Below are 55,868 nucleotides of genomic sequence, written 5' to 3'. Positions count from 1 at the left end.
GTCCACGGCGATGGTGTTGAACTCGCGCGGCACCGCGCCCGCGGCCTTGATCGCCTCGGAGACGATCCGGCCGACGGGGGCGAGGTGGGTGTGTCCGGGGACGAACTCCGTGAAGGAGTTGGCCACGGCGACGATCGGCTTGCCGATGTCCTCGCTCGCTACGCCCGACGCCCGCATAAGGGCGCGTGCGCCCGCCATGTTGCGGCCGTGGGTGACAGTGCGGGACCTCAGCTCGGGCATCGTCGCTCGCTCCTTCGGCAGATCCTTCGGTGGAAATGACTTTTTCGAGCCTACGCCCACCACTCCAAGATCTGGACGGTCGTCCCGGAATGCGGGACGACGGTCCGGCTTTCGGCCGGGCCGCCGGAGAACGGGCCGGGCCGGGCCCCGGCCGGGCGGCGCGGGGGGGGACCGCCCGGTTCTCAGCCGGGTCCGTCCCCCGCCGGTCCGTCCTGGGCGGGGCCTGCCTCGGTCAGATAGCGCTGGAGTGTCGGCGCGACGATCCTGACGATCTCCTCCGTGTCCACCGAAGCCAGCGGCTCCGCCTTGAGCACGTACCGCAGGATCGCGATCCCGATCATGTGCGAGGCGGCCAGCTCGGCGCGGAGCGTCGGGTCCGGTACGTCGAGTTCGACCGCGATCCGCTCCAGCAGCCGCCGCAGGACGAACTTGCGCAGCATGGCCGCCGCGGCCTCGTTCGTCACCGCGGAACGCAGGATCGCGAGCAGCGGGGCCCTGGACACCGGGTTCTCCCACACACCGATGAAGAAGCGCGCGAGCCGCTCGCCGATGCCCTCCTCACCGCCGCTCAGCAGCGCGGGAAGGACCAGCGCCGGTTCGAAGGAGACCTCGATGGCCGCGCCGAAGACCTCGTCCTTCGTACCGAAGTAGTGGTGCACGAGGGCCGGGTCCACACCGGCCGCCTTCGCGATCCCGCGCACGGACGTCTTGTCGTAGCCGCGCTCGGCGAACTCGTTGCGGGCCGCGTCGAGGATCCGCTCACGGGCGCCGGGGCCGGTGTCCGTTTCGGAGCGGGCGGGGCGGCCACGGCGGCGCGGGGCCGTACCGGTCATGTGCGGCGGATCCGGGGCCGGCCGTGGGACACGCGGGGCTGCGGCGCCCGGCTCTCCCCCGTCGGCCCGGCGGGGGACACGGCGGGACCGGGACCGGCGGACGACGCCAGATGGAGCCGGGTGAAGGCGAGCGCCTCCGCGAGATCGGCCTCGCGTTCGGCCGAGGACATCGCGCGCCGTGTGTTGACCTCGATCACGACATGGCCGTCGAAGGCGCTGCCCGCCAGCCGTTCGAGCAGCTCGGCGCAGGGCTGGCCGCCGCGGCCCGGCACCAGGTGCTCGTCCTTGGCCGAGCCGTTGCCGTCCGCGAGGTGGACGTGCCCCAGCCGGTCGCCCATGCGGTCGACCATGGACATGGCGTCGGCGCGGGCGGTGGCGGTGTGCGACAGGTCGACGGTGAAGTGGCGGTAGTCGTCCTTCGTGACGTCCCAGTCGGGGGCGTACGCCAGCACTTCACGGTCCCGGTAGCGCCACGGGTACATGTTCTCGACCGCGAAGCGCACGTCCGTCTCGTCGGCCATCCGCCAGACGCCCGCGACGAAGTCACGGGAGTACTGGCGCTGCCAGCGGAAGGGCGGGTGCACGACCACGGTGGAGGCGCCGAGCCGCTCGGCGGCCGACCGGGCCCGCTGGAGCTTGGTCCACGGGTCCGTCGACCAGACCCGCTGCGTGATCAGCAGACAGGGCGCGTGGATGGCGAGGATCGGCACGTGGTGGTAGTCGGACAGGCGGCGCAGGGCCTCGACGTCCTGGCTGACGGGATCCGTCCAGACCATGACCTCGACACCGTCGTACCCGAGGCGCCCGGCCATCTCGAAGGCCGTCGCCGTGGACTCCGGGTAGACGGAGGCCGTCGACAGGGCGACCTTCGCATCCGGGATGCGCACCACTGGTTCTGCCACGGGGACAGGGTACGGGCACCGGCGGGCGGCATCGCGGGCAGCGCAGCGGAAAGTGACAAGGGCAACGGCTCACCCTCGTGAGGAGGCGGGCACGCCGGCCCGCCCTCATGAAGAGGCAAGGTCGCCGGGCCAGGGGAGGCGGGCGTCGGGCCCCGCCTCCGGGGGCGGGCGACCGGCCTCCCACTTCGGCGGGCGGACGTCAGACCTCCGTCGTGGGCAGCTGGTCGAGCCGTCGCAGGATCACACCCTCGCGCAGCGCCCACGGGCAGATCTCCAGCTCCTCGACGCCGAACAGATCCATCGCCGCCTCGGCGACCAGCGCCCCGGCCAGCAGCTGCGACGCCCGGCCGTCCGAGACACCGGGGAGGCCCGCGCGCCGTGCCGCAGTCATCGCCGCCAGCCTGGGGACCCACTCCTCCAGCGCCTTGCGGCTCAGCTCGCGCTGTACGTAGAGCCCCTCGGCGGAGCGGGCCGCCCCGGCGATCCGCGCGAGCTGCCGGAAGGTCTTCGAGGTGGCCACGACATGGTCCGGCTCGCCGAACCGGGTGAACTCGCCGACGGTACGGGCGATCTGGGCCCGCACATGGCGCCGCAGCGCGCGTACGGCCTGGGGATCGGGCGGGTCCCCGGGCAGCCAGGCGGCGGTGAGCCGCCCGGCGCCCAGGGGCAGCGACACGACGGCGTCCGGTTCCTCGTCGATGCCGTACGCGATCTCCAGCGAGCCGCCGCCGATGTCCAGGACCAGCAGTTTCCCGGCCGACCAGCCGAACCAGCGGCGCGCCGCGAGGAAGGTCAGCCGGGCCTCCTCCTCGCCGGTGAGGACCTGGAGGTCGACATCCGTCTCCTCCTTGACCCTGGCGAGCACCTGGTCGGCGTTGCTGGCCTCGCGGACGGCGGACGTGGCGAACGGCAGCACCGCCTCGCAGCCCTTGTCCTCGGCGGCCTGGAGCGCGTCCGCGATCGTCGCCACCAGCCGCTCGACACCCTCGGGCCCGATCGCGCCGTCCGCGTCGAGCAGTTCGGCGAGTCTCAACTCCGTCTTGTGCGAATGGGCGGGCAGCGGTCGCGCGCCGCGGTGGGCGTCGACCGCCAGAAGGTGGACGGTGTTCGAACCGACGTCGAGAACTCCGAGTCTCATGGGCGAACGCTACTGCGGCGACACGCATACGCTGGAGTCGTGCCAAAGACGAAAAAGGCGAAGCCGGGCAAAGCCGGGCGCGCGAAGAAGCAGCACGAGCAGGGTCCGCCCGACGAGAAGGGTCTGGACTTCGCCCGGTCATGGGTCGAATTCCCCGATCCGGCCGACGACGAGCAGGTCTTCCGCTGCGATCTGACGTGGCTCACCTCGCGGTGGTCCTGCATCTTCGGCAGCGGCTGCCAGGGCATCGAGGCGGGCCGCGCCGACGACGGCTGCTGCACGCTGGGGGCGCACTTCTCCGACGAGGACGACGAGAAACGCGTCGCGGGTCATGTGAAGCGCCTCACTCCGGAGCTGTGGCAGTTCCACGACGTGGGGACGGAGAGCGGCTGGACGGAGACGGACGACGACGGCGCCCGCAAGACGCGCCGCTGGGACGGCTCCTGCGTCTTCCAGAACCGGCCCGGCTTCGCCGGCGGCGCGGGCTGCGCACTCCACATCCTGGCGCTGCGTGAGGACCGCGAGCCGCTGGAGACGAAGCCCGACGTCTGCTGGCAGCTGCCGGTCCGGCGTACGTACGACTGGATCGACCGGCCCGACGAGACGCGGGTGCTCCAGGTGACGATCGGCGAGTACGACCGCCGGGGCTGGGGCCCCGGCGGGCACGACCTGCACTGGTGGTGCACGTCGGCGACTTCGGCGCACGGCGCGGGTGAGCCGGTGTACCGGACGTACGCGCCCGAGCTGACCGAGCTGATGGGCAAGGCCGGTTACGACGCGCTGGCCGAGCTGTGCGAGGCACGGCTCGCGAGCGCGCTGCCGCTCGTCGCCCCGCACCCGGCGGACCCGCCCCCGGCCTCCTGACACCGGCCCGTGAGCGGGCGCCCGCTCACGGGGGCGGTGTGTCCGGGCCGCCGGGACCGGTCGGCCCGCCGGGATCGTCCGGCGAGGGCGGCGGGTCGCTCGGCTGCCCCGTACCGGGATCCGACGGACCGGCCGTTCCGGGCGGCGGACCGGTGGGGTCCGACGGGCCCGGATCGGTCGGCTCGCCCGGATCACTCGGCCCGGGGCCGCCGGTGCCGGGCGGTGTCGGGGAGGGCGGGCGCGTCGGGTGCGTCGGCCTGCCGGGCCCGGGGTGGGAGGAGGACGGCGGCCGGGAGCCGTAACCGCTGATCGCGACCACCGAGCCCGCCGGGGTCAGTCCGATCCGGGCGCTCCACGGGCCCGACGGCTCGCGCGCGTGGTCCACGTGCACATGGACGGTGACGGACCTGCCGGGGGCGAGCGTGCCCGAGGTACGGCTCAGCCGCAGCCAGGACGCGCTGCTCCAGGCCGACCAGGAGACGGGGTCGCCGCCGGTCGCGGTGAGCGTGATCCTCGTACGGTCACCGGTCGACTCCGCGGTGACCGAGAGCCGTCCCGAGCCCGTTCCTGGGGTGCCGGACGGGGCGCCCGTCCCGTCGCTGATGACCTCGACCGAGACGTCCGGGTCACGGCTGCCGGTGGCGAAGGGGTCCCCCGGCCGGTTCTGGGCGTTGCCCGCGTTCTCGTAGGTGTCGTACGGATCGGCTCCCTGCGTACCGCGCCGCTCGGCGGCGCCGGCGCTGACCGACGTCCCGCCGTGGCCCTCGCCGGTCGGCGGCTCGCCCCGGTAGGCCGCCCAGAGGGCGAGCACGGGCGCGGCGACGACGGTCGCCACGACGGTGGTGGTGACGGCCCGCGAGCGGATCCGTTCCCGGCGGGCGGCGCGGTCCTTCGGGTCCATGGGGAAGCCGTCGCGGCCGAAGCGCGGGGTCGTGGCGCGGGCGCGCGGGGTGTTCGTCATGGCGCCGTACGCCGCGGCCCGGGGGGCCTGGACGAGCGGCAGGACGGCGGGCGACGCGGCCCGCGAGGGCGCACCGGACGGCGCGGCCCGGGCGGCGCGCGCGGCGGCGGCCGAGCCGGGCCAGGGGCCCGCCGCCTCTGCGCGCTCGGCGGCGCGGCGGCAGCGTGGGCAGTCGTCCACGTGCCGGACGAGTTCGCGGCGGAGCGCGGCCGAGAGCAGCACCTGGTCGTCGCCGGTGAGCCGGGCGACGGCGGGGCAGTTGCTCGTCTCTACGACGGCGAGCGCGGCCCTGGTGCGCTCGACCTCGCAGGCGGCGGAGTTGAGCAGTTCGCGGGCCGGCAGCGGTTCCATGGACAGGACGGCGGCGACGTCGCGTGCGCCGAGCCGGTGGCGTACGGCGAGTTCGAGGGCCTCGCGCTGCTCGGGGGTGGTGCCGGCGGCCTCGGGCCAGGCCAGCAGGGCCAGTTCACGCCGTCTGCGCTCGGCGACCTCCGGCGGGACGCCGGCCGGCGCGTCGCCTTCCCCGTCGCCTCCCGCACCGGCTGCCGCACCGGCCCGGAGAGCCCCGCCGGGCGCGCGGCGGCGGCCCGCGTGCGCCCCCGGGCGGCTCCCCCGCCGCTCCCCGAGCCGCCGCAGACAGGCCCAGCGGGCCAGCGCGTACAGCCAGGTGCCCCGCTCGTCCGCGCCGGCCGGGCAACGCCCGTAGTGGCGCTCGGAGACGGCCAGGACCTCGCCCAACACCTCGATGGCGGCGTCGTGGTCGCACAGCACGGAGAGGCAGTACGTGAACAGCCCGTCCAGATAGGGCTCGTAGCGCGCGGGCGGCCGGCGCGTCTCCGATCGGGGCGCGCGACGGGGCGCACGGTGTGCGCCGGTGGTGTACGTGGGGGGCTCCAGTCTGCTGCTCGTCACCCGGCGACGGTAGACACGGGAGCGCACGACCCTCCCCACCCTTGCCTACATTTAATCCTTACGGGTGAAACGTCTGTCGTGACCGTTTCCTTCGGGCGAAGGCCGCCGAAGTCACTTCCGCGGCAAGGGCTGTCAGTGGTCGGCTATACGGTGGCGTCATGGCTGTCGCCCGTACCAAATCCGCCAAGGACCGGCCGTCCTACCGCTGTACCGAATGCGGTTGGACGACCGTCAAATGGCTCGGCCGCTGCCCCGAGTGCCAGGCCTGGGGCACGGTCGAGGAGTACGGCGCGCCCGCCGTACGGACGACGGCGGTCGGCCGGGTCAGCACCCCCGCCCTCCCGATCGGCCAGGTCGACGGGCGCACGGCGACCGCGCGCTCGACGGGCGTCGACGAGTTGGACCGCGTCCTCGGCGGCGGGCTCGTGCCGGGTGCCGTCGTGCTGGTGGCCGGTGAGCCGGGCGTCGGCAAGTCCACGCTGCTCCTGGACGTGGCGGCGAAGGCGGCCGGCTCCGAGCACCGCACGCTGTATGTGACGGGTGAGGAGTCGGCGAGCCAGGTACGGCTGCGCGCGGACCGCATCAAGGCCATCGACGACCATCTCTATCTCGCGGCCGAGACGGACCTCTCGGCCGTCCTCGGGCATCTCGACGCGGTCAAACCGTCGCTGCTCGTCCTCGACTCCGTACAGACGGTGGCGTCGCCGGAGATCGACGGCGCGCCCGGCGGCATGGCCCAGGTCCGGGAGGTCGCGGGCGCGCTCATCCGGGCCTCCAAGGAGCGGGGCATGTCCACCCTGCTGGTCGGCCATGTCACCAAGGACGGCGCGATCGCGGGCCCCCGGCTGCTGGAGCACCTGGTGGACGTGGTGCTGTCCTTCGAGGGCGACCGCCACGCGCGGCTGCGGCTGGTGCGGGGCGTCAAGAACAGGTACGGCACGACGGACGAGGTCGGCTGCTTCGAGCTGCACGACGAGGGCATCACCGGCCTCGCCGACCCCTCCGGCCTCTTCCTCACCCGCCGGGACCAGCCGGTGCCCGGCACCTGTCTGACGGTCACGCTCGAAGGCCGCCGCCCGCTCGTCGCCGAGGTGCAGGCGCTGACGGTCGACTCGCAGATCCCGTCCCCCCGCCGCACCACGTCCGGCCTGGAGACCTCCCGCGTCTCGATGATGCTGGCCGTCCTGGAACAGCGCGGCAGGATCAGCGCGCTCGGCAAGCGCGACATCTACAGCGCGACGGTCGGCGGCGTGAAGCTCTCCGAGCCGGCCGCCGACCTGGCGATCGCGCTCGCCCTGGCCTCGGCGGCGAGCGACACCCCGCTGCCGACGAACCTGGTCGCGATCGGCGAGGTGGGCCTCGCGGGCGAGGTCAGAAGGGTCACGGGAGTCCAGCGCAGACTGGCCGAGGCGCACCGTCTGGGCTTCACGCACGCCCTCGTCCCGACCGATCCGGGGAGGATCCCGGCCGGTATGAAGGTCACAGAAGTCGCGGACATGGGGGCGGCTCTGAGCGTGCTCCCGCGCCGACGTCGGGCGGAGGCCCCACGGGACGGCGAGGACCGCCGGTAGACTTTGCCCTGGTCTCGCCCATCCGTACGAGCCGGAGGAGTGCAGTGGCAGCCAACGACCGGGCAGCAGCACCCGGAAAGTCCGGTGGTGGCTCCGGTGGATCCGGCACCGAAGCGCTGATGCGCGCCTCACTGAGCGCCGTAGCGCCCGGCATGGCGCTGCGTGACGGGCTGGAGCGGATCCTCCGGGGGAACACCGGCGGTCTCATCGTCCTGGGTATGGACAAGACCGTAGAGACGATGTGCACGGGCGGCTTCGTGCTGGACGTGGAATTCACCGCCACGAGGCTCCGTGAGCTGTGCAAGCTCGACGGCGCGCTCATTCTCGACAAAGACATCACCAAGATTCTGCGGGCGGGCGTCCAGCTCGTGCCCGACGCGTCCATCCCGACCGAGGAGACCGGCACGCGCCACCGCACGGCGGACCGGGTGTCCAAGCAGTGCGGCTTCCCGGTGATCTCCGTGTCCCAGTCGATGCGGCTGATCGCGCTGTACGTGGACGGGGAGCGGCGCGTCCTGGAGGAGTCGGCGGCGATCCTGTCGCGGGCCAACCAGGCGCTGGCCACCCTGGAGCGGTACAAGCTCCGGCTGGACGAGGTCGCGGGCACGCTCTCCGCGCTGGAGATCGAGGACCTGGTGACGGTCCGGGACGTGACGGCGGTGTCGCAGCGTCTGGAGATGGTGCGCAGGATCGCCACGGAAATCGCCGAGTACGTGGTCGAGTTGGGCACGGACGGGCGCCTTCTCGCCCTCCAGCTGGACGAGTTGATCGCGGGCGTCGAGCCCGAGCGTGAGCTCGTCGTACGGGACTACGTGCCCGAGCCGACGGCGAAGCGGTCGCGTACGGTCGCCGAGGCGATGACGGAGCTGGACGCGCTCTCCCACACGGAGCTGCTGGACCTGCCCGTGGTGGCCCGCGCGCTGGGGTACAGCGGTTCGCCCGAGACGCTGGACTCGGCGGTCTCGCCGCGCGGCTACCGGCTGCTGGCCAAGGTGCCGCGTCTGCCGAACGCCATCATCGAGCGGCTGGTCGAGCACTTCGGCGGGCTCCAGAAGCTGCTGGCGGCGAGCGTCGACGACCTCCAGACGGTGGGCGGCGTGGGCGAGGCACGGGCGCGCAGCGTGCGCGAGGGGCTGTCGCGGCTGGCGGAGTCGTCGATCCTGGAGCGGTACGTCTGAGGCCGGGCGGTACGTCCGGGGCCGGCGGTACGTCCGGGGCCGGCGGTACGTCCGGGGTCCTGGCCGGACCCCCGTGACCGCATCGCCGTAGAACGAAGGGCGGCCCCACCGCATCGGTGGGGCCGCCCTTCGTCGTGCGGATCAGTCCTTGTCCAGGCGGATCGATGTCTGGCCCTGCTTGACGGTCGCGCGGGGCGCCGCCGCCTCCACCAGATAGGTGCCCGGTCCGGCCTTGCCCGGCGGGGGCGTGGCGCACTGCGGGGCACTCCGGGTGAGGTCCCAGACGAGGGTGCGTGTCACGGTCCCGCCCGCGGGCACCTTCAGCAGCAGCCGGCTGATCTTGGGGCAGTCCTCGGAGGACCAGATCTCGTCGCTGTCGGCGTCGGTGACGGTCAGCACCACGGACTTGGGCCCGAGGTCCGCCTTGCAGTCCCTGGCCGAGCCGTTGGTGGCGACGATTTTGAACGTGGGCTTCTCCCCCGGCTCGTAGGCGACCTTCCGGCTCTCCAGCTTCAGGGTCAGGGCGCTCGGCGCGCAGTCGGGGAGGCTCGATCCGGCCGGGACCTGCTCGCCCGTGCTGCCACCGTTCGCGCCGTCACCACCGCCACCGCTGCCGGTGCCGCCGTTCGCGGCTCCGCCCGAGCCGGCGGAGCCGCCCGTACCGGCGCCACCGGTGTCACCGCTGCCGCCGCCGTCGGCGCCCGCGTCCGAACCGCCGTCCTCGCCACCGCCGTTGCCGCCGGTCTCGTCCGACTCGTCGCGTCCGCCCGGCTGTTCACTGATCGCGGGTCCGGAACCGGAGGGGCCGGGAGTGATCGAGGGGGCGGGACCGTCTCCGTTCGCGCCGTCGTCGCGCTTCTTTCCGCCTTCGTCACCACCGGATGTGACGGCCCATACGACGAGCAACGCGAGCAGCGCGATCAGAGTCGCCGCTACTGCCCTCCGTCGCCAGTAGATGGAGGAGGGAAGCGGCCCGACCGGATTGCGCATAGATCCCACGACGCAAACTCTACGAGAGTTCAGGGCCAACTCCCGCCCCACATGCCGCCCGTCTCGCAAGTTTTACGGATCATCATCACGCTACAGCCGCCTGTGTGCCCCCACTTGTCACTTTCGTCAGGGGTTCGGGCGCCGACGGCGAGATGCGCGAGCCGGAGTGGGGGAGGTACGGTCCGTAACCATGGACCCCTCCGTCACCAGCGGCCTTTACCGCGACATTACTGACCTCGCCCAGCAATCGCCTTCCTGGGTAGGGCACTTCGTCGAGATAGGGACGGAGGCCGTGATCCTGATCTTCGGAGCTCTCTTCCTCGTGAGCTGGTGGCGCACCCGGTCCGCGGACTCACGAGCCATGGCCGTGGCGGTGGTTGGGCCGCTGGCGACCGCGGTCGCCTACGTGGGCAGCGAGTTGTTCAAGAGCGCCGTACAGGAGGAACGGCCCTGCCGCGCGGTCGCCGGAGCGGCGGTGTCGCTGGCGACCTGTCCGCCGGTCGGCGACTGGTCCTTCCCCAGCAACCACTCGACCATCGCCGGGGCGGCGGCGGTCGCCCTCGCCATCGCCTGGCGGAAGATCGCGCTCCTCACCCTCCCGCTGGCACTCTTCGCGGCCTTCTCGCGGGTCTTCGTCGGCGTGCACTACCCGCACGACGTGGCGGTGGGCCTGGTGTTCGGCGGGCTGGTCGCCGCGCTCGTCGTCCTGGCGCTGACACGGCCCGCGCGGGCGCTGATCGGGACCATGCGGACGAGCCGTACGGGTGTGGTGGTCTGGTTCGCCGGGCCGGGACCGGCCGTCCGGCCGGACATCGGATCGGGACCGGTCCACGGCGGGGTCCACGGACCGGGGCCGGGACACGGACAGCAGCCGGAGCACGGACCGGGGCACGGACCGGTCGGCGACTCGCGCCGGCTCCGCCGGCAGAGGGGCCGCCACGGCGCGCGCTCCTGAGCGCGCGGTGCGCTCCCGCGTCCCGCACCACCGGCCGGGCGGGCACGACCGGCAACGCGCCCCCTTCGCGCCCCCGTCACTCCCTGCGAAGCCCGGCGCACGGCTTTCGGCTGCACCACCCCCACCCCCGGACGTGCCAGGATCGGTTCCGCCATGACTGCGACTTCTGCGACTACGCCGCCGGTCAACGATCCGGCCACACTTCACGACCCCGTCATCGCGTGGTTCGACGCGCACGCCCGCGACCTGCCCTGGCGCCGCCCCGACACGGGCGCCTGGGGCGTGATGGTCAGCGAGTTCATGCTCCAGCAGACCCCGGTCGCCCGGGTGCTCCCGGTGTACGAACAGTGGCTCGCGCGCTGGCCCCGCCCGGCCGACCTGGCCGCCGAGGCCCCCGGCGAAGCGGTCCGCGCCTGGGGCAGACTCGGCTACCCGCGCCGGGCGCTGCGGCTGCACGGCGCGGCCCTGGCGATAACGGAGAGATTCGGCGGCGACGTGCCGCGCGAGCACGGCCAGCTGCTCGCGCTGCCCGGCATCGGCGAGTACACGGCCGCCGCCGTGGCCTCGTTCGCGTACGGACAGCGGCACGCCGTCCTCGACACGAACGTGCGGCGCGTCTTCGCCCGCGCCGCCGCCGGTATCCAGTACCCGCCGAACGCGACGACCGCAGCCGAACGCCGGCTGGCCCGCGCGCTGCTGCCCGAGGACGAGAAGACGGCCGCCCGCTGGGCCGCCGCGTCCATGGAACTCGGCGCGCTCGTGTGCACCTCGAAGAACGAGGACTGCGCGCGCTGCCCGATCGCGTCGCGGTGCGCCTGGCGGCAGGCCGGCAAACCGGCGCACCAGGGCCCGGCCCGGCGCGGCCAGACGTACGCGGGCACGGACCGCCAGGTGCGCGGCAAGCTGCTCGCCGTACTGCGCGAGGCGGTGGGACCGGTGCCGCTCGCGGCGCTCGACACCGTGTGGGAGGAACCGGTGCAGCGGGCCAGGGCGCTGGACGGACTGGTGGCGGACGGGCTGGTCGAGCCGATGGCCGACGACCTGTACCGGCTGCCGCTGACCTGACCGCACCCGGCCCGCACCGCCCCGGTGCGTACCTCCCGCTCCCCCGCACGACCCGGCCCGGTGGCATCCGGCCCGGCCCGGCCGGCCCCCTCCGGGCCGGCCGTCGGACTGTCACGGCACTTGCCGCTCGTTCGTCCGTTCCGTCCCCCGGCCGTTACACAACCGATGGATGTCCGTGCGCCCGCCGACGGCTGGCGCGCACGACCTCGTGACAACGCCTCCGTAACTTCTCGGACGTAAGGCAGCACGGCGGACGACAGCAGCGCGGCGAGCGGTGCGGTTCACGGGGTGGGAGGCGGTTGGCATGGCGAACGGCGAGGTGCTCGGGTTCGAGGAGTACGTACGCACCCGGCAGGAGGCCCTGCTGCGCAGTGCCAGGCGGCTGGTCCCGGACCCCGTCGACGCCCAGGACCTCCTCCAGACCGCCCTGGCCCGCACGTACGGCCGCTGGGACGGTATCGCCGACAAGTCCCTCGCCGACGCCTATCTGCGCCGCGTCATGATCAACACCCGTACGGAGTGGTGGCGGGCGCGCAGGCTCGAAGAGGTCCCGACCGAGCAGCTGCCCGAGCCGTGCGTCGACGACGGCTCCGACCAGCACGCCGACCGCGCCCTGCTCATCGACATCCTCGGGGTCCTCGCGCCGAAGCAGCGCAGCGTCGTCGTGCTGCGGCACTGGGAGCAGATGAGCACGGAGGAGACGGCGGCGGCGCTCGGCATGTCTACCGGTACGGTGAAGAGCACGCTGCACCGGGCGCTGGCCAGACTCCGCGAGGAGCTGGAGGCCCGGGAGCCGGAGCGCCGCGACACGGAGCGCCGGGCGCCGGGGAACCGGCTGCCGGAGCGACGCCGCCCGCGCGCCCAGGCTCCGGAGCGTGCCGGTTATCGTCGCGACGGACGGGGGCAGGAGCGGTGCGCGGCCTGAAGCGCGACGGAGAGAGCACATCCGCCCCGAGATCGACGGGCCGCCGGAGGACGGCGGCCCGCAGCACCGGTGACGGCGGCGCGGGCACCTCGACCGACCGTAAGGCGTCCGGCGGGGCACCCGCCGGCGGCATACCGCCCGGTGACACCCCGCCGAGCCGGTTCCTGAACCGGCTGACACTGACAGCGACGACCACCACCGGCGCCCTGGCGCTGGTCGTGATCGTCGCCTTCGGTGTGTTCGCCATCGGTCCCACGAGCGCCACCGGCACCAGGGACGAGGGCGCCGCCGCCGTCGCCACGGCGGAGCCGACGGCGCCCCCGACGGGCTCGGACGCGGACGTGTCCCTGCCCGCCGAGGACATCGACCCGGTGGCCCTGCTCCGGCGGGACCCCAAGGTGAGCGGGCAGGTCAAGGCCGACCTCAAACCGTGCTCCGAGAACGCCTACCCGGTGGACACCTCGTACGGGAATCTGACCGGCGGCACCGCGCCGGACGTCGTCGTCAACGTGATGAGCTGCGAAGACGCCGTGGGCCTGGGGACGTACGTCTACCGCGAGTCCGACCGGCGGCGGTACGAGAACGTCTTCGTCGCCGAGGAACCCGCCGTGTACGCCACGATCGACCGCGGCGAGCTGGTGGTGACCCGCCAGGTGTACGCGAAGGGCGACCCGGTCTCGTATCCGTCCGGTGAGGACATCGTCACCTACGGCTGGGCCGACACGAGATTCACCGAGCGCTACCGGGTGCGCAACCACTACAGCGGAGCGGTCGGCAACGGCCCCGTGGACGCCCCCGCGCCGTCCGCACCGTTCGGGAACTGAGAGCTGAGAGAGCTGACGGATGCTGGAGACCCACGTCCTGTTCGTCGAGGACGACGACGTCATCCGCGAGGCCACCCAGCTCGCGCTGGAGCGTGACGGCTTCACGGTGACGGCCATGCCGGACGGGCTGTCCGGACTTGAGGCGTTCCGGGCCGACCGGCCGGACATCGCGCTGCTGGACGTGATGGTGCCGGGCCTGGACGGGGTCAGTCTCTGCCGCCGGATCAGGGACGAGTCGACGGTGCCCGTGATCATGCTGTCGGCGCGCGCCGACTCGATCGACGTGGTGCTCGGCCTGGAGGCGGGGGCCGACGACTACGTGACCAAGCCCTTCGACGGCGCGGTGCTGGTCGCCCGCATCCGCGCGGTACTCCGCCGCTTCGGGCACGCCGGCGGACCGGCCGGGGAGCTGGGCGGCCAGGAGCGGGCGGACGAGCAGGGCGCGCTGTCCTTCGGCGATCTGGAGATCGACAAGGAGGGCATGGAGGTGCGCAGAGGGGGTGAGCCGGTGTCGCTGACACCGACCGAGATGCGGTTGCTGATCGAGTTCTCGGCCGCCCCCGGCACCGTGCTCTCCCGCGACAAGCTGCTCGAACGCGTCTGGGACTACGGCTGGGGCGGTGACACCCGGGTGGTGGACGTCCATGTCCAGCGGTTGCGCACCAAGATCGGCCAGGACCGGATCGAGACGGTCCGCGGCTTCGGCTACAAGCTCAAGGCATGAAGCGCCTCGCCCTGCGCACCGGTGTGCGGTGGAAGATCAGCATCGCGATCGCCGCGGTCGGCGCCCTCATCGCGACGGCGCTGAGCCTGGTCGTGCACAACGCGGCCAAGGTGTCGATGCTGGACAACGCGCGTGAGGTGCAGCTGGAGCGGCTGCTGTTCGCGCAGCGCATGTACGACTCCACGCACGAGCTGAAGTTCGGTACGAAGCTGAACGACCCGGTGCTCCCGAACGACCTGCGCAAGAAGGTGCAGGAGGGCAGACGTGCCACCCATGTGAGCGACTCGCGGGACGGGACGCCCGACGTCTGGGCGGCCGTACCGCTGGAGAACGGGGTGCTCTCCCTGCACAGCAAGTTCGCCGACCGCTCGGTGACGATCATGAAGGACCTCGACCGGGCCCTGCTGATCGGCTCGGTCTCCGTGGTCGTCGGTGGCTCCGCGCTGGGCGTGCTGATCGGCGGACAGCTCTCGCGCAGGCTGCGCAAGGCGGCGGCAGCCGCCGGAAAGGTCGCGCAGGGCAACACGGACGTGCGTGTACGGGAGGCGGTCGGCGGGGTCGTACGGGACGAGACCGACGAGCTGGCCCGCGCGGTGGACGCCCTGACGGACGCGCTCAACGAACGCATCGAGGCCGAGCGCCGGGTCACCGCCGACATCGCGCACGAGCTGCGCACACCCGTGACCGGCCTGCTGACGGCAGCGGAGCTGCTGCCGCCGGGACGTCCCACCGAGCTGGTGCGGGACCGCGCCCAGGCCATGCGGACGCTGGTCGAGGACGTACTGGAGGTCGCCAGGCTGGACAGCGCGTCGGAACGCGCCGAACTCCAGGAGGTGGCGCTCGGCGAGTTCGTCAGCAGGCGGGTGGCGCTGCTCGACCCCGATGTACGGATCGAGGTCGTCGCCGACTCCTGGGTGAACACCGATCCGCGCCGTCTGGAGCGCATCATCGGCAATCTGCTGGCCAACGCGGCCAAGCACGGCGGCACGCCGGTCGAGGTGACCGTCGAGGGCCGGGTGGTGCGCGTGCGCGACCACGGTCCCGGTTTCCCCGACGCGCTGCTGCGGGAGGGGCCGAGCCGGTTCCGTACGGGTGCGAGCGACCGGGCGGGGCACGGTCACGGTCTCGGTCTGACCATCGCCGCCGGTCAGGCGCGGGTCCTCGGGGCCCGGCTGACCTTCCGCAACGCGGCCGCGGAGACCCCGGCGCCGGGCCCGGAGGAGACGGGGGGCGCGATCGCGGTGCTCTGGCTGCCCGAGCACGCGCCGACGGCGACCGGCAGCTTCCCGATGATCCAGTTCCCGGACTGAAACGGCCCGCCCCCCGCCCGCCGGGGGCGACCCGGCAGGGGCGTCGTGAGGGCGGACGGCGCTACGTTCCGGACACCCCCTGGGCGGACCGCGCGACCTTCTGCCCGGCGGACGGGGCCGCGCCCTCGCCCGCCGCGTCGGCCTTCTCGGGGCCGGCGCCCCGCAGCGGGACCTCCTTGACGAAGAACGCCGCGACGAAGCCGATCACCGCGACCGAACCGGCCAGCAGGAAGGCCACGTGCGTCCCGGAGGAGACGGCGATCCGGTACGCCTCGCGCGCCGCGTCCGGCAGCTTGGCCAGGCTCGCCGCGTCGAGCTGCGCCGACTGCCGCGTCAGCGCGTCACCACCGCGTGCGGCCATCTCCTCCTGCACCTCGCTGGTGAACAGAGCCCCCATGATCGCGACGCCGAAGGAGCTGCCGAGGGTCCGGAAGAGGGTGGTCGACGACGAGGCGACGCCCATGTCCTTCGGCTCGGCGCTGTTCTGCGCCACGAGCATGGTGATCTGCATCAGGAAGCCCATCCCGGCACCGAGGACGGCCATGTAGACGCCGGAGGTGAGGCGGGAGGTCCCGGTGTCCATCTGCGCGAGCAGGAAGAGCCCGGTGACCATCAGGGCGCCGCCGGCGATGGGGAAGATCTTGTACTTGCCGGTGCTGGTGGTGACCCGGCCCGCGAAGAGCGAGACGACCATCATCGACAGCAGCAGCGGCAGGAGCAGCAGACCGGAGTTGGTCGCCGACGCGCCCTGGACGGACTGCTGGTAGAGCGGCAGGAAGAGGACGGCTCCGAACATGACGAAGCCGGTCAGGAAGCCGATGACCTGCATGAGGCTGAAGTTGCGGTCGCGGAAGATGTGCAGCGGCAGGATCGGCTCGGGCGCCTTGGTCTGCACGTAGACGAAGGAGACGAGGGTGACGACGCCGATGGCGATCAGCTCCATGATCACCGAGGAGCTCCAGGCGTACTCCGTACCGCCCCAGGTGGTGACCAGCACGATCGAGGTGATGCCGACCGTCAGCAGGGCGGCGCCGAGGTAGTCCACCTTGTTCCTGGTCCGCTCCACGGCGGGCAGGTGCAGCACGGTCACGATCATCGCGAGGGCGACGGCACCGAGCGGCAGGTTGATGTAGAAGCTCCAGCGCCAGCCGAGGTGGTCGGTGATGGTGCCGCCGACCAGCGGTCCGCCGATCATGGCCAGGGCCATCACGCCGGCCATCATGCCCTGGTACCTGCCGCGCTCACGGGGCGGGACGAGGTCTCCGATGATCGCCATGACGCCGACCATGAGCCCGCCGGCGCCCAGGCCCTGCACGGCGCGGAAGCCGATGAGCTGGCCCATGTCCTGGGCCATGCCGCTGAGCGCGGAGCCGATCAGGAAGATCACGATGGAGAGCAGGAAGATCTTCTTCCGCCCGTACATGTCGCCGACCTTCCCCCAGATCGGGGTCGACGCGGCGGTGGCGAGGGTGTAGGCGGTGACCACCCAGGACAGGTGCTCCAGTCCGCCCAGCTCGCCGACGATGGTCGGCATCGCGGTGCCGATGATCATGTTGTCCAGCATGGCGAGCAGCATCGCGATCATGAGCGCGAGCAGCACCACCCGCACGCTGCGCGGTCGCGGCTCCGCCTTATTCTTCTGTTCCGACCCCACCGCGTCGAGCGACATGGTCCCCCACTCCCTTGCTCCTGGTTCCGTTCTCTCACTTACTTGTCGACCGGCAAGTAAGTACACTCGGGGAAGGTAGACCTGTCCCTAGCCGGTCGTCAAGTAAGTTACTTGGGAGAGCAGCATGAGCAGCACGGCGCAGCCACGTCGGGGCAACACCCGTCAGCGCATCCAGGACGTCGCGCTGGAGCTCTTCGCCGAGCAGGGCTACGAGAAGACCTCACTGCGCGAGATCGCCGAGCATCTCGACGTCACCAAGGCCGCGCTCTACTACCACTTCAAGACCAAGGAAGACATCCTGGTCAGCCTCTTCGAGGACCTGGTACGGCCGATCGACGAGCTGATCGCGTGGGGCGAGACCCAGCCGCCGACGCTGGAGGCGAAGAAGGAGATCCTGCGCCGCTACAGCGACGCGCTCGCCGCCGCGGCGCCCCTCTTCCGCTTCATGCAGGAGAACCAGGCGACGCTGCGCGACCTGAGCGTCGGCGAGACCTTCAAGAGCCGCATGATGCGGCTCCTGGAGCTGCTCAGGCAGCCCGAGGGGACGATGACCGACCGCGTGCGCTGCTTCACCGCGATCTTCGCCATGCACGCCGGCATCCTCGCCCTCAGGGACGTCGAAGGCGACCCCGAGGAGAAGCGGGAAGCCGTCCTCGAGGTCGCCACCGATCTGATGGTGCGGGCTCAGGGCGTCACAGAATGACGTCGGCCGAGCGCAGGAACGACACCGGGTTGATCGCGCTGCCGTAGTTGGGGGTCGTGCGGATCTCGAAGTGCAGGTGCGGGCCGCTCGAATTGCCGGTGTTGCCGGAGAGCGCGATGCTCTGGCCCTTGTCGACCTTCTGGCCGGCGTGCACCTTCACCTTGGACAGGTGCGCGTACTGCGAGTACTTCGCGCTCGGGCCGGTGCCGTGCTTGATGACTATCGCGTTGCCGTACGCGGGGCCGTCACCGGCGCCGTTGGGTCCGGCCTTCACGACGGTGCCCGTGTGAACGGCCTTCACGTTGGTGCCGACGGAGACGGCGAAGTCCTGGCCGGAGTGCTTGCTGGCCCACATGCCGCCGCCGCGGCCGTAGGTGGCGCTCAGGGTGTACTTGGAGACCGGCTTGGCCCAGGTGGGGTTCTTGGCCTTCTTCTCCTTGGCCTTGTCGGCGGCCTTGGCGGAGGTCGCCTTCTCCGAGTGGGCGGCCTTCTCGACGGCTACGGCGGCCGGGGCGCCGGCGTCGCCGCTGCTGTTCGCGGCGAACGCGACCCCCGCTCCGAGCGCCGTCGTCACTCCGAGTCCGGCGGCCAGGATGGCGGCGCGGGTACGGAGCGTGGACTGGCGGGGCGTGGTGCGCTGCGACATTGAGAAACCTCCGGGCGTCAATGGACCCGGCACTCAGGCACCGGGTGGGCTTGCCTCACCTTGGTAACCCGACCGCCCATCACACCCCAAACCACCCATCTACGACATGTCGTCGTAGTCGCGGCACCGGCAGATCGACCCCTTGACGCCCTCGGACACTCCTCGACCCTGAATCAAAATGTCCGTATTAAATACCGTTTATCCGCACGTCAGAGTGGTGCCCATCCGGCCGCCGACCGGGCCACCACCCCCATCCGGCGCCTCGGGACCAAGGTCCCGAGGCGGACCTTTCCGAAGGTCCCGCCGGAATCACCCGCGTCACCACTATTCCTGGTCGTAGGCGCGGAAAGGGGTGTGCGGCTTGTCACGCCGGAGGGCCGTCCGCGGCCCTCGCGGGGCCCTGACCGGGGCACGACGAAGGGGTGGCCCAAGACCGTTTACGGTCTCGGGCCACCCCTTCGACTGCGGGCTCTCGGGCCGAGCTCAGCGGCTCAGCCCCCGGCTCACGCCTCCTTCGTCAGGTTCGGACCGGCTCCGCCGGCCGCCTGCTCGATCGGCGGGACGTCGGGCAGTGCCGACTTCTCCTCGCCACGGAAGCTGAACTTCTTCTCCTCGCCCTCGCCCTCGGTGTCCACGACCACGATGTGACCGGGGCGCAGCTCACCGAAGAGGATCTTCTCGGAGAGGATGTCCTCGATCTCGCGCTGGATCGTCCGGCGCAGCGGCCGGGCGCCCAGAACGGGGTCGTAGCCCTTCTTGGCGAGCAGCGCCTTGGCGTTCGGGCTGAGCTCCAGGCCCATGTCCCGGTCCTTCAGGCGCTCGTCCACCTTGGTCACCATGAGGTCGACGATCTGGATGATGTCTTCCTCGGTGAGCTGGTGGAAGACGACCGTGTCGTCCACACGGTTGAGGAACTCGGGCCGGAAGTGCTGCTTCAGCTCCTCGTTGACCTTGTTCTTCATCCGCTCGTAGTTGGACTTGGTGTCGCCCTGGGCGGCGAAGCCCAGGTTGAACCCCTTGGAGATGTCCCTGGTCCCGAGGTTGGTCGTCATGATGATGACCGTGTTCTTGAAGTCCACGACCCGGCCCTGGGAGTCGGTCAGCCGACCGTCCTCCAGGATCTGGAGAAGGGAATTGAAGATATCGGGGTGGGCCTTCTCGACCTCGTCGAAGAGGACGACGGAGAACGGCTTGCGGCGCACCTTCTCGGTGAGCTGGCCGCCCTCTTCGTACCCCACGTATCCGGGGGGAGAACCGAAGAGACGCGACACCGTGTGCTTCTCGCTGAACTCCGACATGTCGAGGGAGATCAGCGCGTCCTCGTCGCCGAAGAGGAATTCGGCGAGCGTCTTGGACAGCTCCGTCTTACCGACTCCGGAGGGGCCGGCGAAGATGAACGAGCCACCGGGACGCTTGGGGTCCTTCAGACCCGCTCGCGTACGCCGGATCGCCTGGGAGAGCGCCTTGATGGCGTCCTTCTGGCCGATGACCCGCTTGTGGAGCTCGTCCTCCATGCGGAGCAGCCGCGAGGACTCCTCCTCGGTGAGCTTGAAGACCGGGATGCCCGTGGCGGTCGCCAGGACCTCGGCGATCAGCTCCTCGTCCACCTCGGCGACGACGTCCATGTCGCCGGCCTTCCACTCCTTCTCCCGCTTGGTCTTCGCGGCCAGCAGCTGCTTCTCCTTGTCGCGGAGCGAGGCTGCCTTCTCGAAGTCCTGGGAGTCGATGGCCGACTCCTTGTCGCGGCGGACGTTCGCGATCTTCTCGTCGAACTCGCGGAGGTCCGGCGGAGCGGTCATCCGGCGGATGCGCATCCGTGAGCCGGCCTCGTCGATCAGGTCGATCGCCTTGTCCGGCAGGAAGCGGTCCGAGATGTAGCGGTCGGCGAGTGTCGCGGCCGCGACCAGCGCGGAGTCCGTGATGGACACGCGGTGGTGCGCCTCGTAACGGTCCCGCAGACCCTTGAGGATCTCGATGGTGTGCGGCAGCGACGGCTCTGCGACCTGGATCGGCTGGAAGCGGCGCTCCAGCGCGGCGTCCTTCTCCAGGTGCTTGCGGTACTCGTCGAGCGTGGTCGCGCCGATGGTCTGGAGCTCTCCACGGGCGAGCATGGGCTTCAGGATCGAAGCCGCGTCGATCGCGCCCTCGGCGGCGCCCGCACCCACGAGGGTGTGGAGCTCGTCGATGAACAGGATGATGTCGCCGCGGGTGCGGATCTCCTTGAGGACCTTCTTCAGGCGTTCCTCGAAGTCACCCCGGTAGCGGGAGCCCGCGACCAGTGCGCCGAGGTCCAGGGTGTAGAGGTGCTTGTCCTTGAGGGTCTCGGGCACCTCGCCCTTGACGATGGCCTGTGCCAGTCCCTCGACGACCGCCGTCTTGCCGACGCCGGGCTCGCCGATGAGAACCGGGTTGTTCTTCGTACGGCGGGACAGCACCTGCATGACCCGCTCGATCTCCTTCTCGCGCCCGATGACCGGGTCGAGCTTGGACTCACGGGCGGCCTGCGTGAGATTCCTGCCGAACTGGTCCAGGACGAGCGAGGTCGAGGGCGTGCCCTCGGCCGGGCCGCCGGCGGTGGCGGCCTCCTTGCCCTGGTAGCCGGAGAGCAGCTGGATGACCTGCTGCCGCACCCGGTTGAGATCGGCGCCCAGCTTCACGAGGACCTGGGCGGCGACGCCCTCGCCCTCGCGGATCAGGCCGAGCAGGATGTGCTCGGTGCCGATGTAGTTGTGGCCGAGCTGAAGGGCCTCGCGGAGCGACAGCTCCAGGACCTTCTTGGCACGGGGCGTGAAGGGGATGTGGCCGGACGGAGCCTGCTGGCCCTGCCCGATGATCTCCTCCACCTGCTGGCGGACCGCCTCGAGCGAAATCCCGAGGCTCTCCAGGGCCTTAGCGGCGACACCCTCACCCTCGTGGATAAGGCCCAGGAGGATGTGCTCGGTGCCGATGTAGTTGTGGTTGAGCATCCGGGCTTCTTCCTGAGCCAGGACGACAACCCGCCGCGCGCGGTCGGTGAACCTCTCGAACATCGTTAATCGCTCCTCAGAGCGGTCAGGCAGTAAAGGGGTCGGTCCCCTCCCTGTCCTTCCGCAGCTTAGTCCCGCAAGCGGGGACCGCTCATTCCAACTGCCGACATCCGCCGTGATCACCCCGCCTCGACGGCGAACTTTCCTCACGAACAGCCGACACCTGCTCCAACCTGATGGTGCGAGACGATGTTCCCGCAGGCCAGACAGATACCCCCGCTATCGGTACGCCGATGGCGAACGTGAGACGTCCGGGACCGCGTGTCGCCCCTCCCCACTAGGAATGTCTTACCCGCAAGCACTGACACTCCATGCGGCGCACCCCGGTTCCCTCCGCTACGGGCGAACACCCTTGCGCTCCCGAATGCTTCAGTACGCCCCCACAGCGAACACTCAGAGCGAGCGGGCGACGACACCGCGTAACTCGGAGCGGCGGCGGGAAGTTGGTCCGAACATGGCCCTTCCCGTTCCGCTCCCCCGCGCGCCACTGCCACTCGAAGGCGGCGCCGCCCACTGGTACGAGCACGGGCTGGGCTGGGCCACGGCGCCGGGGCCGCCCGTCGCACTGCTGACCGGGCTCCGCTTCGACGTGCTGGACATGCCCGGCGACGCGGGCGCCGAGGTGCTGCGCCGGATCGGCGCGGGCGGGACCGGGCCGGTGGCGCTCACGGAGGGCCGGATGCGGCTGCTGGTGGCCGCGGGAGGCGCGGACGAACTGCCGGGGCTGCTCGACTGGCTGGAGTGGGGCGGGATCGCGCTGGACCTGACCGCCGTGGGCGCCGGGGGCCGGATGACCGCCCCTGAGCCGCCGGGAAGGCCGACGGGACCGGGGGCCCCCTGGGAGCCGACGGGGATCGCGGCGGCGGAAAGACGGGGAGAGGGGCGCCCGGGAGCGGAGCAGGGGGCCGCCGTCTGGCTGCGGCCCCCCGAGCCGGGACGCGAGGTGGAGCCGACGCTGCCGGCCCTCACCCAATTCGGACACGGCCCCGGAGGGAGTGCCGGACTCGGGGACAGGGGTGGGGGTGTCCCCGATCTCGTTCGACTCGTGGACACGGCGGCGACTGAGTGCCACCGGGCCCGATTGCTTCGTGGAGAAACGGCACGGACGAAATCTCAGCCGTTGGCCTTCTCGTAGGCTTCACGGATCTCGGCCGGAACGCGACCGCGATCGTTGACGCTGTAGCCGTTCTCCTTGGCCCACTTGCGAATTTCCGCGGTGTCCTTGTTCCCGCCCGCGGCGGCGCGGCCCTTGCCACGGCCACCGGCGGCGCGGCCACCGGTGCGACGGCCACTCTTGGTGTACGGGTCGAGCAGCCCACGAAGCTTGTCCGCATTCGCGTTCGTGAGGTCGATCTCGTAGGTCTTGCCGTCCAGCGCGAACGTGACGGTCTCGTCCGCCTCGCCACCGTCGAGGTCGTCAACAAGAAGGACCTGAACCTTCTGTGCCACCGGTTTTCCTTTCATCGAAAATGCAGTACGCCGAAAGGAAACCGCTTTTCTCAGGAAAACACAAACCCCCGGCAGAGGTTCAGTAGCACAAGAACACGGGAAACGTGCGCGATTCGGACATAGGGTTCCGGGTTCTTCAGCCGCTCACAGGTGCAGAAGCATCCGGCTGTTACCCAAGGTGTTCGGCTTCACCCGTTCGAGACCGAGGAACTCGGCCACGCCCTCGTCATAGGAACGCAGCAGCTCGCTGTAGACATCTCCGTCGACAGGAGTCTCACCGATCTCCACGAAGCCGTGCTTGATGAAGAAGTCGACTTCGAAGGTCAGGCAGAATACGCGCCGCACACCGAGCCACCGGGCGGTCTGCAACAGCTTGTCGAGCACATGACGGCCGATACCGTCGCCCCGGAACCGGGGATCCACCGCGAGTGTGCGCACTTCGGCGAGGTCTTCCCACATGACATGCAGCGCGCCGCATCCGACGACGCTCGCGTCGTCGTCGCGTTCGGCGACCCAGAACTCCTGGATGTCCTCGTAAAGCGTGACCGTCGCTTTGTCGAGGAGGATCCCTTCACCGACGTACGGGTCGACGAGACGGCGGACGGCGGACACATCGCTGGTCCTGGCCCGCCGGACGGTGATGGCATTCGCCGCGGCTTTCGGAACCTCAGAGGACATGACTGGACGCTATCGCCCCGCCGGATGCTCTCGGTCGGCGCCCTCGGCCGGGACTTCGGCGGGCGCTTCGGACACAGTTTCTGACGGGGTTTCAGGAGGGACTTCCGGCGGTGTCCCGGGCGCGGCTCCCGGGCCGGCTTCCGGCTGGTCACGCCGCACGATACGGACCGCGTCCTCCAAGGCGCCGCGCTGCGCCGGCGACATCATCCCGAAGAAGGCGACAAGAGCGGCGGCCGGGTTGTCACTCTTCGACCAGGCTTCGTTCATCAGCGCGGCCGCGTAGGCGGCACGTGTGGAGACGGCCGTATATCGATAGGCGCGGCCGTCGACTTCCCTGCGCACCCAGCCCTTCTGATGGAGATTGTCCATTACGGTCATGACGGTCGTGTAGGCGATGGACCGTTCCCGCTGAAGGTCTTCGAGGACTTCCCGGACAGTGACCGGACGGTTCCATTGCCAGACGCGACTCATGACGGCGTCTTCCAGGTCTCCCAATTGACGGGGCACACCGCAACCATAGTGCGAGATGTCCGAATGGCCGGTTATTGACGTAACAAAAAGGACGTACGACTGGTGGAAGTCGTACGTCCTGATCTACAGCCCGGCGGGTCAGGCGCCTGACGGGGTCCCCGGCTGCTCCGCGGCCTCGGCGCGCGCGATAGCCGCGTCCACGGCCGCGTCCTCCTTCGACTTGTTGTCCCCGCCCTGGCTTTTGACGATCGTCACGACCAGACCGATGAAGAAGGCGGCCATCACCACGGGCGGCAGGAGAGCGGATACGTAGTCCATGGGACCAGAGTAGCTATCCGGCGGCCCGCCGTTCCGCCGGGGGCTTGGGCTTGCGGCGCGGCGGAAAGACCTCGGACGGCTTGGGCATGGGGCGCTCGGTGGCGGGGCGCCCCGGTGCCGCGGGGCGGTGGGGTGGGGCGGACGGCTTCCCTGGAGCCTTTCCGGGGGCCTTTCCCGGCTCCTTGTCCGGGCGGTCCGGGTCGGCGGCGGCACGGCCCCCCTGGAGCGCCAGGAGCCGGGTGCGGGGCGCGGGTGCGGCGGGTGAGCGCCCGGCGAGGCGGGCCCGTACGGAGTCCTCGGCGATCCGCCGGCAGCGGTCGAGCAGCGCGGTGGCGACAGGTGCGGGGCGCAGGGTGCGCAGGGCCATGAGGTCCTCCGGGCGGGGGTCGTACCCGGCGGCCAGGGCGTCCTGGAGAAGCTCCAGATACCCGGCGGCCGAGCCGGGAAGCGCGGCGCGATAGCGGGCGAGGTCGGCGAGGAGGAACGCGCGCAGCCGGCCGGCCTCGCGGACCGCTTCGTCCACGGACTCGGCCAGGAGCAGGCACGCCTGGACGTCCTCGTCGGGGAGGGGAGCGGGGTGGAGCGCGACGGCGAGGGCGCCTCGGAGCACACGCAGCTCGTCTGCGCCGAACGCCATGCCGCCGCGGGATCCATAGGGCGTGGGCATGAGGTGACGATACTCACGAACCGCACAAAATCGTCTAAACGCGACAGCGGCGGCGCGGCGACGCCGAAGCCCACAGCCCCCTGGGGACGGGCTCGCGCACCCGGCCGGGCGGTCCGCCCCGGGGGCCGCCGTTCGGGGGACGGGCCGGCTGGCCCGACCCGGCGATTCCGGCCGGGGGCCGACCTGGCGGGTTCCGGCCCCCGGCCGACTGAGCGGCTCCGGCCCGGGGCCCGGCCCCGCGATTCCGACCTGGGGCCCGGACGGTTCCGGGTCGGGGGCCCTGACCTGCGGTTCCGAGCCCCGGGCCCGGCCAGCGGTTCAGGTCCGGCCCCCGGCCGACTGAGCGGCTCCGGCCCGGGGCCCGGCCCCGCGATTCCGACCTGGGGCCCGGACGGTTCAGGGTCGGGGGGCCCGGCGCGTTCCGGGCCCCCGGCCGGCCCGGCGGTTCCGGGTCAGGAACCTGACCCGGCGGTTCAGGTCCGGGCACGCGGCAGGCCCGGCGGGTTCCGGTCCGGGCCCTGTCCGGCGGTTCAGGTCCGGACCCCCGGCCCGCCGGGCAGGCCCGGGGTCCGGGCCGGCCCGGCGGGAGGGTTTGACCGGCGTGCCCGTGGGGGGGGCGGCGGGGCTACATGCGGGAGACGTTGCGTTCGTACACCAGTCGCAGACCGATCAGTGTCAGCCACGGCTCGTGCTCGTCGATCACCGACGACTCGCCGAGGATGATCGGCGCCAGGCCGCCCGTCGCGATCACCGTCACCTCGCCCGGATCCTCGGCCAGCTCGCGCGCCATCCGGGTGACGACCCCGTCGACCTGGCCGGCGAAGCCGTACACGATGCCCGACTGCATCGCCTCGACCGTGTTCTTGCCGATGACGCTGCGCGGCCTCGCCAGCTCGATCTTGCGGAGCTGGGCGCCCCTGATGCCGAGCGCCTCGACGGAGATCTCGATGCCGGGCGCGATGACCCCGCCCGTGTACTCCCCGCGCGCGCTGACCGCGTCGAACGTCGTGGCCGTACCGAAGTCGACGACCACGGCGGGACCGCCGTACAGCTCGACGGCGGCGACCGAGTTGATGATCCGGTCGGCGCCGACCTCCTTCGGGTTGTCGACCAGGATCGGCACACCTGTCTTGATGCCGGGCTCGACCAGTACCGCGGGCACGTCTCCGTAGTAGCGGCGCGTCACCTCGCGCAGTTCGTGCAGGACGGACGGCACGGTGGAGCAGATCGCGATGCCCTCGATACCGTCTCCCAGCTCGTCGCCGAGCAGCGGATGCATGCCCATCAGTCCCTGGAGGAGGACCGCGAGCTCGTCGGCCGTACGGCGCGAGTCGGTGGACACGCGCCAGTGCTCGACGATCTCCTCGCCGTCGAACAGGCCGAGCACGGTGTGGGTGTTGCCGACGTCGATGGTGAGCAGCATCAGACACCCGCCTCGCGCAGGTCGAGGCCGACGTCGAGGATCGGCGCGGAGTGCGTGAGCGCGCCGACGGCGAGGTAGTCGACGCCGGTCTCGGCGTACGCGCGGGCGTTCTCCAGGACCAGCGTGCCCGACGACTCCAGCAGGGCCCGGCCGGCGACGAGCGCGACGGCCTCGGCGGTCTCGGCCGGGGTGAAGTTGTCCAGCAGGATCAGGTCGGCGCCCGCGTCGAGGACCTCGCGGACCTGCTGGAGGGTGTCGGTCTCCACCTCGATCGCGAGGTCGGGGAACTGGTCCCGTACGGCCTTGAACGCTTCGGCGACCCCGCCGGCCGCCACCACGTGGTTGTCCTTGACGAGAGCGGCGTCGGAGAGCGACATCCGGTGGTTGACGCCGCCGCCGCAGCGCACCGCGTACTTCTCCAGGGCGCGCAGCCCCGGCGTCGTCTTACGGGTGTCGCGCACCTTCGCGCCGGTGCCCTCCAGCGCGTCGGCCCACGCGCGCGTGGCGGTCGCGATGCCGGAGAGCCTGCACAGGAGGTTCAGCGCGCTGCGCTCGCCGGTGAGCAGGTCACGGGTGCGGGTGGTGACGCTGAGGAGCTTCTGACCGGCCTCGACACGGTCGCCGTCCTCGACGTGCCGCTCGACCTCGAAGTCCTCCGTACAGACGAGGGAGAGAACGGCCTCGGCCACGCGCAGTCCGGCGACCGTGCCGCTCCTGCGCGCCGTGAAGTCGCCGGTGGCGACGGCGTCGGCGGGGACGGTCGCGACGCTCGTCACGTCCACGCCGTGGTCGAGGTCCTCGCCGATGGCGACGTGGGCGATGTCCTCGACCTGTACGGGGTCGAGCCCGGCCTCGGCCAGCAGCGCGGCGAGCGCGGGGTCGAGACCGCACTCCAGGGAGTCCTCGCCGTCGGAGCAGCCGCAGCCGTCCCCACAGCCCCCGGCGGCCGGCGCCGGGGCGCCGATCTGGATGAGCGGTACGTCCACGGCCTCGGGGCGCGGACTGTCTTCGGGCGTGCTCACGGTGTCGGCTCCATGGGGACGGGGGGATCTGCTGGGCGTACGGCGGGAAATGCGGGGGGGTCGGTCCGGCTCAGCTCCAGGGCGCGGCCCGCCCCGAGCCGTACGACGAGATGACGGCGCCAGTCGGTGTCGTCACGCTCGGGGAAGTCGTCGCGCCAGTGGCAGCCGCGGGTCTCCCGGCGCTCCAGGGCGGCGGCCACCAGGACACGGGCGACGCACAGGAGGTTGGAGGTCTCCCAGGACTCGACGCCCGGCTGGACCGGCTTTCCTCCGGGGTCCGCGGTGCGCAGCGCGTCCTGGTACACGGCCTCCAGGGCCTCGGCGGCCGTGCCCAGACTCGTGGCGGACCGCAGGACCCCCGCGCCTTCGGACATGATCCGCTGGATGGTCAGCCGGGCGTCGGGGGCGATGAGCGGCAGGAGGGCGGCGGCGTCGGCCGTCCCGTGCGGGGCGGTGGCGTCCGCCGTGCCGCGCGACGTGGCCGGGGGCCGGGCGGCGGAGGGTCCGGTACGGGGGGCCGCCGCGACCGCGGCGATGTCGGCCGCGATGCGCTCGGCGAACACCAGTCCTTCGAGGAGGGAGTTCGACGCCAGCCGGTTCGCGCCGTGCACGCCCGTGCAGGCCACCTCGCCGCAGGCGTACAGGCCCGGCACGGTCGTCCGGCCGCGCAGGTCCGTACGGATGCCGCCGGAGGCGTAGTGGGCGGCGGGCGCGACCGGGATCGGCTCGGTGACCGGGTCGATGCCGTGGGACCGGCAGGCGGCGAGGATGGTGGGGAAGCGGGTGGCCCACATCCGCGCGCCGAAGTGCCTGGCGTCCAGGTACATGTGCTCGGTGCCCCGCTCCCGCATACGGCGCATGATCGCCTTGGCGACGATGTCGCGGGGCGCCAGCTCGGCGAGTTCGTGCTGGTCGAGCATGAAGCGGACCCCGTCGGCGTCCACGAGATGGGCGCCCTCGCCCCGTACCGCCTCGGACACCAGCGGCTGCTGGCCCTCCGATCCGGCGCCGAGGAAGAGCACCGTCGGGTGGAACTGCACGAATTCGAGGTCGGAGACCTCGGCGCCGGCGCGCAGCGCGAGGGCCACGCCGTCGCCGGTCGAGACGGCGGGGTTGGTCGTCGCCGAGAAGACCTGGCCCATGCCCCCGGTGGCCAGGACGACGGCGGGGGCGCGGACGGCGCCGACACCGTCGTGCTGGCCCTCGCCCATCACATGGAGGGTGACGCCGGAGGTGTTGCCGTGCTCGTCGGTGAGGAGGTCGAGCACCAGCGCGTTCTCCACCGTACGGAGGGAGGCGTCACGGACCGCGTCCACCAGGGCGCGGGAGATCTCCGCACCGGTGGCGTCTCCCCCGGCGTGGGCGATGCGGCGGCGGTGGTGGCCGCCCTCGCGGGTGAGCTGGAGGTCGCCCGTCGCGGACGTGTCGAACCGCGCGCCGGTCCCGATCAGACGGCGCACCGCGTCGGGGCCCTCGGTGACCAGGGTGCGGACGGCCTCCTCGTCACAGAGGCCGGCCCCGGCGACGAGGGTGTCGCTCAGATGCTGCTCGGGGGTGTCGCCCTCACCGAGGGCGGCGGCGATGCCGCCCTGCGCCCAGCGGGTGGAGCCGTCGTCGAGGCGCGCCTTGGTGACGACGACCGTCCTGAGCCCGGCCGCCGTACAGCGCAGCGCCGCGGTGAGTCCGGCGACACCGGAACCGACCACGACCACGTCGGCGTCGACGGCCCAGCCGGGCACGGGCGCGGTGAGCTGGCTGCCGGCCGGCGGCCCCGGTACCGGCTTCCGGGCGGACTCGGCGGTCACTGGGCGGCTCCGAACGTCAGGGGGATGTTGTCGATCAGCCGTGTCGAGCCGACGCGCGCCGCCACGGCGAGGATCGCCTCGCCGGTGTGGTCGTCGGGGACCTCGGTGAAGTCGGCCGGGTCCACGAGGGCCAGGTAGTCGAGCGCGAAGGACCGGTTGTCCCTGGCGGCCCCGTCGAGGACGACGCGGGCCGCGGACCGTACGGCGTGCGCGCCGCAGCCGTGCGCCGGCGGCGTACCGGAGGCGGCGTTGGCCACCGCGTGCGTGTCGGCGGCGGCACGGGCCTCGCCGAGCGCGGAGAGGGCGGCGGCGCGCGCCTTCGACATGGGCGCGGACTCCGCGCGGGCGCGCAGCGCGTGCTGGGCCCCCAGGCGGTCCCTCGCCGCGAAGAGCGCGAGGGAGAGCGCGAGGGCGGTGCGCCGCTCGGCGGCGGAGAGGAACCGGTTGCGGCTGGAGAGCGCGAGACCGTCCTCCTCACGGACCGTCGGCACGCCGACGATCTCGACCGGGAAGTTCAGGTCGCGGACCATCCGCCGGATCAGGGCGAGCTGTTGGGCGTCCTTCTCTCCGTAGAAGGCGACGTCGGGGGCGGTGAGGTGCAGCAGCTTGGCGACGACGGTGAGCATGCCGTCGAAGTGGCCGGGCCGCGCGGCGCCTTCGAGGCGCTCCCCCATGGGGCCGGCGGAGATCCGCACCTGGGGCGTGCCGCCCGGGTACACCTCGCCCACGGACGGGGCGAACACGGCGTCGGCGCCTGCCGCCCCGGCCGTCCTGAGATCCGATTCGAGTGTCCGGGGGTAGCGGTCGAGGTCCTCGCCCGCGCCGAACTGGAGCGGGTTGACGAAGACGGTGACGACGACGGAACCGGCCGGGCCGACGTGCTCCCGGGCGGCGCGCACCAGCGCGGCGTGGCCGTCGTGGAGGGCGCCCATCGTCATCACGACGGCGGTGCGGGCGGCGGGCGCGGGCCCGTCGGCGACCGGGGGCCGGTCGCCGCGGCGGGCGAGCAGCCGGGTCAGCTCCGCGCGCGTGGAGACCGGTTCGAGGCTCATCGGCCGCTCCCCCCGTGGTGGTCGCCGTCGGCGAGGACGTCCAGCAGGTCCTCCGCGAGGCCCGGCTTGAGCAGGCCGTGGGCGAGCGCCCGGTCGGCCGTCGTGCGGGCCATCGCCAGATAGCCCGGTACGGCGGCGGGCGCGTGCGCGCGCAGTTGGGCGACGTGCGCGGCGACGGTGCCGGCGTCGCCACGGGCGACGGGGCCGGTGAGCGCGGCGTCACCGGAGCGCAGCGCGTTGTCGAGGGCGGCGCCGAGGAGCGGGCCGAGCATCCTGTCCGGCGCGGCGACACCGGCCTTGCCGAGCAGCTCCATGGACTGGGCGACCAGCGTGACCAGGTGGTTCGCGCCGAGCGCCAGGGCGGCGTGGTAGAGCGGGCGGGCGTCCTCCTCGACCCACTCGGGCTCGCCGCCCATCTCGATGACCAACGCCTCTGCGGCGAGCCGCAGTTCGTCGGGCGCGGTCACCCCGAAGGAGCAGCCCGCCAGCCGCTGGACGTCCACGGAGGTGCCGGTGAACGTCATCACGGGGTGGAGGGCGAGTGGCAGCGCGCCCGCGTGCAGGGCCGGGGAGAGGACCTTCGTGCCGTACCGCCCGGAGGTGTGGACCAGCAGCTGTCCGGGCCGTACGGCACCGGTCTCGACGAGTCCTTCGACCAGGCCGGGCAGGGCGTCGTCCGGGACGGTCAGCAGCACCAGCTCGGCGCGGGCGAGCACTTCGGCCGGCGTCACCAGGGGCACGTCGGGGAGCAGGACGGCCGCCCTGCGCACGGAGGCGTCGGAGACGCCCGACGCGGCGACCGGGCGGTGGCCCGCGAGCCGGAGAGCGGCGGCCAGCGTGGGTCCGACGCGACCGGAACCGACGACTCCGACCGTGAGCCGGGCGGGCCTGTCCCTCGGGTCACGCGGATCTCTGGGAACTGCTGATGCGTTCACGCGGCGGGGCCTTCCGTTCCAGTCCGCGACGGGTACCGGACGATTTCTCGCCATGCTACGCCAGCGTTTCGTGGCATTCCCCGACTGTCCACAGGCTGTGGGCGGCCCCGGCGCAAGGAGTGGGACCCGGCCGCCCCGTGGACGATGATCCCCCCATGGGAGACATCAGCGAACAGGACGAACGACGACGACGGCTGGCCGCCTGGAAGGCGTCCGGACGGATCCTCTGGCGCGGCTCGGCCGACCGGCCCCTCGGTGAGCGGCTGGCCGCTCTGGCGGCCGACGCGGCGTCGGTCCACGACCTGGACGAATGGACGGACGTGTACGGGGACGGGGTCGTCGCCGAGCTGGAGAGCCGGGTGGCGGACCTGCTCGGCTTCCCGGCCGCCGCGTTCTTCCCGACCGGGACCATGGCGCAGCAGGTGGCGCTGCGCTGCTGGGCGGGGCGCACCGGGAACGCGACCGTGGCGCTGCACCCGCTGGCGCACCCCGAGGTGCACGAGGGCGGCGCCCTGTCGGTCGTCAGCGGACTGCGTACGGTCCATCCGACGTCCGCGCCCCGGCTGCCGTCGGCGGAGGAGATCCACGCGGCGGACGAGCCGTTCGGCACGCTGATGCTGGAACTGCCGCTGCGCGACGCGGGTTTCGTGCTGCCGACGTGGGACGAGCTCGTCGCGGTGGTGGCGGCGGCGCGCGAACGCGACGCGGTGGTGCACTTCGACGGCGCGCGGCTGTGGGAGTGCGTGACGCACTTCGGCCGGCCGCTGAAGGAGATCGCCGGACTCGCCGACAGCGTGTACGTGTCCTTCTACAAGTCCCTGGACGGGCTGTCCGGGGCGATGCTCGTGGGGCCGCCGGCGGTGGTCGAGGAGGCGCGGGTGTGGCGGCATCGGTACGGAGGGCAGCTCTTCCAGCAGTATCCGGCGGCGCTCTCCGCGCTGCTGGGGCTCGAACGGGAGCTGCCCCGGCTGCCTTCGTACGTGGCGCACGCGCGCGTGGTCGCGGCGGCGCTGGCGGAGGGGCTCGGGGAGCCCGCGCCCGGCGCCGCGGGGGAGGCGGTGGCCCCGTGGTTCCGGGTGCATCCGGGAAGGCCGCACACGCACCAGTTCCAGGTGTGGCTTCCGTACGAGGCGGCGGTGCTCAACGAGGCGTCGGTGCGGCAGGCCGAGGAGACCGGTGTGACGCTGTTCCGCCGCTGGTTCGAGTCGGGTGCGGGCCCGCCCGGCCTGGCGGTGGCGGAGGTGACGGTGGGGGCGGCGGGACTGGAGTGGACGGCGGACGACGTCCGGGCGGCCGTCGGTGAGTTCATGGCGCGCGTGACGGCCGGGAACGGGGCCGCCGGCTGAACGGGCCCGCCGATTGACGGGTGGCGTCAATCGTCCGCCGCGCTGTCAGTGGCGGCGGGCAGCATGGCTGCATGAGCGTGACCATCGACATCACCGGACTGCCCCACGAGCGGATCGTCTTCGGACCCTCCCCGCTCGCGGAGCTGGGCGCCGCCCTGCACGCGCTGTCCGAGCCCGGTCACCACGCCCGGCTGCACGGCTGGGTCACCTCGACGTCCGCCGGCCTCAAGCCGGAGCTGGCCGACCGGCTGCACGAGGCCGACTTCCTGTGGCGCTCCGCCCGCTCCGACATCCTGCTGCCCGCCCGCCCCCGCGAGACGCTGGCCGAGGAGCTGGACGACCTCGACACGATGCCGGACGAGCAGTACGTGGACGCGGCGCTGGAGATCTCCTGCGCCAGTCGCTACGGCACGGGCGCGCAGTCCCCGCTGGCGGACGCCGCCACGCGCGGGCGCGTACTGGACCTGGCGGCGGCGCGGGGGCCGCGGCAGGCCGCCTTCGTACGGCGCATGCTGCACGATCCGCCCGCCGTCCGGGAGTGGATACGGCGGCTGCTGGAGGACTGCGACCAGGCGTTCTTCGCCGAGACCTGGCGGCGCGTCCGCGTCCAGCTGGCCGCCGACGCCCGGCACAAGACCGAGCTGCTGCGGCGCAAGGGGCTCGCGGAGGCCGTCGCCGCCGTCTCGTCCGCGGTGAGCCTCCGGGAGACGGCGACGGGCGGCCGGGCCGTGGTCGTCGACAAGCTCACGTCGGGCGCCACGACCGCCACCGGATCGGGCCTGACCTTCCTGCCGACCGCCTTCGGCTGGCCCCATCTGCTGGCGCTGTACGCGCCCGGCTGGCAGCCGGTCGTCCAGTACCCGGTGGGCAGCCCGGAGCCGTCGGACGGCGCGCCGTCCGTGGAGACGGTGAAGCTCCGTCTGGAGGCGGTCGCGCACCCCATGCGGATGCGGATGTGCCGGAGTCTGGCGCGGGGCTGGTTCACGACGGGCGAGCTGGCCGACGCGTACGGGATCACGGCGCCCGAGGTGTCCCGGCATCTGGCCGTGCTGCGCAAGGCCGGGCTGCTGTCGACCCGTCGCCGGGGCCGCTATGTGCTGCACCAGCTGGACGTGACCCTCGTGGCCCGGCTCGGCAGCGACTTCCTGGAGGGCGTGCTGCGCTGACCGGCGCGGAGCCGCCCACCGCCCCTGCCCTCCGGTCCGGCTCCGGCTCCGGCTCCGGCTCCGGCTCCGGGGCAAGGCTCCGGCTCCGGCTCAGTCGAAGCGGATGTGCCTGACGCCGGTCCAGGCGCGCCGCAGCCGGTGACGGAACGCGCTGTCGGTGTCCGGCGCGAGCCGCAGCCCGGCCGAAGCGGCGACGGCGTCGGCGACCTGGGGGACCGTCAGGCCGTCCGTACGGAGGTGCTCGCCGAACTGCGGCCGGGCCAGCCGCTCCAGACAGTGGTCCAGCTTCCCGACGGCGAAACTCTCCCGCCTGAGTCCCAGCCCGAGTCCGCGTTCGGTGAGCCTCCTCAGGACGGTCTCGCGCTCCGCGAGCAGCGCGAAGTGGTGTACGTCGTGCCCCTCCGCACGCAGCCGCCCGACGATCTCCCCGAAGTAGCCGTCGTCGACGAGCGTCATGGGGCGATGACCGGGCCGTCGTGCCCGCGCAGCGCCAGATCCAGCATGTCGTGCACGCCCTGCCGCCAGACGGGCAGGTCCTGGAAGTCGCCCCGCAGCCCCGCGGGCAGCATGCGGTGCAGCCCGAACCCGACGTGCTCGGGATCGCAGACGACACTGCCCGGCAGCCGCCGCGCGATCTCGTACGCGGTCTGTGTCTTCCCGCCGCCGAAGGGGCCGTTGAGCCACAGGAGCATCAGAGGGCGCCGCCCCCGGCGCGCACCAGTCCCGACTCGTACGCGAGCACCACGACCTGCACCCGGTCGCGCAGACCGAGCTTGGTGAGGATGCGGCCGACGTGCGTCTTCACGGTCGCCTCGGAGAGCACCAGCCGGGCGGCGATCTCGCCGTTGGACAGGCCCTGCGCGACGAGCAGCATGACCTCGCGCTCGCGGCCGGTCAGCCGCTCCAGCGCGCCGGAGGCCGCCCCGCTCTCCTTGCCGCTCGGCAGCATCGCCGAGAAGCGGTCGAGCAGCCGCCGGGTCGTGGACGGCGCGACGACCGCGTCACCGCTGTGCACGGCGCGGATCGCGGTCAGCAGCTCCGACGGCGGTACGTCCTTGAGCATGAAGCCGCTGGCGCCCGCCTTGAGCCCCGAGAAGGCGTACTCGTCGAGGTCGAACGTGGTCAGGATGAGCACCTTGGGCGCGTCGGGCTCCGCGCAGATCCGGCGGGTCGCCTCCACCCCGTCCAGCCGCGGCATACGGACGTCCATCAGGACGACGTCCACGGCGGTGCCGCGCAACTTCTCGATCGCCTCCGCGCCGTCGCCCGCCTCCGCGACGACCTCCATGTCCGGCTGTGCGGCCAGCACCATGCGAAAACCGGTGCGCAGCAGCACCTGGTCGTCGACGAGCATCACGCGGATCGACATCGGCGGGTTCCTTCTCCGTTGGTCCAGTGGGCGGTCGGGGTGGCGCGGGCGGGAGTGGTGACGGCCGGCGCCCGGTGCGCGGGCTCCACTTCAGTGCGCGGGCTTCAGTGGAAGGAGCGCGCTGATGCGGAAGCCGCCCCCCGGGCGCGGCCCCGCGTCGAGCGTGCCGCCGACCATGCCGACGCGCTCCCGCATCCCGATGAGACCGTGCCCCCGGCCGTCCGCGCCACCGTCCACGTACATCTCGTGGCCCGCGCCGCGCCCGTCGTCCTCGACCAGAAGCCCGAGCCCGTCGTCGAAGTAGACCAGACGGACGCTGGCCCCCACATCCGGTCCGCCGTGCTTGCGGCTGTTCGTCAGGGCTTCCTGGACGATCCGGTACGCGGTCAGCTCCACCCCGCTCGGCAGCGACCGGGGGGTGCCCTCGACCTTGAAGTCCACGGTGAGCCCCGCCGAGCGCACCTGTTCGACCAGGTCCTCTATCTGCCGGACGTCGGGCTGCGGCACGTACTCGCCGCTCTCCTTCACATCCCCGGTCCGCAGCACACCGAGCAGCCGGCGCATCTCCGCCAGCGCCTGCCGTCCGGTGCCCGAGATGGTCTCCAGCGCCTGTCTGGCCTGCTCGGGCGCGCTGTCCAGGACATAGGCGGCGCCGTCGGCCTGGACGACCATCACCGACACGTTGTGCGCGACGACGTCGTGCAGCTCGCGGGCGATCCGGGCGCGCTCGGCGGCGACGGCCACCTTGGCCTGCGCCTCGCGCTCCTTCTCCAGCCGGGTGGCGCGCTCCTCCAGCTCAGCGAAGTACGCGCGACGGGTCCGGATGGAGTCGCCGAGCACCCAGGCGAGCACGAAGGGCACGGTCAGCACGACGGTGAGGAAGACCTGCCCGCCGAAGCCGGCCTCGGTGGAGGGCCAGCGCAGCGACGCCAGCGGCGCCGCCGCGACCCCGCCGATCAGGCCCAGCCGGGTGGCCCAGCGGGGGCCGCCACGGGCGGCGACCGTGTAGATGAGCACCAGCATGGCGAAGTCGGCCGGATTGACGCTGATGTCGGCCAGCAGCTGCACCACGCCCAGGACGGCGATCAGCAGCAGCATCTTCTCCGGGGCACGTCGGCGCAGCGCGACGGTCAGCGACAGCAGAAGCACGACGACGAGTGCCACGAGCATCCGCTCGACGCCGGTGTTGCTCTCCACCCCCACCCACAGCAGGGAGAACCCGAAGAGCGCCACAGCCCAGAAGCTGTCGACGCCCGTCGGGTGCCTGCGGAGAAAATCATAGAGACGCTGCACGTAACCCAGCGTAGGGAAGCGGAAAAGGTAGAAGGGTCAACCGGAGGGCCGATCCGGTCGGTCGGCGCGTACTCCCCAAGGTGGAGACTTGGGCCCGTGACGGATGAGACGTGTAAGCGCGAGGGGCCTCACGGGGCCCTGTGGGGCCCTGAGCCGCGTGGGTGGGCCGCGGCCATGGAGAGCGCGCTGTACGGCCCGGAGGGCTTCTACCGGCGCCCTGAGGGGCCTGCCGGGCACTTCCGCACCTCCGTGCACGCCTCCCCGCTGTTCGCGTCGGCCGTCGCGCGGCTGCTGGTGGCGACGGCGGAGGCGCTGGACACCGACGAGATCGACCTGGTCGACGTCGGCGCGGGGCGCGGGGAGCTGCTGACGGGGGTCCTGGCCGCCGTGCCGGACGGGCTGGCCGTCAGGCCGTACGCCGTGGAACGGGCCGCGCGACCGCCGGGGCTGGACGCGCGCGTGGAGTGGACCGACCGGCCGCCGGAGGGTGTGCGCGGACTGCTGTTCGCCAACGAGTGGCTGGACAACGTGCCGGTGGACGTCGCCGAGACCGGTCCCGACGGGACGGTGCGCTACGTCCTGGTCGGCCCCGACGGTACGGAGCGGCCCGGCGCCCCGGTCGGCGGCGCGGACGCCGCGTGGCTGGCGCGCTGGTGGCCGATGGCCGGGCCGGGGTCGCGGGCGGAGATCGGGCGCACCCGTGACGAGGCGTGGGCCGCCGCCGCGGCGACGCTGGACCGGGGGCTGGCGGTGGCCGTCGACTACGCCCATGTACGGGGCGACCGGCCGCTGTTCGGGACGCTGACCGGGTTCCGGGACGGCCGCGAGGTGCGTCCGGTGCCGGACGGGAGCGGCGACATCACCGCGCACGTGGCGCTGGACGCGTGCGCGGCGGCGGTCACGGAACCGGGGAAGGACCACGCCGACGGCACGGACGGCACCGACGCCACGGACGGCCGGGAGGGGCCGGTCGTCCGGGGCGGCCCGGCGGCCTTCGTACTGAGTCAGCGCGAGGCCCTGCACCGTCTCGGCGTCAGCGGGGCGCGCCCCCCGCTCTCCCTCGCCACCACCGACCCCGCCTCCTACGTGGGCGCGCTCGCCACCGCCGGCCAGGCCGCCGAACTGACCGCCCGCGGCGGTCTCGGTGACTTCGGCTGGCTGATGACCCCCGTCCGGACCGCTCTGAGAGACTGGGCCCCATGACGGAGACCACCCGCACGACGGTCGGCATCGGCGGCGCGGCCGAGAGCACGGACATGGTGCTCAACATCGGGCCCCAGCACCCCTCCACGCACGGTGTGCTCCGACTGCGCCTGGTACTCGACGGCGAGGTGATCCAGCACGCCGAGCCGGTCATCGGCTACATGCACCGCGGCGCCGAGAAGCTGTTCGAGGCGCGCGACTACCGCCAGATCGTGATGCTCGCCAACCGCCACGACTGGCTGTCGGCGTTCTCCAACGAGCTGGGTGTGGTGATGGCCGTCGAGCGCATGCTCGGTATGGAGGTCCCGCAGCGCGCCGTCTGGACCCGGACCCTGCTCGCCGAGCTGAACCGGATGCTCAACCATCTGATGTTCCTCGGCTCCTACCCCCTCGAACTGGGCGGGATCACCCCGGTGTTCCACGCCTTCCGGGAGCGCGAGGAGCTCCAGGCCGTCATGGAGGAGATCTCCGGCGGCCGGATGCACTTCATGTTCAACCGGGTCGGCGGTCTCAAGGAGGACCTGCCCGCGGGCTGGCTGGACCGCGCCAGGCACGCGGTCTCCGAGGTCCGTTCGCGGATGGACGTGTACGACAGGCTGGTCCTCGGCAACGAGATCTTCCGGGGCCGCACCCGTGGCGTGGGCGTCCTCCCGGCGCAGGCGGTGCACGCGTACGGGGTCTCGGGTCCGATCGCTCGGGCCTCGGGCGTGGACTTCGATCTGCGCCGCGACGAGCCGTACCTCGCGTACGGCGAACTCCAGGACACGCTGGAGGTCGTGACCCGCGAGGACGGGGACTGCCTGGCCCGCTTCGAATGCCTGCTGGGACAGACCCACAACTCGCTGGACCTCGCGGACGCGTGCCTGGACCGCATCGCCGATCTGGAGCCCGGCCCGATCAACCAGCGGCTGCCCAAGGTCCTCAAGGCGCCCGAGGGACACACCTACGCCTGGACCGAGAACCCGCTCGGGATCAACGGCTACTACCTGGTGTCGAAGGGCGAGAAGACGCCGTACCGGCTGAAGCTGCGCTCGGCGTCCTTCAACAACATCCAGGCCCTCACCGAACTGCTGCCGGGCACCCTGGTGGCCGACATGGTGGCGATCCTCGGCTCGCTCTTCTTCGTCGTCGGCGACATCGACAAGTAGCACGGACGAGTTGCACGGGCGGGCCGCCGAACGGGCGCGGCCCCGCCCGCGAGGCCGGGGCCCGCCCCCGGCTCAGGAGCCGATCGCGCTGCGCAGCTGGCCCAGCGGCAGCGGCTCCGTCTCGTCGTGCTCGGTGAGGTCGATGACCTGGCCCACCGCCGGGTCCCCGGACTCGCGCTGCGCGGCCAGGGCCTCCTCACCTGCCACATCGGCCAGGTCCTCGCGCTGCGCGCGCTCCAACTGCGCCTGCTCCGCCCGTCCGGCCCCGCTGCCCGGGCCGGGGGCCTCCGCGGCGTCCCGGCCGTCCTCGGTCGCGTCGGCGGACGGTTCGGCGCCCGACGGGCCGCCCTTCTGCGTACCGAAGAAGTCGAACCCTCCCTCGGGACCGCGCTGGAGCCGGTGGCGCCTGCTGTACGGGACGATCGCCGAGGCGCCGGGGTGGGGGCGGGTGGCCGGCAGGGACGACGTCCGCCGGGCCCTCAGCGGCAGCGCGGACGACGGGCGGTCGTGCGGCTCGGCGGCTGTCGCCGCTTCCGCCGAGCGCCCCCGGCCGGCCGCCTTCTCCCGCTCGGCCCGCTCCTGTTCCGCCCTCTCGGCGCGTGCGCTCTCCTCGGCCTTCGCGGCCCGCCTCGCCCGCTCCGCCTCCACCTCGGCCTCGCGGGCCGCGCGTTCGGCGAGCTGCCGCCGGCGGGCGTCATCGAGGATGCGCCGGGTGTGCTGCGTGATGCCGTTGCGGGTCAGGTCGTCGAGGGCCTTGGCGGCCCGGAAGTACGCCGACGCGGTGGGCGTACTGCCCGCGGGAGGCAGCGCCTTGGGCTCCTGGGCCGCCTCGATCGCGAGCTGCCGCCGGCCCTCCAGCGCGCTGGCCCGCGCGGTCTCCGCCGTGGCGTACCGCCGCAGGAGCGCGGCGTGCTCACCGCGCAGCTTGGCGAGTTCGGCCCGCTTGGCGCGCAGCTTGGTCTCCAGCCTGGTGCGAATCTCGCGCGATTCGTCGATATCGGCTTCGAGTTCGGCTATTCGCTCCTCGGTCTTCCACTCCTCGCTCGCCCGCGCGCGCGTCAGCTCCGCGACACGCCTGCCCGCCGCCGCGTCCCAACTGCGCATCAGACAGGCGCCGGTGACGGCGGCCACCGCGGTGACGGCCACCAGACCACGGAGCGCCACGGGTTCCGCGAGGAGCCAGGCGCCCGCGGCGCAGAGCGCCGCGGCCCCCGCGACGGCCGACGGCGGCAGAATCCTGTGGAGGGGCGGGGAATGGCGATGGCGTCCACGTGGCATGGCCCGAAATTTACCGCGCGTGGACGCGGAATGGGGGTCGGCCGGACAATCTTTCCCCGTCCGTTGCCGACCCCACCGCCGTTCCTCCGCTTCCCTCCGTCCGGCGGCTACTTGCCGATCAGACCTTTCGACTCCAGATACTCCTTGGCGACATCCGCGGGCTTCGCGCGTTCCGCGTCGACCTTCAGGTTGAGCTTCGCGAGATCCTCTGTCGTGAGGGTGTCGCCGAGTTTGCCGAGAAGGTCCGCTATCTCCTGGGAACCGGCGTCCTTGGCATTGACCACCGGAAGTACGTTGTCCGCGTTCTGGAGCTTCTTGTCGTCCTCCAGGACCACCAGACCGAAGCTGTCGAGCGTGCCGTCGGTGGTGGTGCTGAGCACCAGCTGGTCCTTGCCGTCCTTCACCGCCTGCTTGGCCTGCGGCGTGCCGACACCCTGCGGGTCGATGCCGACGACGTCGATCCCGTAGGTCTTCTTGAGGCCGGGCGCGCAGAACGGCCGTACCTCGCACTCGTCGCCCGCGGCGATCTTCACCTTGAGCTTCGAAGCGCCCAGATCCGAGAGCGTCTTGAGGTTGTTCTTCTCCGCGTATTCCTTGGTCACGGCGAAGGCGTTCTGGTCGACCGCCTTGCCGGCGGGCAGCACCTTGAGCCCGCGCGGTTCGGCCAGCTTCTCCAGGGCGGCGACCGTGGCGGCCGTGTCGCTGGAGGCGAGCGGGGTCTTCAATGCCTCGTCCGCGCCGTTCACCTTGGCGTTGAGGAATTCGGTGAGCGTCGCCGCGTATTCCGGGACGACGTCGATCTCCCCCTTCTCCAGGGAGGGCTCGTACAGCTCGCGGTTCTTCACCGTGGTGACGGAGGTGTCGTATCCGCCGTCACCGAGGATCTGCGCGTAGAGCTCGGCCAGCACCTTGGACTCGGTGAAGGCCGCGGCGCCTACGACGAGGGAGCCCTTCTTGTCGGAGCCGGAGCCCTTGTCGGAACCGCCGTCCGACTCCAGGCTGTCGCCGCCGCACGCGGCGAGCGACGCGGTGAGGACGACGGCGCCGAGCACCGCACCCGCCATGCGCGAGGTCTTGCTCATGAGAGTTCCACCATCCGTAGAGGCCATGGGAGGCCGAAAAAGTCGAGAGAGAGAAAAGTCGGTCGTCACACGGTCGTCGTATTCGGAACACCGTTCGCAGCTGCGTCGCCGCCGGGCCGCTGTGCCCGGGTGGCCGCGGCGCGAGGAGACGGGTCGAGCACCCGGTCCACCGCCACGAGCACGCCCTCGACCAGCAGCGCGAGCAGCGCCACCAGGAGCGCGCCCGCGACCACCTGCGGGGTGTCGTACGTGTTGAAGCCGGCGGTGATGATCCGCCCGAGACCGCCCTGCCCCACCATCGCCGCGATCGTGGCGGTGGCGACCACCTGCACGGAGGCCGACCGCAGGCCGGTCATCACCATCGGGTACGCCAGGGGCAGCTCGACCCTCAGGAAGAGCTGGCGCCCGGACATCCCCATGCCCCGTGCGGCCTCCAGCACCGCGCGGTCCACCTCCCGCATACCCACATAGGCGTTGGTCAGCAGCGGCGGCACGGCGAAGAGCACCAGAGCGACGATCGTCGGCACATAGCCGGCGTTGCGCAGCGGGGAGAGCATGAACAGGGCGAGCACGGCGAAGACCGGGATCGCCCGCCCCACGTTGGATATGTTGACGGCCAGCGCGCCGCCCTTGCCGATGTGCCCGAGGTAGAAGGCCGTCGGCAGGGCTATCGCGCAGGCGAGTGCGAGCGCGACCCCGCTGACGTACACATGCTCACCGAGCCGGGCCAGGGCCCCGCCGTCACCGGACCAGTTGGAACCGGTGACCAGCCAGGTCCACGCGTCACCCAGGACACCCATGGGTCAGCCCCCCACCTTCACCGGGTCGCCGGTCCGGCCCGCACGCGCAGGGCGCGGCGAGCGGTCCTTGACCGTACGTATGCGCGTCCAGGGCGTGAGCAGTCGCTGAAGCCCCAGGAGCAGCAGGTCGGCGGTGACCGCCAGCAGCACGCAGAGCACGGAGGCGGTGAGCACCTGCGCCTTGAAGAGGCTCGGCAGCGCGTCCTCGATGAGATTGCCGAGGCCGCCGCGTCCCACGATCGAGCCGACGGTCGTCAGCGCGATCGTGGAGACCGTCGCGATCCGGAGCCCCGCCATCAGCGCGGGCAGGGCGAGCGGCAGCTCGACCTCCCAGAGCAGCCGCCCGGAGCCGTACCCCATCCCGCGGGCGGCCTCCTTGGCCTCGGCGGGGACGGAGTCGAGGCCCGCCATGATGTTCCTCACGAGGATCGTCAGCGAGTAGAGCACCAGGCCGGTGACCACCAGCGCGGTCGACAGCCCGAAGAACGGCAGCAGCAGCGAGAACATCGCCAGCGACGGGATCGTGTAGAGCAGCGTCGTCAGTCCGAGCACGGGCCCGGCGAAAGCCGGTTTGCCGCGGGCGAGCAGCGCCAGCGGAAAGGCCACGAGCAGCCCGATGAGGACCGAGACGACGGTGATCCCGACGTGCTGGACCGTCGCATCGATCAACTCCTGGCTACGGGAGCGGAGGTACTCTCCGCAGATCCATTCGTTCGCCGCCAGACAGCTTTGAGTGCTCATCCACCCCCGCCTCCCCTATCTCTCCGAACGTATGTCTGGTGTCTTTGTCTGGGCGACCCTATCCCCGACCACCGACAATCGTGGAAGGCCGCCACATTCCAGCAACATTGCCTTCACACAAGACCCGTCACAATGGGGAAATCATGATCCGATTCGAGCACGTCACCAAGCGGTACCCGGACGGCACCACGGCCGTCGACGACCTCAGCCTGGAGGTCGGAGCGGGCGAGCTGGTCACGCTCGTCGGACCCTCCGGCTGCGGCAAGACCACCACCATGAAGATGGTCAACCGGCTGATCGAACCGACCGAAGGCCGGATATTCCTGGACGGGGACGACATATCGACCATCGACCCCGTCCAACTCCGGCGCCGGATCGGCTATGTGATCCAGCAGGTGGGCCTCTTCCCCCACAAGACGATCCTGGAGAACACGGCGACCGTCCCCCATCTCCTTGGCTGGCAGCGCGGCAAGGGCCGTGAGCGAGCGGCCGAACTCCTCGACCTGGTCGGTCTCGACCCGTCCGTCTACGGCGACCGCTACCCCGAGCAGCTCTCCGGCGGACAGCGCCAGCGCGTGGGCGTGGCACGGGCGCTGGCCGCCGACCCGCCCGTCCTGCTGATGGACGAGCCCTTCGGCGCGGTCGACCCCGTCGTACGCGAACACCTCCAGAACGAGTTCCTGAAACTCCAGGCCGCCGTCAACAAGACCGTGCTCTTCGTCACTCACGACATCGAGGAGGCTGTCCGGCTCGGTGACCGGATCGCCGTCTACGGCCAGGGCACCATCGAGCAGTTCGACGCCCCCGCCGCCGTGCTGGGCGCCCCCGCCACGCCGTACGTCGCCGACTTCGTCGGCGCGGACCGCGGCCTCAAGCGCCTCTCGGTCACACCGATCGAGGAAGGCGACCTGGAACAGCCGCCCGTCGTACATCTGGACGACCCCCTGCGGACGGCGGCGGCGAAGCTTTCCAAGGAGGGCGCGCGCTGGGCGGTCGTCCTGGACGCCGACGACAATCTGCACGGCTGGATCTCCGCCGAGGAGACCGGGTCCGCGGGCAGCGTGCGGGAGCACGCCCGCCGTATGGAGGCGTGGCTGCCCGTCGGCGCCTCACTCAAGCAGGCGTTCTCCACCATGCTCCAGCACGACGCCGGCTGGATCGCCGTCATCGACAAGGAGGAGACCGGCCGCTTCCTCGGAGTCCTGACCCCGGCCCGGCTGCACGAGGCGCTGCGCCGCTCCATCGACGCGGACGCGCACGCCATCCCGCGCACCGAGGTGGAACTGGAGACCGTCGCACAGATCGCCGCCTCCTGACCGCGCCGCCCGTGAAGGAGCCCGTGCCCGCCCGGCGGGCACGTCCCCGCCCCCGTACGGGCCTAGGGTGGGACGTATGAGTACGTTGCGCCCGCGGGGCGGAAGGGGCACGGTCGACGGCCTGCCGGAGTGGGACCGCTGCGCGGTCATGGGAGTCGTCAACGTGACGCCCGATTCCTTCTCCGACGGTGGCCGCTGGTTCGACACCACGGCCGCGGTCAAGCGCGGCCTCGACCTGGCCGGCGAGGGCGCCGACCTGGTGGACGTGGGCGGCGAGTCGACCCGCCCCGGCGCCTCCCGGGTCGGCGAGGACGAGGAGCTGCGGCGCGTCGTGCCCGTCGTACGGGGCCTGGCCTCCGAGGGCGTCACCGTGTCCGTGGACACCATGCGGGCCTCCGTCGCCGAACAGGCGGTGGCCGCCGGCGCCGTCCTGGTCAACGATGTCAGCGGCGGCCTCGCGGACCCGGCCATGGTGCCCGCCGTCGCCGCCGCGGAGGTGCCCTTCGTCGTCATGCACTGGCGCGGCTTCAGCCAGGACATGAACACCCGGGCCGTGTACACGGACGTCGTCGCCGAGGTGGTGGCCGAACTCCGCGAGCGAATGGAGGCGGTCGTCGCCGGGGGGATCGCCCCCGGGCGCCTGGTCGTCGACCCCGGCCTCGGCTTCGCCAAGGACGCCGGACACGACCTCGCCCTGCTGGCCGGTCTGACGGACCTGCGGGCACTGGGCCGGCCCCTGCTGGTCGCCGCGTCCCGCAAGCGGTTCCTCGGCCGGGTACTGGCCGGTGACGGCGCCCCGCCGCCGGCCCGCGAACGGGACGCCGCCACCGCCGCCGTCTCCGCGATCGCCGCGCGCGAGGGCGCCTGGGCGGTCCGGGTGCACGAGGTACGCGCGACGGCCGACGCCGTCCGCGTGGCACGCGCCGTCGAGGGCGCCCGGTGAGGAGTCTGCCGAGCGGGACCGACAGGGAACAGGTCGACGCCCTCAACACCGCCTTCTACGAAGCCATGGAGCGCGGCGACCTGGACGGGCTGTCCGAACTGTGGCTGGACGGCGACAGCCCCGCAGTCAGCTGCGTCCACCCGGGCTGGCCGGTGCTCACCGGCCGCGGCGAGGTGCTGCGCTCGTACGCGCTGATCATGGCCAACACCGAGTACATCCAGTTCTTCCTCACGGATGTCGTGGTCTCCGTCGCGGGCGACACCGCCCTCGTGACCTGCACCGAGAACATCCTGAGCGGCGGACCGGCGGAGGAGAGCGGCGCGCTCGGCCCGCTCGTGGGGCAGCTGGTGGTCGCCACGAACGTGTTCCGCCGCACCCCCGACGGCTGGCGGGTCTGGTCCCACCACGGCTCACCCGTTCTGGCCGAAACCGACGACGAGCAGGACGACGAAACTCCCGCGTGAGTGGGTAGACCGACCTTACGAGGGGCCGGCTCCGCCCCGCTGGGACTACCTGCGGTGCCCAGTCACGCGGAGCCCGCCGCGACCACCGGTCCGCGGCGCCCGGGGCCCCACGGGCAGGGCGTGTGGGAGCCCGCGAGTAGATTCGAGCCGGGACACGGCCGTCCTGTACGGCACAGTGCCCCACTCGACCAACGACAGCAGGAGTGATTCGCGTGGACCGTCTCGCGCTGCGCGGCCTCAAGGCCCGTGGGCACCATGGCGTCTTCCCCCGGGAGCGCGAGGAGGGGCAGACCTTCATCGTGGATCTGGTGCTGGGCCTCGACACGCGCCCCGCCGCCGCCGGAGACGACCTGGCGAGAACAGTCCACTACGGAATCGTGGCCGAGGAGGTCGTGGCCGTCGTGCGGGGCGAGCCGGTCGACCTGATCGAGACGCTTGCCGAGCGCATCGCGGAGCAGTGTCTGAAGCACGACGGCGTCGAAGAGGTCGAGGTGACGCTGCACAAGCCGGACGCCCCGATCACGGTGCCCTTCGACGATGTGACCATCACCATCACCCGGAGCCGAGTATGAAATCCCAGAGCGACCCGACCGTTCAGCCGGTGCCGACCTCGGTGGTGGCCCAGGTCGACGCGGCGGACGTCACCCTGTCCAACCCGAAGCGCGCCGTGATCAGCCTCGGGTCCAACCTCGGCAACCGGCTGGAGACCCTCCAGGGCGCCGTCGACGCGCTGGAGGACACCCCCGGCCTGCGGGTCAAGGCGGTGTCCCCGGTGTACGAGACCGAGCCGTGGGGCGTCGAACCGGGCTCCCAGCCCTCGTACTTCAACGCGATCGTCGTGGTGAAGACGACACTGCCGCCCTCCTCCCTGCTGGAGCGCGCCCAGGCCGTCGAGGAAGCCTTCGACCGGGTCCGGGTGGAGCGCTGGGGGCCGCGCACGATCGACGTCGACATCGTGGCGTACGCGGACGTCGTGTCGGACGACCCCGTTCTCACCCTGCCGCACCCGCGCGCCCACCAGCGCGCCTTCGTGCTCGTGCCCTGGCTCGACGTGGAGCCCGAGGCGCTGCTCGCCGGGCGGGGTACGGTCTCCGAACTGCTCGCCGTCATCGAGCAGCGGGGTGTGGAACCTCGCACCGACCTGGAACTCCGCCTGCCCGACTAATCGTTAGGCTCTGCGGACCGCCCGGCCGGTCCGGGTGCCGTCCCGGAGTGCCGGTACAGGGCCCGCGCGCCCTCGGGGTGCGCGGATGACGTGTGTCAGTGGACGAGTACGAGTACGGGTGAAGGGCGGGCTTTCGCGGTGGGGCAATTGCGGATCCGGGTTCTGTCGGGCATCTTCGCCGTGGCCGGGGTGCTCTCCTGGGGCGCCGCGCGCCTCTGGGACTCCCTCGGCACCCTGCCCAGCGTCCCGCTCGCCGCGCCCATCGTGCTCGCGGTGATCGCCGTCGTCCTCATGGCGACGGCGCTCTCCCTGCGGTCCCGGCTGCGCGCCCAGCGTGAGCGCCGGCCCGGTGCCAAGGGCGTGGATCCGATGATGGCGGCGCGCGCCGTCGTTTTCGGCCACGCGAGCGCGCTGGTCGCGGCGCTGGTCGCCGGGATGTACGGCGGGACGGGGGTCTTCCTGCTCGGCTCCCTCGACATCCCCGCCCGGCGGGACCAGGCGTACTACGCGGGATTCTCGGTGCTGGCCGGCATCGCGGTGATCGCCGCGGCGATATTCCTGGAGCGTGTCTGCAAACTGCCCGAAGGGCACGACGACGACCACAAGGGCGCCGCCCACGCCTGAGCCCCGTCCCGGACGGGTCCCGGCGTCACCGGCCGGAACACCGGGCCGGCCTCCGCCCGCGGCGGTTCAGCGGGCCATGATCAGGCTCATCGCCTCGTTGCGGGTCACCTGGTCGCGCAGCTGTCCCCGTACCGCCGAGGTGATCGTCTTGGCGCCGGGCTTGCGCACCCCGCGCATGGACATGCACATGTGCTCGCACTCGACGACCACGATCACACCGCGCGGCTCCAGGATCTTCATCAGCGAGTCCGCGATCTGTGTGGTCATCCGCTCCTGGACCTGCGGTCTGCGGGCGAACACGTCCACGAGCCGCGCCAGCTTCGACAGCCCGGTGATCTTCCCGTCGGCCGACGGGATGTACCCGACGTGCGCGACACCGTGGAACGGCACCAGATGGTGCTCACAGGAGCTCTGCACCTCGATGTCCTTCACCAGCACCATCTCGTCGTGGCCGATGTCGAACGTCGTCGTGAGAACCTCCTCGGGCCGCTGCCACAGCCCGGCGAATATCTCCCGGTACGAGCGGGCCACCCGCCCCGGCGTCTCGCGCAGGCCCTCGCGGTCCGGGTCCTCCCCGACCGCGATCAGCAGTTCCCGAACGGCGTTCTCGGCCCGCTTCTCGTCGAACTCGCCGATCACACCCTCGCCGTCCAGCTTCACGGGGTTGGTCATCTGGGCCTCGTTCCTCCGCCGTTCCGTGCGCGCCAACAGGAATGCCGCGCCCCATCAGGCTAAGACCTGTGGGGCGCGGCATCTATTCCGGGCCTGGTGAGAGGCGCGGGATCAGCTTTCGGGACGGTCCTCCGGAACGGCCTCGGTAGCGGACTCGCCGGTCGTCACACCGGGAATCGTGCCGTTGGTGCCGACCGCGCCGTTGGTGAGGGCCAGCTCCTTGGGCGAGAGCACCGGCGGACGTGTCGAAGGCGTACGCCGCGAGGAACCGGTCCACGCCGGACGGGCCGGGCGGCGCACGATCGTCGAGAAGATCTCGGCGATCTGGTCCTTGTTGAGCGTCTCCTTCTCCAGCAGCGCGAGGACGAGGTTGTCGAGAACGTCACGGTTCTCGACGAGGATCTCCCAGGCCTCGTTGTGCGCCGTCTCGATCAGCTTCTTGACTTCTTCGTCGACCAGCGCGGCGACCTCTTCCGAGTAGTCGCGCTGGTGGCCCATCTCACGTCCGACGAACGGCTCCGTATTGTCGCCGCCGAACTTGATGGCGCCGAGCCGCTCGGTCATGCCGTACTGGGTGACCATGGCCCGCGCCGTCGCCGACGCCTTCTCGATGTCGTTGGCCGCGCCGGTGGTCGGGTCGTGGAAGACCAGTTCCTCCGCCGCGCGCCCGCCCATCATGTAGGCGAGCTGGTCGAGCATCTCGTTGCGGGTGGTCGAGTACTTGTCCTCGTCCGGGAGGACCATGGTGTAACCGAGGGCCCGGCCGCGGGACAGGATCGTGATCTTGTGCACCGGGTCGGAGTTCGGAGACGCCGCCGCGACCAGGGCGTGGCCGCCCTCGTGGTACGCGGTGATCTTCTTCTCCTTCTCGGACATGATCCGGGTCCGCTTCTGCGGGCCCGCCACGACTCTGTCGATCGCCTCGTCCAGCGAGTGGTTGTCGACGAGCTTCTTGTCGCTGCGCGCCGTGAGGAGCGCCGCCTCGTTCAGCACGTTCGCCAGGTCCGCGCCGGTGAAGCCGGGCGTACGGCGGGCGACGGCGCCGAGGTCGACGTCCGGGGCGACCGGCTTGCCCTTCTGGTGGACCTTGAGGATCTCCAGACGCCCCTGCATGTCGGGGCGGTCGACCGCGATCTGGCGGTCGAAACGTCCCGGGCGCAGCAGCGCGGGGTCCAGGATGTCGGGCCTGTTCGTGGCGGCGATCAGGATGACCCCGCCCTTCACGTCGAACCCGTCCATCTCCACGAGCAGCTGGTTGAGCGTCTGCTCGCGCTCGTCGTGGCCACCGCCGAGGCCCGCGCCGCGGTGCCGGCCGACGGCGTCGATCTCGTCGACGAAGACGATCGCCGGGGCGTTCGCCTTGGCCTGCTCGAAGAGGTCGCGCACCCGGGAGGCACCGACACCGACGAACATCTCGACGAAGTCGGAACCGGAGATCGAGTAGAACGGGACACCGGCCTCACCGGCGACGGCGCGGGCGAGCAGCGTCTTACCCGTACCGGGCGGGCCGTAGAGCAGCACACCCTTCGGGATCTTGGCGCCGACGGCCTGGAACTTCGCGGGCTCCTGGAGGAACTCCTTGATCTCGTGGAGTTCCTCGACCGCTTCCTCGGATCCCGCGACGTCGGCGAACGTCGTCTTGGGGGTGTCCTTCGTAATGAGTTTGGCCTTGGACTTCCCGAACTGCATGACCCGGGAGCCGCCGCCCTGCATCTGATTCATCAGGAACAGGAAGACCACGACGATGAGGACGAAGGGCAGCAGGGAGAGCAGCACGGAGACGAACGGGCTCTGCTTGGAGGGCGAGACCGTGTAGCCCTGCTTGATGTCGCCGCTCTCGAACTTGCCCTGCAGCTTCTCGGCCAGGGCAGAGCCCTGGGAGCCGATGTAACTGGCCTGTACCTTGTCGCCGCCCTGGACCTTCTGACCGTCCTTGAGGTCGATCTTGATGATCTGTTCGTCGCCAGTGGTCAGCTTGACCTGGTCGACCTGGTTCTTGTCGATCGCCTGGACGACCTCGCCGGTGTCCACCGTCTTGTAGCCGCCGGACGAGCCGACGACCTGCATCAACACGACCACGGCGAGGACGGCCAGCACGATCCACATGACCGGCCCACGGAAGTATCGCTTCACGTCCATCCATACGGAGCGAGAACGCCCCGTCCCTCCTGCCCGTAGGTAAATGTCGCTGTGAGAAAAGACTGTTCTTCGGACCGTACCCCAGCATTGTCACCCGCGACCGCACGGGACTGCCGGTAAACCGGTCTTCCCATGCTCCAACGGCGGGAGTGGTGCCGGGGTTCCCGTCGCGTCCCGGCGTGGGCCGGGGCCGGCTCAGCCGCCGTACACATGGGGGGCGAGCGTGCCGACGAATGGCAGATTGCGGTACTTCTCCGCGTAATCCAGGCCATAGCCGACAACGAACTCATTGGGAATGTCGAATCCGATCCATTTCACATCGATCGCGACCTTTGCGGCATCCGGCTTACGGAGCAGCGTGCACACTTCCAGCGACGCGGGCTCACGCGAACCGAGGTTCGACAGCAGCCAGGAGAGCGTCAGACCGGAGTCGATGATGTCCTCGACGATCACGACGTGCTTGCCCTTGATGTCGGTGTCCAGGTCCTTGAGGATCCTGACCACACCGGAGGACTGCGTCCCGGCGCCGTACGAGGACACGGCCATCCAGTCCATCGTCACGGGGGTGGACAGGGCACGCGCCAGGTCCGCCATCACCATCACGGCGCCCTTGAGGACGCCGACGAGGAGTACGTCCCTGCCCGCGTACTCCGCGTCGATCTTGGCGGCCAGTTCGACCAGCTTGGCGTCGATTTCTTCCTTGGTGAAGAGCACCGACTGGAGGTCGGCGCCCATGTCCTTGTGGTCCACCCGCATCACTTTCGTCGTCGGCCAGGAGGCCCGAACTCGCCACCCCGGTAGACACAGCCGTCGTGCGTCAGCGCTTCAGCCCTGCCGGATGACCAGTCTGCCACCCTGCCGTTGGGCCTCGACGCGGCCCGGCAGGTTGATGGCTCCCTGGCCCCGCCAGCCCGTGATCAGGCGGTCGACCTCCTCGATGTGCCGGGCGAACAGCGACCCGGCGGGGGCGCCTGCGACGACGGCGGCCCGGCGCAGGACACGGCGCCGGACGGCGGGCGGCAGCGCGGACAGCTTGGCGCATTCGAGCTGACCGGTGTCGTCCCGTACGGCGGACTCGGCGTCGGCCGCCCAGGCGTCGAGGGCGTCGGCGTCGTCGCGGGAGAGCTGCGCGGTACGGGCCAGGGCCTCGACGACGCCCTTGCCGAGCGCCTTCTCCAGGGCGGGCAGACCCTCGTGGCGCAGGCGCGAGCGGGTGTAGGCGGGGTCGGCGTTGTGCGGGTCGTCCCAGACCGGGATCGCCTGGACGAGGCAGGCCTTTCGGGCCGTCTGCCGGTCGAGCTGGAGGAAGGGGCGGCGGTAGCGGCCGGTGGCGCCGGAGACGGGTGCCATCCCGGAGAGCGAGCGGGTGCCGGAGCCGCGGGCGAGGCCGAGCAGGACGGTCTCGGCCTGGTCGTCGCGGGTGTGGCCCAGCAGGACGGCGGCGGCGCTGTGACGCTCGGCGGCGGCGTCGAGGGCGGCGTAGCGCGCGTCACGGGCGGCGGCCTCGGGGCCTCCGTCACGACCGACTGTCACGGCGACGGACTCGACGGGGTCGAGCCGCATTGCGGCGAGCCGGGAGACGACTTCGGCGGCGCGGAGGTCGGAGCCGGGCTGGAGACCGTGGTCGACGGTGACGGCGCCGGCCCGGACGGAGAGCTTGCGGGCCTCGAAGGCGAGGGCGGAGGCGAGCGCCATGGAGTCGGCGCCTCCGGAGCAGGCGACGAGCACCAGCGGCCGGCGGTCGGCCGGCGGCGGTGCGGCGGCCCGGTCGGCGTCCGTCCCGGTGGGACGGGAGCGCTCGATGCCGGGGCCGGATGCGGAGCATTCGGTGATGACGTCGTGGAGTACGCGGCGGACCGCCAGGCGTATCGCCGCGACCGCAGGATGGGGACCCATGTCCGGTGCCCTTCGTGATGTTTGGGGGGTGCCTCGGTCGGAGTGGGGACGGGATTCAGTCACACAGAGTGCGTCGATGGTGACAGAACCGGGCCGTTCCCCGAGCATCGCACGCCTACCCACCGCCCACGGTCCCTCGGATGGGTGATGCTGGCCCAATCCGGTGGACACCTGTGGGCGTCGACATCGGGCACGCGCCCTCGCGGCGCGTGACTTCTGGGTCGTGTCTTCGAATTAGCGCCGTCCGCCCGCAGGGCGGGGTCCGCGGAGGATCGGTCTCGTACCGGGCGTACCCGGCCGACTCCGACCACGCGGCGAGGTGCCGCGCCAGGCGTCGCGGGCCGGGCGGGACTTCGCTGACACGACCCAGGGAGTGCGCGTCAGGACTCGGCCTTGCGGTGCACCCGTGCGATCCAGTCCGCCGGCTTGGCGATCTCCGCCTTCGTGGGAAGGGTGTTGGGGGAGGTCCACACACGGTTGAAGCCGTCCATGCCGACCTCGTCCACCACGGCGCGTACGAAACGCTCCCCGTCCCGGTACTGCCGGAGTTTCGCGTCCAGTCCCAGCAGCTTGCGCAGCGCCTGGTCGAGCCGGCTGGCGCCCTTGGCCCTGCGCTGCTGGAACTTCTCGCGGATCTCGGCCACCGAGGGCACGACCTGCGGGCCCACGCCGTCCATCACGTAGTCGGCATGGCCTTCGAGCAGGGACATCACGGCGGTGAGGCGGCCGAGGATCTCCTTCTGGCCGGGTGTCTGCACCAGCTCGACCAGGCTCCGGCCCTCGTCCTCCTCCTCGCCCTCGGGGCGGCTGCCGGTGAGCGACTGGACCGCCTCACGCAGGCGCTCCACGACGGTCGAGGGGTCGACGTCCGTCTCCTCCAGGAATGACTGGATCTCGCTCTCGAGGTGGTCGCGCAGCCACGGGACCCCGGTGAACTGCGTGCGGTGGGTCTCCTCGTGCAGGCAGACCCAGAGTCTGAAGTCGTGCGGGTCCACGTCCAGTTCGCGCTCGACGTGGACGATGTTCGGCGCGACGAGCAGCAGCCGCCCGCCGCCCCCGTCACTCGAAGGGAGGTCACGGCTCGGCGGGGCGAACGTCTCGTACTGGCCGAGGACGCGCGAGGACAGGAACGACAGCAGCATGCCCAGCTCGACGCCGGTCACCTTGCCGCCCACGGCGCCCAGGACGGCGCCGCCCGCCGTGTTCGACCGGCGGTCCTGCATCTTGTCGAGGAGTGGTTTGAGCAGTTCGCGGAAGCCCGCGACGTTCGCCTTGATCCAGCCCGCCCGGTCCACGACCAGGACGGGGGTGTCCGTCGGCTCGTGGCCGTCCGGGATCATCCGGGTGAAGCCGCGCACGTGCTCCTCGGCCGCCTTGGCGTGCCGCCGGAGCTCCGCGACGATCTCGCGTGCCTCGTCCCGGCTCACCTCCGGTCCCGGCCGCGCGAGCCGGGTCGCGGTCGCGACCGCGAGATTCCAGTCCACCATCTCGGCCCCACCGATGCTCGTCATGTGTCAACCGTACGTGCTCGGGCCCGAAGGCGGTGGGGTGTCGGCCGGGCCGTTCCCGTCCCGGCCGGTCCCGGTCGGTGCGGGTGGCCGCCCGTGTCCCCGCCCGGGGACAAGCCGGGACGGGGGTGGTCAGGACGCCAGTTCCGCCGAGAGGTGGTCCAGGGCGCGTTGGGCCGTATCGGGGGCCGGGGCGTCCTGCGCGAGGAAGGCGAACGCGAGGAGCCGTCCGCCGGGGCCCACGACGGTGCCCGCCAGGGAGTTCACGCCGGTGAGCGTGCCGGTCTTGGCACGGATCAGGCCACTGCCGGTGGTCGCGTCCGCGTCGGTGTAGCGGCCCTGGAGCGTGCCGCTGAATCCGGCCACCGGGAGACCGGTGAGCACCGGCCGCAGTTCGGGCCGGCCGGGGTCGGCCGCACGGGCGAGCAGCGCGGTGAGCAGACCGCCGGTGAGCCTGTCGTGGCGGTTGAGGCCGCTGCCGTCGCGCAGCAGTGCCCCGCCGACGGGCAGTTTCAGCTTCTTCAGCTCGGCCTGGACGGCCTGTTGGGCGCCCGCGAAGCTCGCGGGTCTGCCGGCCTCGATCGCGGTCTGCCGGACCAGCGACTCGGCGATGTCGTTGTCGCTGTTGGTCAGCATGCGTTCGACCAGGGCGGAGACGGGACGCGAGTACGTCACCGCGAGGCGGTCGGCGTCCTGGGGGGCCCGGCCGACCGCAGGGAGGCCCGAGGTCTTGAGGCCGCGGTCGCGCAGCAGTTCCGCGAAGACGTCGGCCGCGTCGCCCGCCGGGTCGCCACTGCGCGGTGCCGGGCCGCCGAAGGTGTCGGCGGCGGAACCGTCGAGGCGGCCCTGACCGGCCATCAGGGCGGTGACCGGCGCGATGTTGTCGTTGGGGCCGATCGGGTGCTCCCGGGGCCCCGAGTAGAGGGAGACGTCGAAGCGCACGGTCACCCGGTGCACGCCGCGGTCGCGCATCGCCCTGGCGGTGTCGGCGGCGAGGGAGCGCAGGCCCGCTCGGTCGAGGGTGGCGTCGCCGCCGCCGACGAGGGTGATCTCCGTCGGGTCCTCCCCCTTGCCGTCCGCCTCGCCGCCGCGCTCGCCCCCGGACCGGCGGGCGGGCTTTCCGCCGGGCTTGTCGTCGTCGCCCTTGCCGCCGTCGGCGGTGACCACGGTGGTGGCGATGCGGTGGTCGGGGCCGAGCGCGGAGAGCGCGGCGACCGCCGTGGCGATCTTGATGGTGGAGGCCGGTGCCATCGGCCGGTCGGCGCGCCGCCCGAACAGCTGCTCGCCCGTGGCGACATCGACGACGGACGCCGCGGGCGCCGCTCCGAGGTCGGGGGATTCGAGGAGCGGCCCGAGGGTCGCCGTCAGGTCGCCCGGCAGATCGGCGGGCGCGGACAGGGACTCGGCCGACACGCCGAGTTCGGCGAGCACTCCGGCGGCGCTGGGCGCGGGCGCGGGCACCCGCTCCCCGTCGTGATGTGCGCCACCTGTACGGCCCTGAGCGGCCGCCCAGTCCCGCTCGGCCTTACGCTGACCGGAGTCCCAGGGGCCGGCCAAGGCCACCGCCCCGGCCGCCAGTACGAGGCCGAGCACGGCGGAACCCGCCGTGAGCTGCCACACTTTCGGCTCAAGCACGGTTGACCAGCCCCTTTCGCGATCACACAGCTGCGTGGGGGACACTTAATCACTGCGCGTTGCCACGAGCACGGTGCCCCGGCCAGCGATGGCCGATCCTGCTCGGCCCCGGGGTCGGCCCCGGTGACGTGCGGTACCACCGACAGCAGCATCACCGACATCTGTGTTGATCATGGAGGAGCCACCCGTGGAGTTCGACGTCACCATCGAGATCCCTAAGGGTTCGCGAAACAAGTACGAGGTGGACCACGAGACCGGCCGGATCCGCCTTGACCGTCGTCTCTTCACCTCGACCAGCTACCCGGCCGACTACGGCTTCGTCGAGAACACCCTCGGCGAGGACGGCGACCCGCTGGACGCGCTGGTCATCCTGGACGAGCCGACGTTTCCCGGCTGCCTCATCAAGTGCCGTGCGATCGGCATGTTCCGGATGACGGACGAGGCCGGCGGCGACGACAAGCTGCTGTGCGTCCCCGCGTCGGACCCGCGTGTGGAGCACCTGCGGGACATCCACCACGTGTCGGAGTTCGACCGTCTGGAGATCCAGCACTTCTTCGAGGTCTACAAGGACCTGGAGCCCGGCAAGTCGGTCGAGGGCGCGGACTGGGTGGGCCGCGCCGAGGCGGAGGCCGAGATCGAGGCGTCGTACAAGCGCCTGGAGGCGCAGGGCGGCGCGCACTGAACACGCGCCCCACGGACCGGGTCTCAGGGGCCGTCAGCTCCTGAGCGGACGGGAAGCGGCACGTAACAGCGGGGGGGGGGGGGGGGGCGGGGGGGGGGGGGCTCCCTGTCTTTTGTGTCTCTTCCCTCTCCCCTGTTCGCCC

Annotated in this window: 53 protein-coding genes and 1 pseudogene (1 of these 54 cut by a window edge); 22 read left to right on the top strand and 32 right to left on the bottom strand. The window is 71.9% G+C overall.

Annotation, left to right across the window (positions count from 1 at the left end):
* From ilvD to ACZ61E_RS14555, 4 genes are all read right to left on the bottom strand, one after another.
* A protein-coding gene (gene ilvD / locus ACZ61E_RS14570) for a dihydroxy-acid dehydratase (protein ID WP_469699986.1) crosses the window boundary here: on the bottom strand, positions 1-240 show its start. The gene continues 1,611 nt to the left of window position 1, outside the view; only the first 240 of its 1,851 coding nucleotides appear in the window; the start codon lies at positions 238-240; its stop codon lies off the left edge, out of view.
* 182 nt (positions 241-422) lie between these two features.
* Entirely contained in the window at positions 423-1,073 is a 651-nt protein-coding gene (locus ACZ61E_RS14565) for a TetR/AcrR family transcriptional regulator (protein ID WP_469699985.1), read from the bottom strand.
* Positions 1,070-1,975 (bottom strand): sugar phosphate isomerase/epimerase family protein, encoded by a 906-nt coding sequence (locus tag ACZ61E_RS14560; RefSeq protein ID WP_469699984.1) that lies wholly within the window; start codon positions 1,973-1,975, stop codon positions 1,070-1,072. The genes ACZ61E_RS14565 and ACZ61E_RS14560 overlap by 4 nt, the downstream gene beginning before the upstream one ends.
* A 199-nt stretch (positions 1,976-2,174) precedes the next feature.
* Complete coding sequence (locus ACZ61E_RS14555) at positions 2,175-3,113, bottom strand: Ppx/GppA family phosphatase (RefSeq protein ID WP_469699983.1); 939 nt, start codon at positions 3,111-3,113, stop codon at positions 2,175-2,177.
* Between the two features lie 39 nt (positions 3,114-3,152).
* On the opposite strand from ACZ61E_RS14555, the gene ACZ61E_RS14550 reads away from it, so the two are divergent.
* On the top strand, positions 3,153-3,977 hold the full coding sequence (locus ACZ61E_RS14550) for a DUF3109 family protein (protein WP_469699982.1): 825 nt from the start codon (positions 3,153-3,155) through the stop codon (positions 3,975-3,977).
* A gap of 25 nt (positions 3,978-4,002) precedes the next feature.
* Here the strand turns inward: ACZ61E_RS14550 and ACZ61E_RS14545 are convergent, their stop codons facing one another.
* The gene (locus ACZ61E_RS14545) at positions 4,003-5,850 is read right to left on the bottom strand and encodes an RNA polymerase sigma factor (RefSeq protein WP_469699981.1); all 1,848 of its coding nucleotides are present in this window, start codon (positions 5,848-5,850) and stop codon (positions 4,003-4,005) included.
* Positions 5,851-6,008: 158 nt separating this feature from the next.
* Here ACZ61E_RS14545 and radA point away from each other — a divergent pair, with 158 nt between their 5' ends.
* Both radA and disA read left to right on the top strand, forming a co-directional pair.
* On the top strand, positions 6,009-7,421 hold the full coding sequence (radA, locus tag ACZ61E_RS14540) for a DNA repair protein RadA (RefSeq protein ID WP_469699980.1): 1,413 nt from the start codon (positions 6,009-6,011) through the stop codon (positions 7,419-7,421).
* Between the two features lie 44 nt (positions 7,422-7,465).
* On the top strand, positions 7,466-8,599 hold the full coding sequence (disA, locus tag ACZ61E_RS14535; RefSeq protein WP_469699979.1) for a DNA integrity scanning diadenylate cyclase DisA: 1,134 nt from the start codon (positions 7,466-7,468) through the stop codon (positions 8,597-8,599).
* A 141-nt stretch (positions 8,600-8,740) separates the two neighbouring features.
* Here disA and ACZ61E_RS14530 read toward each other — a convergent pair whose 3' ends face one another.
* A complete protein-coding gene (locus tag ACZ61E_RS14530) occupies positions 8,741-9,598 on the bottom strand; it encodes a hypothetical protein (protein ID WP_469699978.1) in 858 nt (285 codons plus the stop codon).
* Positions 9,599-9,779: 181 nt separating this feature from the next.
* Here ACZ61E_RS14530 and ACZ61E_RS14525 point away from each other — a divergent pair, with 181 nt between their 5' ends.
* The 6 genes from ACZ61E_RS14525 (at position 9,780) to cseC (ending at position 15,392) form a co-directional block, all read left to right on the top strand.
* Entirely contained in the window at positions 9,780-10,544 is a 765-nt protein-coding gene (locus tag ACZ61E_RS14525; RefSeq protein ID WP_469699977.1) for a phosphatase PAP2 family protein, read from the top strand.
* Positions 10,545-10,697: 153 nt separating this feature from the next.
* On the top strand, positions 10,698-11,609 hold the full coding sequence (locus ACZ61E_RS14520; RefSeq protein WP_469699976.1) for an HhH-GPD family protein: 912 nt from the start codon (positions 10,698-10,700) through the stop codon (positions 11,607-11,609).
* Between the two features lie 304 nt (positions 11,610-11,913).
* Positions 11,914-12,534, top strand: a complete 621-nt coding sequence (locus ACZ61E_RS14515; RefSeq protein ID WP_469699975.1) for a SigE family RNA polymerase sigma factor — start codon at positions 11,914-11,916, stop codon at positions 12,532-12,534.
* Positions 12,522-13,358, top strand: coding sequence for a hypothetical protein (locus ACZ61E_RS14510; protein ID WP_469699974.1), 837 nt, complete (start codon positions 12,522-12,524; stop codon positions 13,356-13,358). Before ACZ61E_RS14515 ends, ACZ61E_RS14510 begins: the two co-directional genes overlap by 13 nt.
* Before the next feature lie 19 nt (positions 13,359-13,377).
* Positions 13,378-14,082 (top strand): two-component system response regulator CseB, encoded by a 705-nt coding sequence (gene cseB, locus ACZ61E_RS14505; protein WP_469699973.1) that lies wholly within the window; start codon positions 13,378-13,380, stop codon positions 14,080-14,082.
* A complete protein-coding gene (cseC, locus tag ACZ61E_RS14500; protein ID WP_469699972.1) occupies positions 14,079-15,392 on the top strand; it encodes a two-component system sensor histidine kinase CseC in 1,314 nt (437 codons plus the stop codon). The genes cseB and cseC overlap by 4 nt, the downstream gene beginning before the upstream one ends.
* A gap of 61 nt (positions 15,393-15,453) precedes the next feature.
* Here cseC and ACZ61E_RS14495 read toward each other — a convergent pair whose 3' ends face one another.
* A complete protein-coding gene (locus ACZ61E_RS14495) occupies positions 15,454-17,061 on the bottom strand; it encodes an MDR family MFS transporter (protein ID WP_469699971.1) in 1,608 nt (535 codons plus the stop codon).
* A gap of 124 nt (positions 17,062-17,185) precedes the next feature.
* Here ACZ61E_RS14495 and ACZ61E_RS14490 point away from each other — a divergent pair, with 124 nt between their 5' ends.
* A complete protein-coding gene (locus tag ACZ61E_RS14490; protein WP_469699970.1) occupies positions 17,186-17,764 on the top strand; it encodes a TetR/AcrR family transcriptional regulator in 579 nt (192 codons plus the stop codon).
* Here ACZ61E_RS14490 and ACZ61E_RS14485 read toward each other — a convergent pair.
* Positions 17,754-18,410, bottom strand: coding sequence for a M23 family metallopeptidase (locus tag ACZ61E_RS14485; protein ID WP_469699969.1), 657 nt, complete (start codon positions 18,408-18,410; stop codon positions 17,754-17,756). The genes ACZ61E_RS14490 and ACZ61E_RS14485 overlap by 11 nt on opposite strands.
* Positions 18,411-18,913: 503 nt before the next feature.
* Positions 18,914-21,439: an ATP-dependent Clp protease ATP-binding subunit gene (locus tag ACZ61E_RS14480; protein WP_164252176.1), complete on the bottom strand. Its 2,526-nt coding sequence runs from the start codon at positions 21,437-21,439 to the stop codon at positions 18,914-18,916.
* Positions 21,440-21,890: 451 nt separating this feature from the next.
* Between ACZ61E_RS14480 and ACZ61E_RS14475 the strand changes: the two genes are divergently transcribed.
* On the top strand, positions 21,891-22,571 hold the full coding sequence (locus ACZ61E_RS14475; protein ID WP_469699968.1) for an SCO3374 family protein: 681 nt from the start codon (positions 21,891-21,893) through the stop codon (positions 22,569-22,571).
* Here the strand turns inward: ACZ61E_RS14475 and ACZ61E_RS14470 are convergent.
* From ACZ61E_RS14470 to ACZ61E_RS14425, 10 genes are all read right to left on the bottom strand, one after another.
* A complete protein-coding gene (locus tag ACZ61E_RS14470) occupies positions 22,550-22,885 on the bottom strand; it encodes a histone-like nucleoid-structuring protein Lsr2 (RefSeq protein ID WP_023539576.1) in 336 nt (111 codons plus the stop codon). The two genes, ACZ61E_RS14475 and ACZ61E_RS14470, sit on opposite strands and share 22 nt — an antisense overlap.
* Before the next feature lie 144 nt (positions 22,886-23,029).
* A complete protein-coding gene (locus ACZ61E_RS14465) occupies positions 23,030-23,563 on the bottom strand; it encodes an amino-acid N-acetyltransferase (RefSeq protein WP_469699967.1) in 534 nt (177 codons plus the stop codon).
* 9 nt (positions 23,564-23,572) lie between these two features.
* On the bottom strand, positions 23,573-24,070 hold the full coding sequence (locus ACZ61E_RS14460; protein ID WP_469699966.1) for a BlaI/MecI/CopY family transcriptional regulator: 498 nt from the start codon (positions 24,068-24,070) through the stop codon (positions 23,573-23,575).
* A gap of 102 nt (positions 24,071-24,172) precedes the next feature.
* Positions 24,173-24,352 carry a hypothetical protein gene (locus ACZ61E_RS14455; protein WP_078075759.1) on the bottom strand — a complete coding sequence of 60 codons (180 nt, stop codon included), beginning with the start codon at positions 24,350-24,352 and terminating at the stop codon, positions 24,173-24,175.
* A gap of 13 nt (positions 24,353-24,365) precedes the next feature.
* Positions 24,366-24,989, bottom strand: coding sequence for a hypothetical protein (locus ACZ61E_RS14450; RefSeq protein WP_469699999.1), 624 nt, complete (start codon positions 24,987-24,989; stop codon positions 24,366-24,368).
* Between the two features lie 655 nt (positions 24,990-25,644).
* Positions 25,645-26,442 (bottom strand): type III pantothenate kinase, encoded by a 798-nt coding sequence (locus ACZ61E_RS14445; RefSeq protein WP_164252173.1) that lies wholly within the window; start codon positions 26,440-26,442, stop codon positions 25,645-25,647.
* On the bottom strand, positions 26,442-27,464 hold the full coding sequence (gene nadC / locus ACZ61E_RS14440; RefSeq protein ID WP_469699965.1) for a carboxylating nicotinate-nucleotide diphosphorylase: 1,023 nt from the start codon (positions 27,462-27,464) through the stop codon (positions 26,442-26,444). The genes ACZ61E_RS14445 and nadC overlap by 1 nt, the downstream gene beginning before the upstream one ends.
* Positions 27,461-29,269 (bottom strand): L-aspartate oxidase, encoded by a 1,809-nt coding sequence (locus ACZ61E_RS14435; RefSeq protein WP_469699964.1) that lies wholly within the window; start codon positions 29,267-29,269, stop codon positions 27,461-27,463. The genes nadC and ACZ61E_RS14435 overlap by 4 nt, the downstream gene beginning before the upstream one ends.
* The gene (gene panC / locus ACZ61E_RS14430) at positions 29,266-30,321 is read right to left on the bottom strand and encodes a pantoate--beta-alanine ligase (protein ID WP_469699963.1); all 1,056 of its coding nucleotides are present in this window, start codon (positions 30,319-30,321) and stop codon (positions 29,266-29,268) included. The genes ACZ61E_RS14435 and panC overlap by 4 nt, the downstream gene beginning before the upstream one ends.
* A complete protein-coding gene (locus tag ACZ61E_RS14425) occupies positions 30,318-31,256 on the bottom strand; it encodes a Rossmann-like and DUF2520 domain-containing protein (RefSeq protein ID WP_469699962.1) in 939 nt (312 codons plus the stop codon). Before ACZ61E_RS14425 ends, panC begins: the two co-directional genes overlap by 4 nt.
* A 155-nt stretch (positions 31,257-31,411) precedes the next feature.
* On the opposite strand from ACZ61E_RS14425, the gene ACZ61E_RS14420 reads away from it, so the two are divergent.
* Both ACZ61E_RS14420 and ACZ61E_RS14415 read left to right on the top strand, forming a co-directional pair.
* The gene (locus ACZ61E_RS14420) at positions 31,412-32,602 is read left to right on the top strand and encodes a threonine aldolase family protein (RefSeq protein WP_469699961.1); all 1,191 of its coding nucleotides are present in this window, start codon (positions 31,412-31,414) and stop codon (positions 32,600-32,602) included.
* Between the two features lie 71 nt (positions 32,603-32,673).
* On the top strand, positions 32,674-33,768 hold the full coding sequence (locus ACZ61E_RS14415; RefSeq protein WP_469699960.1) for a DUF5937 family protein: 1,095 nt from the start codon (positions 32,674-32,676) through the stop codon (positions 33,766-33,768).
* A gap of 90 nt (positions 33,769-33,858) precedes the next feature.
* Here ACZ61E_RS14415 and ACZ61E_RS14410 read toward each other — a convergent pair.
* From ACZ61E_RS14410 to ACZ61E_RS14400, 3 genes and pseudogenes are all read right to left on the bottom strand, one after another.
* A pseudogene (locus ACZ61E_RS14410) lies at positions 33,859-34,460 on the bottom strand (AAA family ATPase).
* Positions 34,460-35,137 carry a response regulator transcription factor gene (locus ACZ61E_RS14405; RefSeq protein WP_469699959.1) on the bottom strand — a complete coding sequence of 226 codons (678 nt, stop codon included), beginning with the start codon at positions 35,135-35,137 and terminating at the stop codon, positions 34,460-34,462. Before ACZ61E_RS14405 ends, ACZ61E_RS14410 begins: the two are co-directional and overlap by 1 nt.
* 90 nt (positions 35,138-35,227) lie before the next feature.
* On the bottom strand, positions 35,228-36,430 hold the full coding sequence (locus ACZ61E_RS14400; protein WP_469699958.1) for a sensor histidine kinase: 1,203 nt from the start codon (positions 36,428-36,430) through the stop codon (positions 35,228-35,230).
* Positions 36,431-36,604: 174 nt separating this feature from the next.
* Between ACZ61E_RS14400 and ACZ61E_RS14395 the strand changes: the two genes are divergently transcribed.
* Together ACZ61E_RS14395 and ACZ61E_RS14390 are read left to right on the top strand one after the other, a co-directional pair.
* Positions 36,605-37,633, top strand: coding sequence for an SAM-dependent methyltransferase (locus ACZ61E_RS14395; RefSeq protein ID WP_469699957.1), 1,029 nt, complete (start codon positions 36,605-36,607; stop codon positions 37,631-37,633).
* Positions 37,630-38,781, top strand: coding sequence for an NADH-quinone oxidoreductase subunit D (locus tag ACZ61E_RS14390; protein ID WP_469699956.1), 1,152 nt, complete (start codon positions 37,630-37,632; stop codon positions 38,779-38,781). Before ACZ61E_RS14395 ends, ACZ61E_RS14390 begins: the two co-directional genes overlap by 4 nt.
* A 72-nt stretch (positions 38,782-38,853) precedes the next feature.
* Here the strand turns inward: ACZ61E_RS14390 and ACZ61E_RS14385 are convergent, their stop codons facing one another.
* From ACZ61E_RS14385 to ACZ61E_RS14370, 4 genes are all read right to left on the bottom strand, one after another.
* Positions 38,854-40,059: a hypothetical protein gene (locus ACZ61E_RS14385; protein WP_469699955.1), complete on the bottom strand. Its 1,206-nt coding sequence runs from the start codon at positions 40,057-40,059 to the stop codon at positions 38,854-38,856.
* 107 nt (positions 40,060-40,166) lie between these two features.
* Positions 40,167-41,141: an ABC transporter substrate-binding protein gene (locus ACZ61E_RS14380; protein ID WP_469699954.1), complete on the bottom strand. Its 975-nt coding sequence runs from the start codon at positions 41,139-41,141 to the stop codon at positions 40,167-40,169.
* A 65-nt stretch (positions 41,142-41,206) separates the two neighbouring features.
* A complete protein-coding gene (locus ACZ61E_RS14375) occupies positions 41,207-41,941 on the bottom strand; it encodes an ABC transporter permease (RefSeq protein WP_469699953.1) in 735 nt (244 codons plus the stop codon).
* Positions 41,942-41,944: 3 nt separating this feature from the next.
* The gene (locus tag ACZ61E_RS14370; RefSeq protein ID WP_469699952.1) at positions 41,945-42,682 is read right to left on the bottom strand and encodes an ABC transporter permease; all 738 of its coding nucleotides are present in this window, start codon (positions 42,680-42,682) and stop codon (positions 41,945-41,947) included.
* Between the two features lie 143 nt (positions 42,683-42,825).
* Here ACZ61E_RS14370 and ACZ61E_RS14365 point away from each other — a divergent pair, with 143 nt between their 5' ends.
* From ACZ61E_RS14365 to ACZ61E_RS14340, 6 genes are all read left to right on the top strand, one after another.
* A complete protein-coding gene (locus tag ACZ61E_RS14365; protein ID WP_469699951.1) occupies positions 42,826-43,998 on the top strand; it encodes an ABC transporter ATP-binding protein in 1,173 nt (390 codons plus the stop codon).
* 76 nt (positions 43,999-44,074) lie between these two features.
* Complete coding sequence (folP, locus tag ACZ61E_RS14360) at positions 44,075-44,941, top strand: dihydropteroate synthase (protein ID WP_469699950.1); 867 nt, start codon at positions 44,075-44,077, stop codon at positions 44,939-44,941.
* A gap of 5 nt (positions 44,942-44,946) precedes the next feature.
* Entirely contained in the window at positions 44,947-45,405 is a 459-nt protein-coding gene (locus ACZ61E_RS14355) for a nuclear transport factor 2 family protein (RefSeq protein ID WP_469699998.1), read from the top strand.
* 212 nt (positions 45,406-45,617) lie between these two features.
* Entirely contained in the window at positions 45,618-45,977 is a 360-nt protein-coding gene (gene folB, locus ACZ61E_RS14350; protein WP_469699949.1) for a dihydroneopterin aldolase, read from the top strand.
* Positions 45,974-46,570 (top strand): 2-amino-4-hydroxy-6-hydroxymethyldihydropteridine diphosphokinase, encoded by a 597-nt coding sequence (gene folK, locus ACZ61E_RS14345; protein ID WP_469699948.1) that lies wholly within the window; start codon positions 45,974-45,976, stop codon positions 46,568-46,570. Before folB ends, folK begins: the two co-directional genes overlap by 4 nt.
* A 138-nt stretch (positions 46,571-46,708) precedes the next feature.
* Positions 46,709-47,194, top strand: coding sequence for a DUF3180 domain-containing protein (locus tag ACZ61E_RS14340; protein WP_469699947.1), 486 nt, complete (start codon positions 46,709-46,711; stop codon positions 47,192-47,194).
* 66 nt (positions 47,195-47,260) lie between these two features.
* Here ACZ61E_RS14340 and folE read toward each other — a convergent pair whose 3' ends face one another.
* From folE to dacB, 6 genes are all read right to left on the bottom strand, one after another.
* Positions 47,261-47,866 (bottom strand): GTP cyclohydrolase I FolE, encoded by a 606-nt coding sequence (gene folE, locus ACZ61E_RS14335; RefSeq protein ID WP_469699946.1) that lies wholly within the window; start codon positions 47,864-47,866, stop codon positions 47,261-47,263.
* 111 nt (positions 47,867-47,977) lie between these two features.
* Complete coding sequence (gene ftsH, locus ACZ61E_RS14330) at positions 47,978-50,005, bottom strand: ATP-dependent zinc metalloprotease FtsH (RefSeq protein WP_469699945.1); 2,028 nt, start codon at positions 50,003-50,005, stop codon at positions 47,978-47,980.
* A 195-nt stretch (positions 50,006-50,200) separates the two neighbouring features.
* Positions 50,201-50,761: a hypoxanthine phosphoribosyltransferase gene (gene hpt, locus ACZ61E_RS14325; RefSeq protein ID WP_147878376.1), complete on the bottom strand. Its 561-nt coding sequence runs from the start codon at positions 50,759-50,761 to the stop codon at positions 50,201-50,203.
* 69 nt (positions 50,762-50,830) lie between these two features.
* Positions 50,831-51,901, bottom strand: a complete 1,071-nt coding sequence (gene tilS, locus ACZ61E_RS14320) for a tRNA lysidine(34) synthetase TilS (RefSeq protein ID WP_469699944.1) — start codon at positions 51,899-51,901, stop codon at positions 50,831-50,833.
* Positions 51,902-52,281: 380 nt separating this feature from the next.
* On the bottom strand, positions 52,282-53,412 hold the full coding sequence (locus ACZ61E_RS14315) for a zinc-dependent metalloprotease (protein ID WP_469699943.1): 1,131 nt from the start codon (positions 53,410-53,412) through the stop codon (positions 52,282-52,284).
* A 129-nt stretch (positions 53,413-53,541) separates the two neighbouring features.
* Positions 53,542-55,044, bottom strand: a complete 1,503-nt coding sequence (gene dacB, locus ACZ61E_RS14310; protein WP_469699942.1) for a D-alanyl-D-alanine carboxypeptidase/D-alanyl-D-alanine endopeptidase — start codon at positions 55,042-55,044, stop codon at positions 53,542-53,544.
* 187 nt (positions 55,045-55,231) lie between these two features.
* Between dacB and ACZ61E_RS14305 the strand changes: the two genes are divergently transcribed.
* Positions 55,232-55,726: an inorganic diphosphatase gene (locus ACZ61E_RS14305; protein WP_003968257.1), complete on the top strand. Its 495-nt coding sequence runs from the start codon at positions 55,232-55,234 to the stop codon at positions 55,724-55,726.
* The last annotated feature ends 142 nt before the right edge of the window (positions 55,727-55,868 follow it).

It is taken from the genome of Streptomyces sp. NPDC104581 (assembly GCF_055583685.1).
Note: the sequence above shows the minus strand (reverse complement) of the source record. Positions and strands in the feature narration are given on the sequence as shown.

Bases quoted from the DNA above. Each gene is read 5' to 3' on its own strand.
- ACZ61E_RS14395 (WP_469699957.1), top strand. From the start codon at position 36,605: ATGGAGAGCGCGCTGTACGGCCCGGAGGGCTTCTACCGGCGCCCTGAG.
- ACZ61E_RS14415 (WP_469699960.1), top strand. From the start codon at position 32,674: ATGAGCGTGACCATCGACATCACCGGACTGCCCCACGAGCGGATCGTC.
- ACZ61E_RS14555 (WP_469699983.1), bottom strand. From the start codon at position 3,113: ATGAGACTCGGAGTTCTCGACGTCGGTTCGAACACCGTCCACCTTCTG.
- ACZ61E_RS14455 (WP_078075759.1), bottom strand. From the start codon at position 24,352: ATGGACTACGTATCCGCTCTCCTGCCGCCCGTGGTGATGGCCGCCTTC.
- ACZ61E_RS14390 (WP_469699956.1), top strand. From the start codon at position 37,630: ATGACGGAGACCACCCGCACGACGGTCGGCATCGGCGGCGCGGCCGAG.
- folP (WP_469699950.1), top strand. From the start codon at position 44,075: ATGAGTACGTTGCGCCCGCGGGGCGGAAGGGGCACGGTCGACGGCCTG.
- ACZ61E_RS14520 (WP_469699976.1), top strand. From the start codon at position 10,698: ATGACTGCGACTTCTGCGACTACGCCGCCGGTCAACGATCCGGCCACA.
- cseB (WP_469699973.1), top strand. From the start codon at position 13,378: ATGCTGGAGACCCACGTCCTGTTCGTCGAGGACGACGACGTCATCCGC.
- ACZ61E_RS14465 (WP_469699967.1), bottom strand. From the start codon at position 23,563: ATGTCCTCTGAGGTTCCGAAAGCCGCGGCGAATGCCATCACCGTCCGG.
- ACZ61E_RS14450 (WP_469699999.1), bottom strand. From the start codon at position 24,989: ATGGCGTTCGGCGCAGACGAGCTGCGTGTGCTCCGAGGCGCCCTCGCC.
- folE (WP_469699946.1), bottom strand. From the start codon at position 47,866: ATGACCAACCCCGTGAAGCTGGACGGCGAGGGTGTGATCGGCGAGTTC.
- ACZ61E_RS14515 (WP_469699975.1), top strand. From the start codon at position 11,914: ATGGCGAACGGCGAGGTGCTCGGGTTCGAGGAGTACGTACGCACCCGG.
- ACZ61E_RS14405 (WP_469699959.1), bottom strand. From the start codon at position 35,137: ATGTCGATCCGCGTGATGCTCGTCGACGACCAGGTGCTGCTGCGCACC.
- ACZ61E_RS14375 (WP_469699953.1), bottom strand. From the start codon at position 41,941: ATGGGTGTCCTGGGTGACGCGTGGACCTGGCTGGTCACCGGTTCCAAC.
- ACZ61E_RS14365 (WP_469699951.1), top strand. From the start codon at position 42,826: ATGATCCGATTCGAGCACGTCACCAAGCGGTACCCGGACGGCACCACG.
- ACZ61E_RS14385 (WP_469699955.1), bottom strand. From the start codon at position 40,059: ATGCCACGTGGACGCCATCGCCATTCCCCGCCCCTCCACAGGATTCTG.
- ACZ61E_RS14445 (WP_164252173.1), bottom strand. From the start codon at position 26,442: ATGCTGCTCACCATCGACGTCGGCAACACCCACACCGTGCTCGGCCTG.
- ACZ61E_RS14370 (WP_469699952.1), bottom strand. From the start codon at position 42,682: ATGAGCACTCAAAGCTGTCTGGCGGCGAACGAATGGATCTGCGGAGAG.
- radA (WP_469699980.1), top strand. From the start codon at position 6,009: ATGGCTGTCGCCCGTACCAAATCCGCCAAGGACCGGCCGTCCTACCGC.
- tilS (WP_469699944.1), bottom strand. From the start codon at position 51,901: ATGGGTCCCCATCCTGCGGTCGCGGCGATACGCCTGGCGGTCCGCCGC.
- ACZ61E_RS14565 (WP_469699985.1), bottom strand. From the start codon at position 1,073: ATGACCGGTACGGCCCCGCGCCGCCGTGGCCGCCCCGCCCGCTCCGAA.
- panC (WP_469699963.1), bottom strand. From the start codon at position 30,321: ATGAGCCTCGAACCGGTCTCCACGCGCGCGGAGCTGACCCGGCTGCTC.
- ACZ61E_RS14475 (WP_469699968.1), top strand. From the start codon at position 21,891: ATGGCCCTTCCCGTTCCGCTCCCCCGCGCGCCACTGCCACTCGAAGGC.
- hpt (WP_147878376.1), bottom strand. From the start codon at position 50,761: ATGCGGGTGGACCACAAGGACATGGGCGCCGACCTCCAGTCGGTGCTC.
- ACZ61E_RS14525 (WP_469699977.1), top strand. From the start codon at position 9,780: ATGGACCCCTCCGTCACCAGCGGCCTTTACCGCGACATTACTGACCTC.
- ACZ61E_RS14315 (WP_469699943.1), bottom strand. From the start codon at position 53,412: ATGACGAGCATCGGTGGGGCCGAGATGGTGGACTGGAATCTCGCGGTC.
- ACZ61E_RS14380 (WP_469699954.1), bottom strand. From the start codon at position 41,141: ATGAGCAAGACCTCGCGCATGGCGGGTGCGGTGCTCGGCGCCGTCGTC.
- cseC (WP_469699972.1), top strand. From the start codon at position 14,079: ATGAAGCGCCTCGCCCTGCGCACCGGTGTGCGGTGGAAGATCAGCATC.
- ACZ61E_RS14495 (WP_469699971.1), bottom strand. From the start codon at position 17,061: ATGTCGCTCGACGCGGTGGGGTCGGAACAGAAGAATAAGGCGGAGCCG.
- ACZ61E_RS14480 (WP_164252176.1), bottom strand. From the start codon at position 21,439: ATGTTCGAGAGGTTCACCGACCGCGCGCGGCGGGTTGTCGTCCTGGCT.
- ACZ61E_RS14420 (WP_469699961.1), top strand. From the start codon at position 31,412: ATGGGAGACATCAGCGAACAGGACGAACGACGACGACGGCTGGCCGCC.
- ftsH (WP_469699945.1), bottom strand. From the start codon at position 50,005: ATGGACGTGAAGCGATACTTCCGTGGGCCGGTCATGTGGATCGTGCTG.
- ACZ61E_RS14490 (WP_469699970.1), top strand. From the start codon at position 17,186: ATGAGCAGCACGGCGCAGCCACGTCGGGGCAACACCCGTCAGCGCATC.
- folK (WP_469699948.1), top strand. From the start codon at position 45,974: ATGAAATCCCAGAGCGACCCGACCGTTCAGCCGGTGCCGACCTCGGTG.
- ACZ61E_RS14485 (WP_469699969.1), bottom strand. From the start codon at position 18,410: ATGTCGCAGCGCACCACGCCCCGCCAGTCCACGCTCCGTACCCGCGCC.